Source organism: Spiroplasma endosymbiont of Halictus nicosiae, from assembly GCF_978018445.1.
In genome coordinates this window covers 692,057-749,727 of sequence record NZ_OZ389573.1, presented here as the reverse complement: position 1 = coordinate 749,727, position 57,671 = coordinate 692,057, and the positions used below count along the sequence as shown (strand labels likewise).

The following is a 57,671-nucleotide window of genomic DNA, read 5'->3' as shown; positions in this document are numbered from 1 at the left end:
TCAGCAATGCTTATTGGAGCAGGAATTATAGTTTTAATTATTGAAACTATTAGATTTATCAAAACTCATAACAAACAACAAAAACAAGATAGTATTGAAGATGTTATTAAAAAAGAAGATACGAAATAAAGAGGTGATATAAATGGGATTGTTATTAGCAAAAAAGAAATTAAAAAAAGAATATGATATTGATAGTTATTATCTTAATTTAGCATCAACGATTACTAATCGTAAAATGTTACTGTTCAAAAACATAAGGAGATTTTAGAAAAAAGAATTTGTGAAGATAATGCTAATTTTTTAAATCCACGAGATTTAGAAATTAGCATTTATAATCCAATTAATAATAAAGAGATAGATACTAAATTAATTAATAACTTTTTAAAAATGCAAGACTTTACTAATAAGAATTGATATAACGAATATAAAATTAATAAGAATGGTAAAGGTGCATATTTTATTTTTGCTAATAATTTAAAACTTAATTTTATTACTATTGATTTTTATAATAACCAATATGACGAATTAGGTAATTTAGTATCTTGTACTTTTGATTATGACCCTTATATTAAAAATGACCAGAGTGTTTTTATTACTGAAAAATTAAAAATTGATTATGTAACTAAACAAGTAAAAGTTATTAGAAAGTTAAAAACACGATTATACAGCACTATTACCGACTTATATATTGATGATGCTAAATGAAATAACTATACAACTTTACAAAGAGAAAAAATATTACCACTTAATTTTATTCCAATTGAAATTATTCCTAATAACCCTAATTTTGAGCCTTCTGCTCGTTTTGATAAACAATTTGCTAGTATTTTAGATATTATTGCTGAAAAGATAATGTTAGATCCATTATTAAATAGTGGTAAATTTACCATTAATACTAATGGTGTTACTGGTGTGGTTGACCAAGAAATTAGTAAAATGTTGGCTTCATTTATTGAAAATGACTTGTTATTAGTTGAAGGAGACTCTGATAGTAATTTTCAACCAGTAGACTATATTGCTGGTAATTTTAAAGGTGAACAATTAACCAAAATATATGATTGATTATTAACTAATTACTATAAAATAAATCGCCATCATGCTCCCGCAATCGCCAAGGGAGCCCAACAAACACAAGCAGAAGTTGCGGGAGTAAATATTCAAACAAACGCATCATACGAACAAATGATATATATTAGAGAAATTAAATTAACTGAATTCATTATTAAGTTAATTAAATATGATAATGCTATTTTAAACAGTAGAATATTTAATATTAAAAATATTGATGATTTAATTATTGATGTTCGCTTACCAGTAAATGCTACTTTAAACAGACAATTAAATAACAATGAAACTATTATAAATATGCCTAATGAAAAAGGAGAACAAGAATAATGTTAAAACCATCTGAAAAAATGTTAGCACAATTAGCAGAAAATGATGAACCAATTGACTATTCAATTGATAGTATTCCATTAGATTTTGCTAGTCAATCGCAGTACAGCGACCTGATTTAAAACAATTATTTACTGAAGACCGTGCTAGAACCTTATATATTTATAAAATTAATAAATATCTTGTTAAGACAAAGCAAAAACCAATCTTAAACTACTCTCAAAATAGCGTTAAAATAGGTTTTATTGACAAAGATGAATATATTAAAATAACTGGTTATGAAATTAGTGATTTTAATTTTAAATTACAAATTCAACAAAATACCACAGTCCAAGATAATAGCACAAGTTATGTAATGATTGAAGAAAAAGATATTTTAATTAATGATATTTCAAAAAAAGACAAAGAATTTTTAGAATCCTATGACTTAAAAATAGTATCTATTAATGAACGAATTACCGAAGATAATAAAAATGAATGTTATATTATCGAAGAATATAAAAGACCTTATTCACCTGATGGTGTTGATATTATTAAATCTACTCATTTAGTTAAGGTGACTGATTTTAAATGAAAAAACCAAAATAGTATTCATTTAGTATTACAAAAATCATTACCCGAAGATACAGTATTTACTGGGATTGAGATTAAATACCCTAAATCAATCTTATTTGGAAATATTAAATGTTGAGGTAATATTAATGGTGTTTATTCTTATCCTTCATCAATAGTTGAAAATGCTAATTTAGTCCGTTGCTATCTATGTCTATTGAAACAAAACCTAATTTAAGAGTATTTTAATATTGATTTACCGAAAGTTTTTTACCGTGGTTTATTGCAAAAATATATATTCAACCAGATGATATTTTAAGTTTAATAAAAAATAATGGTTTAGAAAAAGTTTTATTAAATTATTTAACTTATCGTTATAATTATGATCGAAAATTTCAAGGTGCAAAATATGATAAAAAAGAAAATCCCACTAATAAAGCGGCTGAATTACGTCAAAAATTTGAAGGACAAAAACCCGAAGATGTTATTGATGGTCTATTTGAAGAATGAAAGTTCAAAAACCCATCTCTTATTAATGATAAAGTTATCAAAATATTTAAACAAATTATTTATATGCTTTCAAATTATACATATAGCAAATATGCAATCAACAAAGGCTATAATGATGATATTAAGTTAATTGCCCCCTATTATTTTAAATTATTATCAATACCTGAACCTGATAAAAAAGATGAAAATTATTGAAAATTTAAAAAATGTATAATTGAGTTAAATTCATTGTATTTTAATTTTTCTGGTGGTCCCATTCCACCATCGCCATTAAATTATTGAAAAGAAGTTTATGCAGATAGTAAACCGTTTAATGAAGTTGATAATAAATATTATTTTGTTGTGTGAAAGGGCAAAACACAATGATATACAACAAAGTTTCTTAATAATGAAAAAATAAATCAACATGGCAGAAAAGTATTAAAAGAAAAAGACGGATATGAGATTGGTTTATATTGTTATAGTAATTTTAAATATGAAGTTGATTTATTTAATTATGAACCATCTAAAATGACAAACTGACCTTGAAGAATTGACAAAGGAACTTATTTTAAATCTGTTTATCCTTGAAATGGTGATGAACAAAAATTACCTAATTTAATTATTGATAAAAACTGTAATGTAAAAGTTAATAACTAATAAAAAAGTCATTTTAATAAATGACTTTTTTTACATATCTAATGTAATTAATGATAGTTTTTCATTGTTTTTATTAAATAATTCTAAATTATTAATATTAATTTCTTCTTTTATAGGGGGATAAGAAAATATTATATTATTTGATTGTTTTAAAAAATCAGCAACCGCTTTATTTGAATAAGATTTTTCATCTTCAACACCATTTTTTCAAAGATATCAGGTGTCTTCTTCTATTAATTGAAGATATGTATTTTTATCTTTACCACTAACTTTGGTTCCAATAGGACAACTTTTAATTAATTCTAAATTTATATATTTTCCTGCAATAGTTTTTTCATTTGATTTATCAACAGAAATATTTATATCATAATTTCCATAACCCCATATACCCGATATTTCAATTTGATTTAAATTAAATAGTTTTTGATGCTTATCAAAAATTATTTTAATATTATCTACAACTAAATTTTTAGTTATTTCCCCTCAATCTGCCTTAGAATAAAGCAATTTATATCATTGTGAAAAATAATTTAAATAATCTTCTATTTTGTCATTAGAAACAATTAAATTAGTTAAATACTTACCATATTCTCCATCTGATAGTTTAATTTCAGCAGGAATTAAAGACGGAATGTTATTTGTTTCTAATTTACTTGTTATTGATAGTCAATTAAAATAATTTGCTTCTAATTGATAAATGGAGTTTTCTGAAATATCTTTATTTTTTATAATTGCTTTAATTTCATCATTTTTGTTGTTATTATTCTGATGTTTTAAATTTCATTCTATAATTTGCCCTGTTGTTGGGTCAATACTTGATGTATTTGGTACACCCTTTATTTCACAACGATAAACAGATTTAAAATAATTTCCTTTGTCAATTCTTCAAGGTCAGTTTGTCATTTTACATGGTTCATAATTAAATAAATCAACTTCATATTTAAAATTACTATAACAATATAAACCAATCTCATATCCGTCTTTTTCTTTTAATACTTTTCTGCCATGTTGATTTATTTTTTCATTATTAAGAAACTTTGTTGTATATCATTGTGTTTTGCCCTTTCACACAACAAAATAATATTTATTATCAACTTCATTAAACGGTTTACTATCTGCATAAACTTCTTTTCAATAATTTAATGGCGATGGTGGAATGGGACCACCAGAAAAATTAAAATACAATGAATTTAACTCAATTATACATTTTTTAAATTTTCAATAATTTTCATCTTTTTTATCAGGTTCAGGTATTGATAATAATTTAAAATAATAGGGGGCAATTAACTTAATATCATCATTATAGCCTTTGTTGATTGCATATTTGCTATATGTATAATTTGAAAGCATATAAATAATTTGTTTAAATATTTTGATAACTTTATCATTAATAAGAGATGGGTTTTTGAACTTTCATTCTTCAAATAGACCATCAATAACATCTTCGGGTTTTTGTCCTTCAAATTTTTGACGTAGTTTAGCCGTTTTGTTGCTAGGATTTCCTTTTTCATCCTATTTTGCACCTTGAAATTTTCGATCATAATTATAACGATATGTTAAATAATTTAATAAAACTTTTTCTAAGCCATTCTTATTTATTAAATCTAAAATATCTTTTCCTTGAATATAGTTTTTGGCTATACTTCATGGTAAAAAACTTTCGGTAAATCAATATTGAAATACTCTTAAATTAGGTTCTGTTTCAATAGGCATAGATAGCAACGGTACTAAACTAGCATTTTCAACAATTGAAGATGGATAGGAATAAACACCATCCACATTTCCTCAACATTTAATATTTCCAAATAACATAGATTTAGGGTATTTAATTTCAATTCCAGTAAATACTGTGTCTTCTGGCAATGATTTTTGTAAAACTAAATGAATACTATTCTGATTTTTTCACTTAAAATCAGTTATTTTAACTAAGTGGGTAGATTTAATAATATCAACGCCATCAGGTGAATAAGGTCTTTTATATTCTTCGATAATATAACATTCATTTTTATTATCTTCGGTAATTCGTTCATTAATAGATACTATTTTTAAATCATAAGATTCTAAAAATTCTTTGTCTTGTTTTGAAATATCATTAATTAAAATATCTTTTTCATCAATCATTACATAACTTGTGCTATTATCTTGGACTGTGGTACTTTGTTGAATTTGTAATTTAAAATTAAAATCACTAATTTCATAACCAGTTATTTTAATATATTCATCTTTGTCAATAAAACCTATTTTAACGCTATTTTGAGAGTAGTTTAAGATTGGTTTTTGCTTTGTCTTAACAAGAATTATTAATTTTATAAATATAAAGGGGTTCTAGCACGGTCTTCATTAGGAATATTGATAATAGTTTCGTTGTTTTTTAATTGTCTGTTTAAAGTAGCATTTACTGGTAAGCGAACATCAACAATTAACTCATCAATATTTTTAATATTGAATGTTCTACTATTTAAAACAGCATTATCATATTTAATTAACTTAATAATAAATTCAGTTAATTTAATTTCTCTAATATATATCATTTGTTCGTATGATGCATTTGTTTAAATATTTACACCAGCAACTTCTGCCTGAGTTTGTTGGGCTCTCTTAGCAATGGCGGGAACATGATGACGATTTATTTTATAGTAATTAGTTAATAATCAATCATATATTTTAGTTAATTGTTCACCTTTAAAATTACCAGCGATATAGTCTACTGGTTGAAAATTACTATCAGGGTCTCCTTCAACTAATAACAAGTCATTTTCAATAAATGAAGCCAGCATTTTACTAATTTCTTGGTCAACAACACCAGTCACTCCATTAGTATTAATAGTAAATTTACCACTATTTAATAATGGGTCCAACATTATCTTTTCAGCAATAATATCTAAAATACTAGCAAATTGTTTACCATAACGAGCAGAAGGTTCGAAATTAGGGTTATTAGGAATAATTTCAATTGGTATAAAATCAATTGGTAATATTTCTTCTCTTTGCAATGTTGTATAGTTATTTCATTTAGCATCATCAATATATAAGTCGGTAATAGTGCTGTATAATCGTGTTTTTAACTTTCTAATAACTTTTACTTGTTTAGTTACATAATCAATTTCTAATTTTTCAGTAATAAAAACACTCTGGTCATTTTTAATATAAGAGTCATAATCAAAAGTACACGATACTAGATTACCTAATTCATCATACTGGTCATTATAAAAATCAATGGTAATAAAATTAAGTTTTGAATTATTAGCAAAAATAAAATATGCACCTTTACCATTCTTATTAATTTTATATTTATTATATCAATTCTTATTAGTAAAGTCTTGCATTTTTAAAAAGTTATTAATTAATTTAGTATCTATCTGTTTATTATTAATTGGATTATAAATGCTAATTTCTAAATCACGTGGATTTAAAAAATTAGCATTATCTTCACAAATTCTTTTTTCTAAAATTTCATTATGTTTTTGAACAGTAACATTTTTACGATTAGTAATCGTTGATGCTAAATTAAAATAATAACTATCAATATCATATTCTTTTTTTAACTTCTTTTTGGCTGGTAATAATCCCATTTATATCACCTCTTTATTTTGTATCTTCTTTTTTAATAACATCTTCAATACTATCTTCTTTTTGTTTTTTGTTATGTGTTTTGATAAATTTAATTGTTTCAATAATTAAAACAATAATTCCTGCTCCAATAAGCATTGCTGAAACAATAACATATGCTGGTAAAGAAATACCTAGTGTTTTTTCTCCTATAAAACAAATAATAATTCCTGCGATAAAAAACAATGATGAAAATCCAAATATTTTCAAAAACATAATTAAATCTTTAATAGTAACTTTTGGCATAAAATCAATTCCTTTCTAATTTATTAATTAATATTTTTTTCTTCAAATAAATAATGTTCCCATTGGTGAATTTTTATCAGTTTTATCTTTAACATTAACAATTCCATTAACAGTAATCTCTAAACTATAACCACCAACAAATAATGCACTAATATTATTATTAAAATAATAAAATGTTTCGATTACTCCAGAATAAGGTAACTTAAAGGGGGAAACAGAAATTTTGTAAATATAATTTATTCTATTAAAATCTTTAATTTGATAATCTTGACTATTTACTATAAAATCATCAGTATCAACATCTTGTCATATACAAGAATTGTATACTCCTTTTGCAGTTGGTACTTTTTCATCTGTTGATTTATCATTAATAAATTTTGTTATTGGTACTTGAATATTGTTTTGTATTGCTCTGCTGCTTTTGTAAAATTTGGTGCTGTTTCTTCAGTTGGATTTGCAATTTTTAAATCATTTGTCAAAATATTAATTGATTGAATTTGATTTTTGGTTTCAATAGTACTGTAAGCAATTAAATTGTTTAATTCTAAGTTTGTATCTTTATTAACAACATCTTGTTTTTTATTTATTTTATTGTCTAAAATATTATCTTCTTTAATTCTTTCATTTCTTTCTTCATTTATTAAATTATCTATTTTTTTATCTAATTTGTCATCGGTTTCTATTCTTTCAGTTTTTTCTTTTTCTAATAAAGCATCAACTTCTAACTGAGTATAATATGCTTCTAAATCTATCATTGTTAAATCAATACCTTCTTCTTGAAAAGTACAAAACATTTTCTTTAAAGTTGTTAAATTAGCCAATGATTTTGATAGGTAGGCAATAGACCTTGTCATGTTGCCATAGGGTCATTTTGTGAAGAATAATTAATATCACCAACACTCATATTTGCCAAAGCAAAAAACTCAATTGGAATACGGTTAAATGTTCAATGTTCAATCGTAATAAACACCATATTAATACAAATTTTCTTTAATAATGGATCTTTAAATGTTTCAAACTTTAATTTTGAAAATGGATAGTTTAAGTAAGAATTAATCATATTTTGGGCTCTTAAAGCAAATGTTTTAAATCATAATTCTACATCACCTTTAAAAAACTTATTATAACGAACTGGAACTTGTGTAATTTTACCTGTCATTGGAATAAAATTATTATAATTTTCCAAAGTAACATTTTGTCATAATTCATTTAACATTTAATCATCTCCTTATCATTTACTTTTTTTAGAATATATTTTATTTAAAATAAACTTTTTACTATTTAATAGTGTTTTTATTTTAATTGTTTTGTTTAAATCTTGTTTTGTTCTGAGTTGTTTATAATGCTTGAAATACTAGTCCATTACCCAATAAACTAGTAACCGCACTATCTTCTAGCGTATTTAACAATTTATCTTTATTAAAGTTATTTTTAAATTGTTCTTGCATTTTTAATATCTTAGCAATTGTCCGATATATTTTAAAACTATCTTTTATTACTTGCTGATAAGCAAGCGGGGCAAAAGAAACTAAATTAAACAAACTTGTTTTTTTAAATCTTCAACCAATAAACCACTCACTGTTTGTTTAATAGTAATTATTTGTTTTTCAATTGGGGCTAATAATTTTTTAGTTACTTTTTGAATATAAAAATTTGGGTTTAAATGATTTAAAATTTTATTTAATTTAATTGGTGTTTGGTGCAAGATATTTAATAATTTATTATTATATATTTTACTGCCCCTCATTAAATTAACATTTAATAGTAGATTTTTACCAACACTTTTTTATGAAGATTAGTCATTATGTTATATCACTCATTAGTATTAATTTTACTTATTTTATCAATATTTAATCCATATTCAGACAATCATTTATTAGCATTTTTTTCATTCACGCGTGGTATTTTTTGAACTAATTTAGGACTTATTTTTTGAATATTTTTCTCAATTTTTAATAAATTATTAATTGTTTCTAAATTAGAAACTTTAAAACCTTTATAAAAATCATTTCGGGCTAATTTTCCAATTGTATATAATAAAGTTTCATTATTAGCCTGCTTTGTAAAATCAAATATTAATTTAGAAGATAAAATCTTTTTATCTGTAACTTGCCTTACAACATCTTCTAAATTATTAGCAGTTATTACACCTAATTTTTCAAGTAGTTTAGTTTCTTTCGCTAATTTTAAAATTCTAGTTGTTCGAACAGCACGCGTTAATTTACCAATTCCACCAATTGCTACCCACACTTTTTATTTTTATTGTAGTTATAGTAAAATTTAGGCACAGAAACTAATCCTCTTTTTACAGCCAACTTATTACTAATTATGAAAAAAGCAAAAAACTACTTACAGGTACATCACTCTTTTCGTCCGATGGTAGTAGTTTACTCCAATATTTTTATTAAAATCTATCTTTGGTTTTTCGGTCTCCCAAAGCAGCAAAACTATTTAATTTTTATTTTTAATTTATTTGTACCAACAAATTAAAAACGGATTATTGTTATTTATACAATCAATCCGCTAAATATTATTTTTTAAGTTTTTTTATTTTTTTTTTATTAAAAAATTAAACTTATAACTAATATTAATATTTACGGCAATTCAAATTGTATTTATAACAATTTAAATATTAAGAACTACTTATAAATTTAAGTTTTCTTAATCAAGTATATTGTATTATAAATTTATGTGAGAGTAAATAGTTATTAAAAGAAAAAAAATATTTTTGGAAAATAAGAAATAAAAATAAGGAAGAGAAGGGAAAAAAGTGCGCGGAGACATTTATGTCGTGCCTTTTTATTTATCTGAATAAGGTAGAATAAAATAATGTTATTTTGTAAAGAAAAAACGAGCGAAGCGAGTTTTTTTGATTTATAATTAATATGGCAAATAAATAATTTATTTTGTTGTTGCATTTATGAGATATTTTATTAATTGTTTTTATTTTGTTTTTTTGATAGTAATTAACGTTAAAATACTTTTAAATTAAGGGTATTTTTTATATAGTTGTATATTATTTATTTATTGTTATAATGTATATGAGTATGCAACAACATACATCAATAAAAAAATACCAATTTTACGGCAATTCAATTGGTATTTTTTTATTGATTTTTTTAATTTTGTTTAGTATAATAAAAATATTAAGGTTCTTATGTTTAATTAAAATTAAATTTATAAGTAGTTCTTAATATTTAAATTGTTATAAATACAATTTGAATTGCCGTAAATATTAATATTAGTTATAAGTTTAATTTTTTTTATTAAATTTGTTTTGATAAATTTATGAAGAAAAATAATATTAGTAAAAATATTTATGATTGATTGTTAATTGTTTAAGTTGTATTTATATAATTTATCTTATTATTAATTATTAATGTATTGATTATTTTTCTAATTTGATGGAGGTGTATTATGAATAGTAAGGATTTTTATATTTTGAAAACTTTATATAAAAAATATGGGTTTGAAAAAGTACAAGGAATTTTAGAACATATTAATAATATTACTTAAATTAAAAAAGAAAAATAATTAATTTAATTTATTAGGGTATAAATATTATACCTTTTAGAAAGATGGGGTAATATTTTATGATAGCAATATTGTTATATATTATTTTTGTTGTGATTGTTGTAGGTAGTTTTATTGCTATTGGATTAACAATATATCGAAGAATATTGGAGATAAAAAAAGAAGAATGAAGAAAAATCATTAGAAAAGGAGAGTGTTAAATAATGAATTTGTTAGCAGATACTGCAACTATGTCTAGTGGTGTTCATCAATGTTTTCTGGTATTGGTAAGGCAATGGTGCAAATTAAAGATGGATTATTTGCAATTATTCCAGAAATGTCATCATTTCTGGGTGAAGCTGAGTTATTATGTTACCAATAGCATTTGGGATTTCAACATGATTATTTTATAAAATTCTTAAATTGTTTCGTTTTCATTTGTAGATTTTAACTCCTTTTCCTTTTTTCAACGATAGGGGAGTTAAAAATTTTTGAAGAAGGGAGTTTAAATTTCTATTAGTCTATATGATTATTGATTTAAGTTTGTAATTTATATTATTGCCAATAATATAAATTACAGATTGAAATGAAAAATAGAATCTTAATAAATTCTATTTTTAAAAAAATATTTTTTTAAATTAATATATATAAAAATATTTTTTTTCAATTACATTTTCTAATAAATTAAAAAATTTATTAAAATCTTTATTTAAAATATTAATTACAACTAAATTTTCTCCAACAAAATGATTATCAAATGATTTAATAAATTTTATTTTAGAAATAGTCATTTCATTTAAAAATTCAAGTCATTTTCAAGAATTAAAAATTTTAACAATAAATTTATGATAATTATTTTTAGATAACAACATTTTTTCTTTTAATAATATATTTTTTTCTTTTAATACTAAATTTTCTTCTTTTAAATCAAAAAAATTTTTTTTCAATTTTGTTTATAAGTAAAAACATTTTTATCATTATTAACATCATTTAATTGTTTTACATCATTATTCATTAATTTCACTTCCTTTAAAATTATTTTTAAAAATTTAAATTAATACATATATACATTATAAACAAAATAAAATTTTTTTAAAACATTTTTTGGGTGTGAGTAAATTTTTTACGAATTTTATAAAAACAATAAAAAAATACCCTTAATTTATTGAACTGAATAACAATTAAAAACAAAAACCTGTATTTTTTTTTATTTGCTCTTAATATTTGTTTTTAAATTAAAGTTACAATTTAAGGTAATTATAATTTAATAATTTTTTTATTTTAGATTGTTTTTGAGTTTTTTTGTGACATTTTTTATTTTCCTTTCATTATTAAATTATTTATATTGTTTTGTTTATTTTGTTATTTGATACAAATATCCCCCCTGATTTGTGTCCCTTGTAGTTAATTAAGAAATCCAAATTCAGTTCTTAAACAGTCATTAACTGCTGGTAACAAATTTAAGGCGGTACTTTTTGCTGTTACTTCTGATGTTAATTTATCATATATTTGATTTACGGCAAAATCGGTTGCTGTTTCTACTCCAAACGAGATAAATGCTGCGGCAAAATTAAATAATCCCGCACCAAGACCAACAGCCAAAGCAATACCACCAGTTAAAACTGATAAACCAAGAGCTAAAACTTGAATTCTTAAAAATTCTAATAACTGTAAACCAAAACTTTTTTCTTGTTATTGGATTGATAATCTAGTTGGATTTTTTTTAACAGCATAAATAAGGGCTGTTTTAGATGTTCCAATTGGCATATCATTTATCAAACGAAAAAGTACTATTTTTTAGTACTATTAAGAATTTTTAATTTTAACATCAATCGGATTTGTTTGACCAGTAGCGTTGTTTTTACCTTCAATTTGAACTGCAACTGTTTTATCATTTGTAATATTAATTGGTCAGTCTTCACCTTTACTTTCAATAAAGTAATCAAAATCACTTTCAGTTAAAGAACTATTTACTGCTTTTTCTGCTTTTAAAACAACATCTTTAAATTGTGGTTTTAACTGTTCGGCTGTTGCTTTTGTTGGATCTGTAACATGTATAGTTGGTTTATCTATTTTATTAATATCAATTTTTGCAACAATATGTTTAATAATTCCCTTAGGTTCAACTACTGCTCCACCTAAATATAAAACTCTTTCCATAATCAAAGTATTACCCATACCAGTACCTAACGCAGCTGCACCAACTCTTAACGGAGTATGGTCTTTTTTGCGTAAAATAAGAGGGTCATTTTTTTGCTAAACTTAAAGGCAATTACATTAACTCCGTTTGGTAATAATTCAATTGTTCCTTCTGAACCATCTTTATTAATAATTGGTAATTTTTTAGGAACCATATAGTATGTTGTTCCTTCAACAGTTTTCATTGCTTCACTTTTTGTGATTACACTATTTATTTGGTCGTTTGCTCCAAGTTGTAACTGTAATTTATTACGAATTCCACGAATAAAATCAGCCGAACCTAAAACAATTGTTTCTGATGGAGTAAAGCCGTTTTCATATATTTTATCCATAATTTCATCATGAATTTGTAAAGCATTTGTATCATCTGCTTTTTTGCCTTGAATAGTTGTAACTGCTCCTTTATTAATAATTTCTAAAATTTTATTACGTTTATAAGCAACTTCAGTATCCATTGCTTGTTCAATATAAGCTGCTCAAAGATTAAGATTAAAATTACTTTCTATGGGGTCTAATTTACGAGCAAAAGTTAAAATTGTATCTAATTCAACAATTCCATCTTCAAATTCCACTGTTGAATATTTTAGTAGGTTATCATCAGTATTAAATACTTGACCGTTTGCTCCCAAACCTTCATTATATTTAATATTTTTCTTTCTTTTATATGTTAAACCAAATTTATTTGCTTCTTTTCACGCAAATAAAGCTTCTCAACTAAATTTTTGTTGATAAGTTTGTAAATATCATTGTTCAAATGTTTCTCGATCTCGTTTTGTTGCTTGATTAGCAATATCGCCAAAAATTGTTTTTGGATCCATATTTTTATTCCTTCTTTCTATTTATTAAATACATTGTCTGTATCTAAAATATTGTTTTCTTTGTTTACTACTTTTGGTACGCCCCGAGTATTAACTGTTTGTACCTTAATTAATTCATCATAAACACTTTGCAATTGTGTTTTAATGATTTCAATATCATCAGTAATATCATAAGATTTTAATAAAACATTTTTAAAATCTTCATTATCAGTTGAAGAATTAATAAAATCAATTACTTCAATTTGTTTTAGTTGAATTGCTTGTTGTTCAATTTGTGAAGTTAACTCAGTATTTTTTGTTTGTAGTTCGTTGATTTGCTGATTATTATTTTCTAAATTACTTGCTATTTTTTAATATTTGTATTTGTTCTTTTTCTAATCGCTTTTTGTATAATTTGAAAACTATCTACTCTAAAAGACAAAAAATAGCGTTTAGTTTTTATATTTAACTGATTAAATACTGAGCCTTTAATTTTTATCTCATTATCTTTTTTTAATTTCAAAAACTCAGTTAAAACAGATGGGTTATATATTAATAATGTTGAGTAATTTAATCCTTCTCACTGACATTTAGCCGAACAAGCATCAACTTCAACACCACCAGCAACAAGAGCCTTAATCTTAGTTTTAATCGGATTTTCATGTAATCTAACAGTTAATTCTAACTTATTAACTTTTTTATTTTTTATTTTAGGTTTATTAGTTATTGATTTTTTAGGTAAATTACTTTTTGTTTGTGCCATTTTTATCAACTCCTTTTGCTAAAAAATACTGTAAATGTTTTCAAGCATCGTGTTCATGCTCTTACATTTTAATATTTCCTTTATAAATATAATTTTTCTTAATGACTGGTGATTGTAAAATATATTTTAAATTAAATAAATATTTGCATAAAACTTTTAAACCACCAATAAATTTAGGAGTAGATAATGTATTTTTTATTTTTAAACCCTTATGAAGTTGATAATCTTCAATTATTACAATAACTTTATTTAAATAAGAACAAATTTTATTTTTAAACTCATTTAATATTAAATACATATTATTTATTGCTTCTTCTTCATTTTTGGAATTAAAAGTAATATTATTAATTATTTTCTTTTGCAAAACATTATAAATAATAATACCAGTTTCTCCAATTCCAGCAGGGTCAATTGCAATAATATATTTTAATTTATTTGTTTTATTTTTTTGTCAATTTGTAATATTTTTCATCCATCGGATGCTAAATCTAAAATATCGTTAATTTTATAATATTGCATATATGAAACAATAACATCTCACTTGTCTTTAAATAAATTTAAGTACATTTTTGCTCATTCTAAACATTGCAAACCATAATGCTTTTTATGATGTGAAATACGACAATTAATAGGCTGACAATTAACTCAATAAAATGATGTTGTTATTTCATTCCAAGTTTTATTAATATATTTACTTTTATATTCTGTGATTATAATTCCTCCTAGTTTTAACTTGCTTGGCACTCACTCCCAAGTGAAAGTGCCAAGCGAGAATTAGTTATATAAGTATTTATCTATTTTTTTACTACGCCATCCGCTTCACTGGGGGTCAGCGGTGGCGGTATGTTAATTATTTGAATGTTTAATAATACACAGTTGTTTTTTTAATATTGACGCCAGACATATATATGTCTTCCTTTATCCGTGCCCATTTGTGCTTTCGCTCTGGGATTTGACGCTCAGTTTTTGAAATTAAATTTACTCGCATCGATGCAAAGGACCGAATGCTAAACGCAAATTTAATTGTTTGTGTCACCATCTCAATATTTATTGTCGTTTGATGTTAGCCTTGGACACATCACGACTATCGCTTAGTTCTAATGAACCAGCGCCGATTTACATATTTCCTCATACACTGTTTCATTACTCGCCTCGGCTGGCTGTGGGAATGAGTATAAACTCATGTTCTTATGGAAGCACTTAGTTATTTAAAATAACCGTCCCACTCTGCATTAAGTTGTTTTGTAAAATTTAAGTTTTAAAAACCCAGTTTCTCAATCAAAGATAATTTTTGAATTTTCTAAACGTTTATAAAACCGCTTTTGTGTTTTATCTTTTACTTTATTCAATAAATCTTTATGTTTTTCACAAGTTCATAAAACTTTATTTGATAAAAATTCTTCGGTAATGAATGATATTACTTTATAACAATCATTAACATCACATATTTTTTGTTGCTTAATTATCATTACCTCCTTTTAGGAGTTGTTTTATTTTAAATAAAAAAACAACCCTTTAATAAGAATTGTTTTGTTCTAATTGGTTTACACTATACAAAGCATTGAACAGCAAGAGTTTACTTTAAATAATGATGCAACTTTTTTCTACAAGAAAATAGTCATTTTTTTAAGAATAATTATTTTTTTACTAAAACCCAAAATGTTAATCAAAATAGTGCTTTAAATTCATTTGTATAACCACGGAAAATGATTTTAAATTTAGATAATTCAAATGCATTAAAAATTTTACATCATCAAACTGAAAAGTTACAACAAGAAAAAACAAGTTTTCATCACCGATTAAATAAAATTAAATCAACTTTTGATGAAAAAATTTAATTGGATAATGAAGAACATTTATATGAGCCACCTACTATTACAAAAAACATTGATTTATTAAATTTTAATAAGAAAAATAATGATGCTCAATTTAACAATGAACCTGTTGAAGTTAAAATTGATCATACAGAAGTTAAAGCACAAGCTCGTGCTGTTGCTCAAAAAATAATGCAAAAAGATCAAGAAAAATTAAAGAAGTCATTAACTAATATTGATAATAAACAAACTATAAAATCAAAGTCAGTTCTAACAAATCATTTTCCTAAACTTTCTTTACCAAAATCATCACCACAAAAAGATGTTTTTTTACTCAAAGTTATAATAAAATACCAGGTCAAAAAATAAATGTTTCGCAAAAAATAACACATAATATGTCTTCAATCCAAGCAAAAAATATTGAAGAAGAAACTTATAATAAAAAGTTTGACAATAAACAAAATGAAAATAAAAAAACAGGAAAAGGAGTAGATTTAATTGTTCGTCCTGACAAGGGAAATCAATTTTATGATGAAATTGATACGATGGAATGGGATATAACAAAACGACCAAATTTAGGAGTGGAACAAACAACCAATAAATATTATCATCAAGAAGAAAAGAATTTGGAAACAAAAAAAGTTTCACAAGTTTTATCAGAAAAAGTAAAACTTCAAGATGAAACTTCTTAAGCAATTGAACTTGAAGAAGCAGAGGGAACTTATCAAATAGATAATTTTTATGCTAAGTTATTTAATTCTAATGTCAAAGAAGATTTGATAAAACAAGGCATAAACTTAAAATAAAACAAATTGGAAGAAGAAAAGCAAAAAACCTTAATCCTAATATTTTGCCTTTGACAAATAAGCACTCAAAGTCTACTGTTCAAGCAACAACAATGTTTAATAATAATTATCAAATTAAGCAATTACCAAATGGGCGTCAACGAATTACTAAAATTAAGAAAAACAACATTCTTAAATGACGTGATCCAATTGTTTTAATTGCACGCCTTATGGCGATTATTGGATTAATAGTATTATGTATGTAGTGCATTTTTAGTGTTTAATAATTGAATTAATAATTCAGCTTTAGATTTATATAATTTTTTTGTAGTTAATTTTGGTAAATTTAATTTTATTACTGTTAATCATAATTATTTTTTTATGAATCGAATATTTATGTTAATTTTAATTGGGATTTATGCAATTATTGTTGTTCTTCCATTTTGTTTGGTATCAAATTTTAAAATTCAGCTTTATTGTTTTTTACCATTAAGTTTACTTTTCTTTTGTAGTGTGATTGGGATTGCATTATATAGTTATTTTTTTATGAACAATATTTTTAATTAGTCCAGTAATATTATGCAAATTATTAGTTATAGTTTTTTATTGTTGGCAAATATTTTAATGTTAGCAGCAGTTTTAAAAAGAAAAAAAGAAAGGTCTTAAAATTTATATAGTAAATTATTTAAACAATAGGAAACCAATTTCTTATCTTGGGATTTTTAATTTTCAATGTTAAAATAATAGTACTAATTAATTATTATTTATTTATAAAAAAGGAAGTGATGTGCAATGAAAAAAGTTGTTGTCGGATTATCTGGAGGGGTTGATTCTTCAGTTAGTTTATATTTATTACAACAAGCAGGTTATGATGTAGAAGGTCTTTTTATGCGGAATTGAGACAGTAAATTAAATAATGATATTTTAGGAAATAAAGCAATTAATAATGTGATTTGTCCACAAGAACTTGATTATAATGATGCTGTTAATGTTAGTAAAACATTACAAGTACCATTGCACCGTGTTGATTTTATTAAAGAATATTGAGAATATGTGTTTAAACATTTTATTAATGAATATCAAAAAGGGCGAACTCCTAATCCAGATATTTTATGTAATAAGTATATTAAATTTGACTATTTTTTAAACTATGCAATTAATAACTATCATGCTGATTTTATTGCCATGGGACATTATGCTCAAGTACGATTTAATGAAAAATTACAAGAATATCAATTATTACGGGGAATTGACCGGAATAAAGATCAAACTTATTTTTTAAGTCAGTTGAACCAAGGGCAATTATCAAAAACATTTTTTCCATTAGGAAATTTAACAAAAAAAGAAGTTAGAGAAATTGCAAGTGCACAAAATTTAAGCACAGTTAATAAAAAAGATTCAACAGGAATTTGTTTTATTGGAGAACGTGATTTTAAAAACTTTTTACAAAATTATATTCCAAATCAAAATGGTAATATTGTTGATATTGAAACAAAAGAAGTTGTTGGTCATCATAATGGGGTGATGTATTATACAATTGGTCAACGTCGTGGTTTAAATTTAGGTGGGATGAGTGAACCATATTTTGTGGCTGGTAAAAATGTAGAAAACAATATTTTATATGTTGCAAAAAGTAGTGAAGAAAAATGACTATATTCAACGAGTTGTATTATTACTGATGTTAATTGAATTAATACTTTACATGAAAAAGAATTTAATTGTACAGCTAAATTTCGTTATCGTCAAAAAGATATTCGTGTTAAAGTAACAGTTTTAAGTGATAATAAATGTCTTGTGCAATTTGCAACAAAAGTAAAAGCGATTACGCCAGGACAAGCTGCTGTTTTTTATGATGATGAAGTTTGCCTTGGGGGCGGAGTTATTAATGATGTTTATTTAGATAATCAAAAATTATGATATTTATAAGAAAGGATTACTAAAATGGCTGAAAAAATACGGGGTTATTTAAAATTAATTGTTTTTGAGTCCAATAATGGTTATCGGATTTGCAAATTTCAATTAGAAAATGATAAAACACATTTTATTTTTATTAAAGGATTTTTATCAACTTTACAGCCAGAACAATTATATGAATTACAAGGGGACTTTGTCTATAATGAACGCTATGGTGAAAATTTTGAAGTTAAGGAAATTCATAAACTTTCCCCACGGAGTAATGATGAGGTTTTAAAATATTTAACTAGTAGTTTATTTCCCACAATTGGTGAAAAAGCAGCACAAATAATTATTGATTATTATCAAACCGATGTGATTACCAAGATTAAAGAAAATTTATCAGTCTTACATGAAATTCCGGGTATTAGTGTTAAGCAAGCTAATATTATTGCAAAGGTATTTAAGTCAATGAGCCGTGATGATGAATTAAATCATCAATTTAATCAAAAAGGATTATCTTTACAAGTTTTATCTTTATTAAAAACAAAATATAATGTTGATCAGATTTATGCTTTATTAAAAAAAGATCCTTATTCATTATTATTAAAAGATAATATTGCTTTTAAAACAATTGATAAGATTTATTTAGCATTTGAACAAGAACCTTTTACTAACATTCGAATTGGTTATTATGCATGATATTTAGCAAAAGAATTTTGTAATAATAATGGTGATACTTATTTAACGTTAAATGAATTAACAAAAATCTTACAAAAGAATTTTCCTTTTTTAACAAAAAAACAGTTGTTAGCCGGATTAAAATATAGTAAAGAAATTAAATTATTAATTTTTAAGGATGATAAAATTTATGTTGCAGAAATATATCATAGTGAAATTAATATTGCTGCAATGTTAGTTGATTTGAATACGATTGATCAATATGATGATCAAAAATTAACAGAAGAGTTAGAAAAGTTAACAAATAAAAAACAAATTACTTATAATATTAATCAAACAAAAGCAATAAAGGCTGCTGTGCATTCTAATTTTTTAATTATTATTGGAGGACCTGGTACGGGTAAAACAACAGTTGTTGATGGTATTGTTAGTCTTTTTAAAAAAGTTTACCAACAATCAAAAATTGTATTAGCAGCACCAACTGGAAAAGCAGCCAAACGATTACGAGAAAAAACTGGGCAAAAAGCTTTAACAATTCATAAATTATTAAAATATGATGCTTTGACTAATCAATTTTTTTATAATGAAAATAATCCTTTGGAAAATGATATTTTAATTTTAGATGAAGTTAGTATGGTTGATAGTTTGTTATTATCACAAATTGCAAAAGCTAGTGTTAATTTGCGTAAATTAATTTTAATTGGTGACCCAAATCAATTATCGTCAGTTGCTTGTGGTGATTTGTTACGAGATATTATTCAAAGTGATGTTTTTAATGTTATTAAATTAGAAGAAGTTTATCGTCAAGAAGCTGGAAATGACATTTTAGAACTATCTTATGCAATTAAACAAGAACATTTTGAAGATAATAATTTATTTGACAAAAAAGATTTTACTTTTATTAATGAAACTGATTCACAAACATTATTAACAATTGTTGGTAATTTATATCAAAAACTTAGTGATGAATATGCAGCAGATTATAATGCTATTCAAGTAATTGCCCCAATGTATAATGGTCCAGTTGGAATTAATGCATTAAATACTTATTTGCAAAATCGAATGAATCATGCAAGTGGTCAAAAAGAAATTAAGATTGGGCATCGTTTTTTCCGAGTTAATGATAAAGTTATGCAACTGAAAAATCGACCTGAATTAGAAATTTATAATGGCGATGTTGGCATTATTGTTGATATTAAAAAAGATAAAAATTTAAATGATGTGATCTTAGTAAAATACGATAATGTAATTGCATATAGTAAAGAACTTTATTATGATATTACTTTGGCTTATGCTTGTAGTGTTCATAAATTACAGGGCAGTGAATATGATAATATTATTTTTGTAATAACAAAAAGTTTTTGAATGATGTTAAAACGAAATCTAATTTATACAGCAATTACTCGTGCTAAAACTAAATTATATTTAATTGGTGAACCATCAGCATTTTTATATGGTGTTAATAATTTACCACAAAAACGGCGAACAACTTTACAAGAAAAAATTAAAACATTTTTAAAAGAACAATAATTATCATATTTTGCCTAGTTTTAATATTATCGTAAAAAATTTAACATAAAACTTGTTAAATTATAGAGGCGTTGCAATGGCACCAAGATTAGCAGATGCTATTGTAAACATATTTATTAAATTATGGCCTGTAAAAGTTTTATTAGTAGTGCGATCAAAAGCATCACTAACATAGTAAATGGTTTCATCCGGATTATCTTCAATGAATATTGCTATTATATTAACAACATGTTTTACTTGACTATTTGGTCATCAAGGCGGACTGCCTTTAATGCCAAATATTACTGGCATATCATTTTTAAGACTAAGTTTAACTAAATTTTGTAATCATAGTTTTTGTTTATCTTTTTTACCAAAATTTTGTTCTAAGACATAATTTTGATATTCTAAAAAATTTGGATGTAGTTGCAAATTAATATGTTTATTTAATATTGGAATAGCATTCACCATCAAAGTTTCATCATTTGTTTTTATTTCATTAGCTAATTCATTTTGCGATAATAAATCATTATTATTTATGTAACTAATAATAGATTTAACTGATGCTGGAACACAATAATATTTTTGCTCTTTTACTTTTTTCACCAAACCAGTTTTTTGTTATAATGGGGGTGCTTAAAATTAATATTAATAAATAACTTAATTTTAAGCAAACAGAGAAACATATATTTTATAGTTTTCATTAGTTTATATTTAAAATGTGTAATTAAAATCTCCTTTTAGTTACACATTTTTCTTTCATTGAAAATATTTTCAAAAAGTCAATTTCTATTGCTTTTTTATAATAAAGATATAAAAAGGAAATTAGTTTGAAAATATTGTTAATATAAAATAATTATGATAAAGTGAAGATTGTAGATGATTTTTAAAATATTAGTAATATTTTTAAGGTAAATGACTTTAATTAATTAAAATATGAATTAAAAAAGAAATTTTAACATCAGTTAGTACCAGAAACTGTAATTATAATATTTAAGTTTTAATTTTTTTAAGTTATAATTAAAAAGTATAAAATTAGATATTACGAAGGGATTTTAAATAGTGAAAAAACTAATGATTTTATTAGGAATGACTTTTTTGCAACGGCAGGATATAGTCCAATTATCGGTTGTAAAAAACCGCTTAAACTTGATGATACTGAAAATGGTATTGGAAAAGATATGGAAATTTTAAATAAAATTTCACAACGTGCTATCAACAATTTTTCAGTTTATGCACAAAATAAAAATACAATTAATAGTACTGAATATCAAAATAAATTTGATAAGCTGTATACAATGGTTGACAAGGAAACTGAAAGCAGAAAATTAGACCAAATGGATAAAGATGCGATAGATGCTTTAGCAACATTAAAAAATGGCTTTCTTGCTGTGTTTAATAATATTAATAATGAAATTTATAATGACTATTCAAATTATTATCCTGATAGTAAACCAATTAATTTATTAAATGATAGTTTAAGTTATGAATTAAATTTTATTGATATGGTTCAATTGCAAGCAATTTTAGATCGACCAGGATTAGAAACAGTAAAAGCAGTTAGACTAGATTTCCATTTTCAATTTGAAGCTAAGTTTAAACTTTTAACAACAACTTCAGATTATGTAATCCAATATGTTATTACTGATAATCCAGAAGAAATGAAAGTTGTTTTAAATGGGATGGTTCAAAAAATTTCAAGAGTAATTGTTAATTTTTTCAATCAAGAAGGAATTTTTCAAATTGATAAAACACCTGAATTTGCTACAATTTATCAAAATTTTGATGTAAACTATACAGCTGGTTTTGCTAATTTAGATAATATTATTTTAGAAAAGTTACAAAGTAAAATTAAAAGTGATAGCGAATTGCAAAAGTTTGTAAAGAATATTAAATATAATTCTTCACTAACTTTTGTTTTTCCTGCTCTAACGGTTCCAAAGACTGCAATTTTCATTTTATTGCTCCTTTCGTTTTTAATCCATTAATTGAACAGAAGTATCTAATGCTAATTCAACGATTGTCATAAAATTATTTTGGCGTTCCAATGCTGTAGTAACTTCTTTAGTTACAAGATGGTCAGAAACTGTTAATAATGTAGCTGCATGTTTTTGCGTAACAATTGCATTAGTAAACAAAGCATATGATTCCATTTCAACAACATCTAACTTATGAGTATAAGTAAAGTCTAATGAATCATCATAACGATAAAAAACATCTGCTGCATGAGCAATTTTCCCGTGTGAGTTTTAATTCCTTTTGCTTGTGCTACAGTTTCAATTTCATTAAATAATTTTTCACTTGCAGCAATTAAATTACTATCAATATTAGCTGCAATTTTTGCATAATTACTTTCGCCAAATGCTTCACAAACATTAAAGATATCATAAACTTTAATATTTGGATTATAACTTCCAGCTGAACCAATTCTAATAATATAATCAACATCATAAAACTTAAATAATTCGTATGAATAAATTCCAATACTTGGACAACCCATTCCACTTCCAGCAATTGTTACCTCAATGTTTTTATATTTGCCAGTATACATTAACATATTTCGAACTTCATTTACTAATTTTAAATTTGTTAAATATTTTTCAGCAACGGTTTTTGCCCGTAATGGGTCTCCCGGCATTAAAACAACTTTTGCAATTTCTTCTTTTTTGGCATTAATATGTGGTGTCATTTTTTTATTCCTCTCTTTTCCGCTTAATTTAATTACCAATAAATACACCTATCAATGCTATTTTTATTTAAAAAGTAAGGATATTTAAACAACACGAAAAAGAATATTGTTGCATATCCACATAAATGATGTTTAATTTCTACGATTATTTTAATTAATAATTTAAGACAATAGCAAAAATAAAACCATTTTAAATCAAATGCTATTAAACTTAATTATTAATTAATTTTATTATTTATTATCTTTTAAATAATACCTTTTGATAGGATTACTGCTTTAAATTAACAACTAAAAAACGCTTTTTGACATCTTTCAAATTATTATTTAATAGTTTTCACTAATAAATAATTAATCATCTAACCCCAGAGATAATAACTATAAGTGCACCATTGATATTTTACCAATGTTTTTTTAGATCAGTCTACTGGCTTAGTTTCACTTTACTCACTATTCCTTCTCAAGAAATATTTTCTCAATGGAATGATGTTAGCTTTCATCCACTTTTCAGTTGCTGGGACAGCCTAGAATTCACACCTAATTCCCGTAACATCAAAAATTGCTTTTTAAAGTTATTAAAATAATAATATAAAGTTTACTTTTAAAATGCAAGTTAAAATTAACAAATTATTTACCAACTAAAAACAAACTAGGAAAAAGGTTGATATTTTTATAATTAAAAATGAAACTATTGTCAGAAAAATCTAGAAGCATATAATAAAGATTGTAAATAATATTTATGGACCTTATTAAGTATTTTTACTCCTTTCAATTCCAATATAGAATCAAAAAATAGTTAACAATCTAGCCCACCATAAAAAATAATAAATAACATAATAAATCAAATAATAAGCAATCAATAACAAATAGTTATTTATTTGCAATATTATTAAATAAATAATTTAGGTTTAGTTTTAAATTTTGTTATATTCCTTATTAGTAGTAATCAGCAACACAATAACATTTATAAACTATTAAATGAATAATGTGACAATTATTATTCACATACTAACCTTAATTATTATTAAAATAAACGGACCAGATTTATTATTTACATACCTGATAGCATTAATGCTAGCAATTTTTATTGTTAATTTAAAAAAGCAAGGTTTTCTTGCTTTTTTAAATTAAACTTATTTTTTAGTAAATTCTAAGGTAAATAATGTTGATGTTCATCCAGTATAATAAACCGCATTATTTTTTTCAAATAATAAATCAAAGTTTCAAACTGCTCGCCAACGAAGTGAAAAAGTATCTTTAGTTTCATTTAAACTCACTTTGTGAACACGTTTTTCCTAATTACCAGTTGTAAAAATATCAATTCCTGGTAAATTTTTTGTTTGATTTGCTTCTTTAAAATCATTAATTAATATTTTTAAAACATCTTTGTATTTTCGGGTTTTTAAATTTAAAATTTTAGTAAAAGCTTCTTTGCTAAGATGGAATACTTCTGAATGCTCATTTGATTCTAATTTAAAATGATTATAAAAAGCAACTACTAACCGTCCATATTCCATTAACTTATTTGTTAAACCTTCCTCTGTAATTTCAACTTGAACTTTTAATGCTTGCCCATCATTCATTACTGCTCCAGATAATGGAAACCCTGCCACTTGAATTTTTGCTAAATTCACATGAAAATCAGCTAATCGTAAGTTCTGACCTCCAGTATTAAAAACATTAACTAATGAACGATAAAACTTAACAAAATTTTCTGGAGTAATTTTATTAGGCTGATATCCTTTTTCGGTTCAAACATATGAAGCTGTATTTTCTCGAACAACATTAACACCATTAGTAGTATTATTAATTGCACTTGTTAGTAAACTTAATAAAGTTATTGAAGAATTATATTTAATATTCTTTACAAACTTTTGCAATTCGCTATCACTTTTAATTTTACTTTGTAACTTTTCTAAAATAATATTATCTAAATTAGCAAAACCAGCTGTATAGTTTACATCAAAATTTTGATAAATTGTAGCAAATTCAGGTGTTTTATCAATTTGAAAAATTCCTTCTTGATTGAAAAAATTAACAATTACTCTTGAAATTTTTTGAACCATCCCATTTAAAACAACTTTCATTTCTTCTGGATTATCAGTAATAACATATTGGATTACATAATCTGAAGTTGTTGTTAAAAGTTTAAACTTAGCTTCAAATTGAAAATGGAAATCTAGTCTAACTGCTTTTACTGTTTCTAATCCTGGTCGATCTAAAATTGCTTGCAATTGAACCATATCAATAAAATTTAATTCATAACTTAAACTATCATTTAATAAATTAATTGGTTTACTATCAGGATAATAATTTGAATAGTCATTATAAATTTCATTATTAATATTATTAAACACAGCAAGAAAGCCATTTTTTAATGTTGCTAAAGCATCTATCGCATCTTTATCCATTTGGTCTAATTTTCTGCTTTCAGTTTCCTTGTCAACCATTGTATACAGCTTATCAAATTTATTTTGATATTCAGTACTATTAATTGTATTTTTATTTTGTGCATAAACTGAAAAATTGTTGATAGCACGTTGTGAAATTTTATTTAAAATTTCCATATCTTTTCCAATACCATTTTCAGTATCATCAAGTTTAAGCGGTTTTTTACAACCGATAATTGGACTATATCCTGCCGTTGCAAAAAAGTCATTCCTAATAAAATCATTAGTTTTTTCACTATTTAAAATCCCTTCGTAATATCTAATTTTATACTTTTTAATTATAACTTAAAAAAATTAAAACTTAAATATTATAATTACAGTTTCTGGTACTAACTGATGTTAAAATTTCTTTTTTAATTCATATTTTAATTAATTAAAGTCATTTACCTTAAAAATATTACTAATATTTTAAAAATCATCTACAATCTTCACTTTATCATAATTATTTTATATTAACAATATTTTCAAACTAATTTCCTTTTTATATCTTTATTATAAAAAAGCAATAGAAATTGACTTTTTGAAAATATTTTCAATGAAAGAAAAATGTGTAACTAAAAGGAGATTTTAATTACACATTTTAAATATAAACTAATGAAAACTATAAAATATATGTTTCTCTGTTTGCTTAAAATTAAGTTATTTATTAATATTAATTTTAAGCACCCCCATTATAACAAAAAACTGGTTTGGTGAAAAAAGTAAAAGAGCAAAAATATTATTGTGTTCCAGCATCAGTTAAATCTATTATTAGTTACATAAATAATAATGATTTATTATCGCAAAATGAATTAGCTAATGAAATAAAAACAAATGATGAAACTTTGATGGTGAATGCTATTCCAATATTAAATAAACATATTAATTTGCAACTACATCCAAATTTTTTAGAATATCAAAATTATGTCTTAGAACAAAATTTTGGTAAAAAAGATAAACAAAAACTATGATTACAAAATTTAGTTAAACTTAGTCTTAAAAATGATATGCCAGTAATATTTGGCATTAAAGGCAGTCCGCCTTGATGACCAAATAGTCAAGTAAAACATGTTGTTAATATAATAGCAATATTCATTGAAGATAATCCGGATGAAACCATTTACTATGTTAGTGATGCTTTTGATCGCACTACTAATAAAACTTTTACAGGCCATAATTTAATAAATATGTTTACAATAGCATCTGCTAATCTTGGTGCCATTGCAACGCCTCTATAATTTAACAAGTTTTATGTTAAATTTTTTACGATAATATTAAAACTAGGCAAAATATGATAATTATTGTTCTTTTAAAAATGTTTTAATTTTTTCTTGTAAAGTTGTTCGCCGTTTTTGTGGTAAATTATTAACACCATATAAAAATGCTGATGGTTCACCAATTAAATATAATTTAGTTTTAGCACGAGTAATTGCTGTATAAATTAGATTTCGTTTTAACATCATTCAAAAACTTTTTGTTATCACTGCCCTGTAATTTATGAACACTACAAGCATAAGCCAAAGTAATATCATAATAAAGTTCTTTACTATATGCAATTACATTATCGTATTTTACTAAGATCACATCATTTAAATTTTTATCTTTTTTAATATCAACAATAATGCCAACATCGCCATTATAAATTTCTAATTCAGGTCGATTTTTCAGTTGCATAACTTTATCATTAACTCGGAAAAAACGATGCCCAATCTTAATTTCTTTTTGACCACTTGCATGATTCATTCGATTTTGCAAATAAGTATTTAATGCATTAATTCCAACTGGACCATTATACATTGGGGCAATTACTTGAATAGCATTATAATCTGCTGCATATTCATCACTAAGTTTTTGATATAAATTACCAACAATTGTTAATAATGTTTGTGAATCAGTTTCATTAATAAAAGTAAAATCTTTTTTGTCAAATAAATTATTATCTTCAAAATGTTCTTGTTTAATTGCATAAGATAGTTCTAAAATGTCATTTCCAGCTTCTTGACGATAAACTTCTTCTAATTTAATAACATTAAAAACATCACTTTGAATAATATCTCGTAACAAATCACCACAAGCAACTGACGATAATTGATTTGGGTCACCAATTAAAATTAATTTACGCAAATTAACACTAGCTTTTGCAATTTGTGATAATAACAAACTATCAACCATACTAACTTCATCTAAAATTAAAATATCATTTTCCAAAGGATTATTTTCATTATAAAAAAATTGATTAGTCAAAGCATCATATTTTAATAATTTATGAATTGTTAAAGCTTTTTGCCCAGTTTTTTCTCGTAATCGTTTGGCTGCTTTTCCAGTTGGTGCTGCTAATACAATTTTTGATTGTTGGTAAACTTTTTTAAAAAGACTAACAATACCATCAACAACTGTTGTTTTACCCGTACCAGGTCCTCCAATAATAATTAAAAAATTAGAATGCACAGCAGCCTTTATTGCTTTTGTTTGATTAATATTATAAGTAATTTGTTTTTTATTTGTTAACTTTTCTAACTCTTCTGTTAATTTTTGATCATCATATTGATCAATCGTATTCAAATCAACTAACATTGCAGCAATATTAATTTCACTATGATATATTTCTGCAACATAAATTTTATCATCCTTAAAAATTAATAATTTAATTTCTTTACTATATTTTAATCCGGCTAACAACTGTTTTTTTGTTAAAAAAGGAAAATTCTTTTGTAAGATTTTTGTTAATTCATTTAACGTTAAATAAGTATCACCATTATTATTACAAAATTCTTTTGCTAAATATCATGCATAATAACCAATTCGAATGTTAGTAAAAGGTTCTTGTTCAAATGCTAAATAAATCTTATCAATTGTTTTAAAAGCAATATTATCTTTTAATAATAATGAATAAGGATCTTTTTTTAATAAAGCATAAATCTGATCAACATTATATTTTGTTTTTAATAAAGATAAAACTTGTAAAGATAATCCTTTTTGATTAAATTGATGATTTAATTCATCATCACGGCTCATTGACTTAAATACCTTTGCAATAATATTAGCTTGCTTAACACTAATACCCGGAATTTCATGTAAGACTGATAAATTTTCTTTAATCTTGGTAATCACATCGGTTTGATAATAATCAATAATTATTTGTGCTGCTTTTTCACCAATTGTGGGAAATAAACTACTAGTTAAATATTTTAAAACCTCATCATTACTCCGTGGGGAAAGTTTATGAATTTCCTTAACTTCAAAATTTTCACCATAGCGTTCATTATAGACAAAGTCCCCTTGTAATTCATATAATTGTTCTGGCTGTAAAGTTGATAAAAATCCTTTAATAAAAATAAAATGTGTTTTATCATTTTCTAATTGAAATTTGCAAATCCGATAACCATTATTGGACTCAAAAACAATTAATTTTAAATAACCCCGTATTTTTTCAGCCATTTTAGTAATCCTTTCTTATAAATATCATAATTTTTGATTATCTAAATAAACATCATTAATAACTCCGCCCCCAAGGCAAACTTCATCATCATAAAAAACAGCAGCTTGTCCTGGCGTAATCGCTTTTACTTTTGTTGCAAATTGCACAAGACATTTATTATCACTTAAAACTGTTACTTTAACACGAATATCTTTTTGACGATAACGAAATTTAGCTGTACAATTAAATTCTTTTTCATGTAAAGTATTAATTCAATTAACATCAGTAATAATACAACTCGTTGAATATAGTCATTTTTCTTCACTACTTTTTGCAACATATAAAATATTGTTTTCTACATTTTTACCAGCCACAAAATATGGTTCACTCATCCCACCTAAATTTAAACCACGACGTTGACCAATTGTATAATACATCACCCCATTATGATGACCAACAACTTCTTTTGTTTCAATATCAACAATATTACCATTTTGATTTGGAATATAATTTTGTAAAAAGTTTTTAAAATCACGTTCTCCAATAAAACAAATTCCTGTTGAATCTTTTTTATTAACTGTGCTTAAATTTTGTGCACTTGCAATTTCTCTAACTTCTTTTTTTGTTAAATTTCCTAATGGAAAAAATGTTTTTGATAATTGCCCTTGGTTCAACTGACTTAAAAAATAAGTTTGATCTTTATTCCGGTCAATTCCCCGTAATAATTGATATTCTTGTAATTTTTCATTAAATCGTACTTGAGCATAATGTCCCATGGCAATAAAATCAGCATGATAGTTATTAATTGCATAGTTTAAAAAATAGTCAAATTTAATATACTTATTACATAAAATATCTGGATTAGGAGTTCGCCCTTTTTGATATTCATTAATAAAATGTTTAAACACATATTCTCAATATTCTTTAATAAAATCAACACGGTGCAATGGTACTTGTAATGTTTTACTAACATTAACAGCATCATTATAATCAAGTTCTTGTGGACAAATCACATTATTAATTGCTTTATTTCCTAAAATATCATTATTTAATTTACTGTCTCAATTCCGCATAAAAAGACCTTCTACATCATAACCTGCTTGTTGTAATAAATATAAACTAACTGAAGAATCAACCCCTCCAGATAATCCGACAACAACTTTTTTCATTGCACATCACTTCCTTTTTTATAAATAAATAATAATTAATTAGTACTATTATTTTAACATTGAAAATTAAAAATCCCAAGATAAGAAATTGGTTTCCTATTGTTTAAATAATTTACTATATAAATTTTAAGACCTTTCTTTTTTTCTTTTTAAAACTGCTGCTAACATTAAAATATTTGCCAACAATAAAAAACTATAACTAATAATTTGCATAATATTACTGGACTAATTAAAAATATTGTTCATAAAAAAATAACTATATAATGCAATCCCAATCACACTACAAAAGAAAAGTAAACTTAATGGTAAAAAACAATAAAGCTGAATTTTAAAATTTGATACCAAACAAAATGGAAGAACAACAATAATTGCATAAATCCCAATTAAAATTAACATAAATATTCGATTCATAAAAAAATAATTATGATTAACAGTAATAAAATTAAATTTACCAAAATTAACTACAAAAAAATTATATAAATCTAAAGCTGAATTATTAATTCAATTATTAAACACTAAAAATGCACTACATACATAATACTATTAATCCAATAATCGCCATAAGGCGTGCAATTAAAACAATTGGATCACGTCATTTAAGAATGTTGTTTTTCTTAATTTTAGTAATTCGTTGACGCCCATTTGGTAATTGCTTAATTTGATAATTATTATTAAACATTGTTGTTGCTTGAACAGTAGACTTTGAGTGCTTATTTGTCAAAGGCAAAATATTAGGATTAAGGTTTTTTGCTTTTCTTCTTCCAATTTGTTTTATTTTAAGTTTATGCCTTGTTTTATCAAATCTTCTTTGACATTAGAATTAAATAACTTAGCATAAAAATTATCTATTTGATAAGTTCCCTCTGCTTCTTCAAGTTCAATTGCTTAAGAAGTTTCATCTTGAAGTTTTACTTTTTCTGATAAAACTTGTGAAACTTTTTTTGTTTCCAAATTCTTTTCTTCTTGATGATAATATTTATTGGTTGTTTGTTCCACTCCTAAATTTGGTCGTTTTGTTATATCCCATTCCATCGTATCAATTTCATCATAAAATTGATTTCCCTTGTCAGGACGAACAATTAAATCTACTCCTTTTCCTGTTTTTTTATTTTCATTTTGTTTATTGTCAAACTTTTTATTATAAGTTTCTTCTTCAATATTTTTTGCTTGGATTGAAGACATATTATGTGTTATTTTTTGCGAAACATTTATTTTTTGACCTGGTATTTTATTATAACTTTGAGTAAAAAAACATCTTTTTGTGGTGATGATTTTGGTAAAGAAAGTTTAGGAAAATGATTTGTTAGAACTGACTTTGATTTTATAGTTTGTTTATTATCAATATTAGTTAATGACTTCTTTAATTTTTCTTGATCTTTTTGCATTATTTTTTGAGCAACAGCACGAGCTTGTGCTTTAACTTCTGTATGATCAATTTTAACTTCAACAGGTTCATTGTTAAATTGAGCATCATTATTTTTCTTATTAAAATTTAATAAATCAATGTTTTTTGTAATAGTAGGTGGCTCATATAAATGTTCTTCATTATCCAATTAAATTTTTTCATCAAAAGTTGATTTAATTTTATTTAATCGGTGATGAAAACTTGTTTTTTCTTGTTGTAACTTTTCAGTTTGATGATGTAAAATTTTTAATGCATTTGAATTATCTAAATTTAAAATCATTTTCCGTGGTTATACAAATGAATTTAAAGCACTATTTTGATTAACATTTTGGGTTTTAGTAAAAAAATAATTATTCTTAAAAAAATGACTATTTTCTTGTAGAAAAAAGTTGCATCATTATTTAAAGTAAACTCTTGCTGTTCAATGCTTTGTATAGTGTAAACCAATTAGAACAAAACAATTCTTATTAAAGGGTTGTTTTTTTATTTAAAATAAAACAACTCCTAAAAGGAGGTAATGATAATTAAGCAACAAAAAATATGTGATGTTAATGATTGTTATAAAGTAATATCATTCATTACCGAAGAATTTTTATCAAATAAAGTTTTATGAACTTGTGAAAAACATAAAGATTTATTGAATAAAGTAAAAGATAAAACACAAAAGCGGTTTTATAAACGTTTAGAAAATTCAAAAATTATCTTTGATTGAGAAACTGGGTTTTTAAAACTTAAATTTTACAAAACAACTTAATACAGAGTGGGACGGTTATTTTAAATAACTAAGTACTTCCATAAGAAGATGAGTTTATACTCATTACCACAGTCGGCCGAGGCAAGTACTGAAATAGTGTATGAGGAAATATATAAATCGGCGCTGGTTTTATAACTAAGCGATAGTCGTGATGTGTCCAAGGCTAACATCAAACGACAATAAAAATAGAGATGGTGACACAAACAATTAAATTTGCGAAAAGTGTGGTTGGTTGGAGTTTTATAGCATTTGGTCCTTTAAAATGCGAGTGAATTTTTAATTTAAAAACTGAACGTCAAATCCCAGAGCAAAAGCACAAATGGGCACGGATAAAGGAAGATATATATGTCTGGCGTCAATATTAAAAAAACAACTGTGGATTATTAAACATTCAAACAATTAACATATCGCCACCGCTTACCCCAGTGAGGCGGATGGCGTAGTAAGTAAATAGATAAATACTTATATAACTAATTCTCGCTTGGCACTTTCACTTGGGAGTGAGTGCCAGCGAGTTAAAACTAGGAGGAAAAAATAAATGACAGAATATAAAAGTAAATATATTAATAAAACTTGAAATGAAATAACAACATCATTTTATTGAGTTAATTGTCAACCTATTAATTGTCGTATTTCACATCATAAAAAGCATTATGATTTGCAATGTTTAGAATGAGCCAAAATGTACTTAAATTTATTTAAAGATAAATGAAATGTTATTGCTTCTTATATGCAATATTACAAAATTAACGATATTTTAGATTTAGCTTCTGATGGTTGAAAAATATTGCAATTTGAGAAAAAAATCAAAGGAATAATTTAGGAGGTTTATATGAAAAAGTTAAATAAAATTTGTCTTAAAAAAAGATATTGAGGTTATTGCTTAAAATGTAATCAAGAAAATAAATTAAATGAATTAATGCTTAAAAGTTATTCAGTATCATTTGAAGATATGACTGATGAACATTGAGCATTAGGAAAACAAAATTAGGAGGAAATAAAAAATGATATGTAATAAAGCATTAAAAATTACCAATAAAGATATTATTTATGCACAAATTGATAGTGATTATTTAGATAATTTAGAGTTAAATTTATATCTTAAATTTGGTGATGAGGAACGACATGTGGGTAATATTTCATTGCCAACAAATTTTGACTTAAATTGCAAATGATATGAAATTGATGAAGTTAAAAGTTTAATTAGTGATTATTTAGCAGATGAAGAAGCAGATTATGAGGTGATAAATTATGAATAAAAGATACTTATTAGTAACAAAAGATAAATATAGCTTAAATACTACATATTTTTATACATTTGATGAGGCAAGAATTTATTCTGAAAATTTAAATTATTGTAAAACTACAATTATTGATTTAGAAAACAAAAATATTAAATGACAAGGATGTGAGTAAATATGTGAAAAGATGAAGATGGTAAGGTTTATACCGAAGAAGACTTATTTAATATAGCATTAGAAGAATGTCACTCAGAAGACGGTGCTTATGAGTATATTGATAATTTAATTATGAATATGAATTTGGAGGAAATTTAATTATGGAAGACTTAAAATTAAATAATGAAGTTAAAAATATTACTTATCCATTTTATTTAAAAGGAAATGATTTTAAAGAATTAAGTTTAAAAGCATTAACAATTAAAAAATGAATTGATGAAAATGGGCAAGAATTAGCAGAATTTATATATCGACAACAAGCTTGATTAATAAATGGAGAATATAAATCACAATCACTAAAAGATTTAAAACTAGTAGTTTCAAAAATTGATTATATTTTTAGAGAACCATTAGAATTAATAAAAAATTTTAAAGATGAATTAAATTTTATTAGAAAAGATATTTTGAATTTAGAAAATAATATTAAAAGTAATCATGATTCTTTTAAAAATAGTGTTATTAATATTCAATTTCAAAAACAAAATGAAATTATTGAAAATCACAAAAAAGAACAATTTTTAGAAATTAAAAGTGTAGCAAAACAAGAGCAAGAATTAAAAATTATTACTAGTAATTTTCGTAAAGAAAAATTATTAGTTAAAGATATTGAAGTTATAGGTATTAATGATGATTTTTTACAAAAAGCTGATAAATTAGAACTTATTAATCTTATTAAAAACTATTTAATTGTTGATGAACAAATTGTTAAAAATGAAATTAAAGAACAATGAGATAGTAATAAAGATATTAATTTAATTGGTATTAAAGGTATTAATTTTAAAATAAATAAAGGAGAAAAATAATATGGCAAATATTGTTGAATTTTTAAGAACAGATAAAGCAACAGAATGAATAAAAAGTAAATTTTCAAATGAAAATGAAATTGCAAGATTTAAGAGTAATATAGTTTCAATATCAAACAGTAATGAATTATTACAAAAAGCAGACCCAAAAACAATTATGACCGCTTGTTATCAAGGTGTTTTATTAAATTTACCTATGGAAAAGCAATTCGGATATGCTTATGTCGTTCCATATAATACTAAAATAACAAGAATTATTAATGGTCGTGAAATCCAAGAATGAATTAATCAAGCACAATTTCAAATGGGTTATAAAGGTTATATTCAATTAGCTCAAAGAAGCGGTCAATATTTAGATATGTCAGTATCAGACGTCAGAGAAAATGAATTAGTAAATTATGATAGATTAAAAGGAACTAGTTTTAATTGAATACAAAATGAAGATGAAAGAGAAAAATTACCAATTATAGGTTATGTAGCATATTTTAAAATGGTTAATGGTTTTGAAAAAACATTATATATGACAAAAGAACAAATGGAAAATCATTTTATGAAATATTCTAAAACTTATGCTAAAAATAAATCATTTTATATTGCTAGTTTTGATGAAATGGCACTTAAAACAGTATTAACTAGTTTATTGCGAAAATGAGGTATTATGTCAGTCGAATTACAACAAGCTTATAAATCAGACCAAGCAGTTATTACAACTAATGATGAAAAGATTTATATTGATAATGATAATAATATAAACATAAATAAGAGTCAAATTAGCAACGAAAATATATCAAATAATAATTTATTACATGAATCAAATGAAAGATTGACAGATAATAATGTAGTAAAAGAAGAAGATATATCAAATGTATTACCAACAGTTAACAACGATGAGGAATGAGCGACTTGATAAAAATAGGTATTGACCCATCAGGAACTGGCACTACGGCCGTTGCTATTTTTGAAGATAATAAATTAATTGATAAATCTGAATATACAAATCATTATTGAATTACACAAACCGATATTATTTTAGATAAGTTAAAACAAGATGCAATTATTAATATTGAAGATTGTTTATATACAAATGCTAATGGTTCAAAAGACCGTGATGATTTATTAAAAATAATTGGAGTAATTAAATATGATACACACGAATTAAATAATGTTAATTGAGTATCACCAAAACATACTAAATCAGTTGTTAAAAATATGGAAAATTTAAGTAAATATAATGATAGTTGTATATGAAAATATGATAAAGATAATAATTTAACTTATCAATATGGTAAAGGTTGATTCTATAATAATGAGAAAATAAGTAATCATTTACGAGATGCCATTATTATTGCTAATTATGAAGGTTAATATTATGAAAAATTCATATAATCAAAAAACAGAAAAATATTATTCTAAATTAATTCGTAATGTTAATATTTACTTAAATGAAAATGAAGAAAAAGTTTGAAATGAATTTAATGGCCTTACTTATTCACAACGAATAGAACATCTTATTAATTTTTATATAAAACACAATAAAGAAAAATAAAAAATAACCTTAATTGGTTATTTTTTAAATGCTATTTGTTAGTTGTCTAATAGCATCTTTTTGTTGTTGTTTTTTGTCATTTACTTTAACTTGTTTTTTAACATTTTTAATTTGACCTGTTTTTAATGCTAATTCTGTTGCATAATCAGGCCCTCGTAAATGTTTTTCGTGGGCAATAACAGCAGTTCTTAATTCTCTAATTTCTGCTTTATATTTTTTAATTTTTTTAGCAGATAATCCAAGAATACCAAGACTACCCATTCCGCCTGCACCTGCTAATACAAGTAAAGCAATTACTATTTCATTACTAATTTCCATTTTAATATTTCCTTTCTTATCCTTACTCAAACAGTGGCCATCTATTTTTTCAAAACAAAATAATTTATAAATTAAACTATATAACCACCCAAAAATATCAACCACCCCTAATATATAGTCTATTTTAAATTTAATTCTTTGTTATTTTCTTATGTTATACCATCTAAATTATTTCATTGTTTTGCTATTCTTGGTTGAATAACACGCGGATTAATTCGACATTCTAAACAATGTCTTAAATGGTCTTTTTTTCATTTTGATTTATCAATTCAAATAATAATTAAAGAAATTATTAAAGTAATTAAAGGTAATATTGTAAATACTAATCCCATTTTAGATATTTTTAATCGTGGTATATCAATTTTCATATCTACTTTTGGTTTACTACTAGCAACAAATATACCCTGAATTCCGTGTGTAAATAAAGGGGTTAATAATATGGCAATTCCATTACCTCAATATTGACCATAATTATATCAATTAATATTATCTTTTATTGCATTAATCATGCCATATTCTAATCAACAATTTAATGCTAAAAATATCAATGTATAAAAACTAACTACTCAACTACGAATTTTATATTTCCTTTCTCATTCTCTAATATCTTTATGAGTTCAATTATAAGTCGGAATAGGGTCTTTTTTAAATCAATTTCAAGGTAAGACACCCTTTAATCAAGTCATTTTATCTTGTTTCATAATTATTTACCTCATTTAATTTTTTATTCATTTTTATTTAATTCTAATCATTTTTTGTTAAATAATTCTTTAATATCATTTCTATTATTTGAAATAATTCTTCATACTGGGTGTTTTTCAAGTAAGTTTAATTCATTAATAGTTGTTGCACTATTTATTTTTCTTATCAATATATCATAAGAATCCGATGTTTCTTTTGAAAAATCAGTATCCATATCACGCTTATAAATAAAATGCGGTTCATCTGCCCTTAATTCGCTATTATTTATTAATTTTCTTTTAATTGTTAAATCTTTAATAACAATATTATTTGTGTAATTTGAAATTGAGCCGTCTTGCTTAATTGTTATTCTTTCATATGAATTATCTGCTAAAAATGTAAAAATTGATTTTTGTGATATTGTTTCTAAATAATATGTTACAAATTTATTAGCATATGCATAATCTGTTATTGAAATTGATATTTTATAGTAATATTTTGTTAAATCATAATTTGGAATTTTAAATGTTAATTTTTCGTTTGCTTCTGGATAATTAATTAATTCTCAACTATCATCATTAATAGGTATATCACCATTACCTAATAATGAATTACCATTAATAGTTTTAATATTTGTTCCACTTATTAATTTATCTTGTTTAAGATTAATATCTTGTGATGTTTTTACAATATATTTACCATCAACTTTTTCAATATAATTTTTATTTAAATCACTATCTTTAATAATATCTGTTGGAATATCGCCACTTTGTTTTGCTTTTCAGACATTATTTTCATAATAAATACTATCATTATCAAATGGAACAATAAGTTTAATATATTCGTTATAATCAATTTTAGAAAAATCATTAACAGTTGGATAAAAAATATTTATTGAATTATCTGTTTGCAATCGTTCTTTTAATCAAAATAATAATGTTGGATAAAAAGTTTTTTTACTAATATGTTTATATTCTTCTTCTCATGAATGAGCATAATTATCTAAACTATAATTATATGGTCTAGATACTGTTTTACTAGATATAATATCAATTATTTCACCTGCTAATTTTAAAGCATTTTTAACATCTCTGGTAATATTTTCATTTGCTTCAGGGTCATTAGTTTGTGAATAAGCAACTCCACCTTGTGAAAATGATGCACTACCAGTTAAATCATTTACTCCTTTTGGTAAATATCAATTAATAACTGCTAATAAACAAGCAGATTGAATATAACTTAATCATTTATCATATTCAATTAAACCAGTATTATCTTTTTTTACTCATGGAAATAATTCTTTTTTATTAATCTTATCGGAAATTGTTCCACCTGATAATCTATCCATTCATAAACTAGTTTTTAAAATAGCATTATAAATTAAATTATCATTATAAGCAGATTGTTTTCTTTCATTAATAGGTTGTCAAAGTTTACTTTCTTTAACATCTTCAACTGTTATAAATAATAAATTATTTAAATTATTTTTCATATAATACACCTCTTAATTTATTACGATATTTATTTTTTAAATTACTTGGCTTATAACTATTAACTCTTGCTTTTGCTTTCTTAATTTTTTTAATAGTTTGATTAGTTTTGTAAAAAATATTTTTAACTGGTGTTTTATATAAATTCTTAATATTTTTAACATCACTTCGGCGTTCACGATATCATTTTTTATTATTAATTTCACCAGCAAAATTAAAATTAAAATGTCCAATTTTTAAATTATTAATAAACTTTTTAATTTGTTGTAATTTTTGAACTGTTGGTAATGTTAATTTAGTAGTTCCTTTGGGATATTTTTCTTTTAATGCTTGTGGTAATCGTTTTTTAATATAATATCTTAAATGATTAGGTAATCATTTTCTTAATCAATAACGCCAAAATAAAGTTCCTGCATTAGATACAGCATTACTTAATAATTTTCATATTTCAACTGGAACACTAGGATAAACATAAGGTCCATAAAATTTCGGATGTTTTGCTGTTTTTGTATATATTAAAATAGTTAAATTACCTGTTAAAGTTAATTTATTTGTAATATTAAACATACCACTATCAAGTCAACTACTATTTAAAGGTTGTCAATTAGTATTTAAATAATTTTCATTTTTAAATTGTTTTCTATTTTTAATATTATTATCTTTTTCTAATTGACTTAATATTTGTTGAATTTCTTTTTTATGACCTTTTTTAATTAAATCTAAATAAGTAAATGGATTTAATCACTGATAAATATCTTCAACTTTATTTGTAATTTTATTATATTTATCACTAATATAATTAATTGGCTTTAATATTTTATTTTTAACTTGATTAACTCTATTAATTAAATTTACAAATTTACTTATTAAAGGTTTATTTTCTAAATTAGATACTAATAAAGTTAAAACGCGTAATATTAGTAAATTCATTTTATATTAACCTTGATTATTTGGTTTTGATTCTGGTTTTGATGCTGAAATTAGATAATCAACTGGAACTCTAAAAGTTTTATTTAGATTACTTTTAGCGGCAGTAATTTCATCTTGGCTTGGTTGTTTTTCCAAAATAATTTTACATGTTTTAGGATATAAAATAGTTGGTGTTGCATATTGAACTTTACCAATTCATTTAGGATTAGCAGTATCATTATCTAAAACTTGTTGAATAGTATCCATATTAATTGGATAAGCTCATACTTGTTTATTAATAATTAAACCATTTACATTAGTAAAATTATAACCTTTATCACGGTTAACTTGTCCTTTTGTATATGTTTTTTCTAAATGAAAGCTTTTTGATACTGGAATACCCATTGCTGTATTTTCATATAATTCACCATTAACCATCGATTTTAGTTGTGCTTGTGAACCAATTACTTTTAAAAAAGCAGGTGTTAATCCTAAATATGATCTTCGACCTAAAACCATAAACATTTTATCTGTTGGTAAACCAAAATATAAATTACTAATTTGATTTGTTAATTCAATCAAAGTTTCATTTAATGTAAAGAATGCTTTATTTGCATCATCTGCATTTTCTGCTGTATAACTACGAAATGGAATTACTTCATATTGACCATCTGCTAAACAATAATCATAAATAGCCTGAATTAATTCACATTCTAAATTAACAAATTTATTCTGTACAACACTAGAAATAGCATCAGCAATAACACCATTTTTAATATTTTGTTCTATTAATGCTAAGTCAAAAGCTTCATTCATTAATTTTAAATTAAATCTTTTATCAATAGGAACTGGAATTCTTGTTAATCCCATTGTTTGAGTTGTCCCACCATTTGGTAATGAATAATCATCTTGTCATACCACACGATGAGTTAAATTATATAGTGCTTGTCCTGCATTTGGTAATCAAGCAACTTGTTCTGCGGTTGCAGTAGCATACTGCATAATACTTGCATATTCATTATATAAAGGTCCACGCAATAAAGCATTAACCATATCAACATACGCTTTTTGGTCTGTTGTATTACCTTGTAATATAAAAGGTACTTGTGGCAAGTTAATTGTTGCCATAATATTTCACTCCCTTATTATCTAAGGTTTTTAAGTGTATAATCAGTTATTTTTTTAATTTCATCAGGAGTATATGCTCCTTTTTCTTTAATAGTTTCAATTTCTTCATTTTTATTTTCACTAGATTTTTCAATCATATCTTTAATAAAATTAGTTGGTGAAACTGATGGTTGTTCTTCAACAAACAAATCAGGTTTTAATTCTTTTAAAGTTTGCATTTTTTCAGATAAAGAATTACCACTAACTTTATCTAAATTAGTTTTAATATCTTCAATTTTAGTAGATGGAACATCTTTAAATGCTTTTAATTCATCTAATTCATTAGATAATTTAATAAAGTCTTCTTTTGATATAACATCTTCGCGTTTTTGCACACTTTCTCTAATTTGCTTTGCTTCATTATTAAACTGATTTAAGATATTTTCCGCAATCTCTTCACTTAAACCTTGTTCTATTAATTGTTCTTTTGTAAGTGCCATTTTATAAACTCCTCTTTTTTTATCCTTGTTCGATTAACAAGTCAGCATAACTCTTTTTACGGAAAAAGATTAAACCTATGCTTTTATTATATATTAATATTTTACTAATACAATACTTTTTATATAACCCCTAAACTTAATATCTTTGCTTGCATATATATATATATATATATATAATGCAGGTAGATCTTGATAAAAAGTTTCAAGATAAAGAAAAGGAGAAAAACAAGTATGAAAAAATTACTAAGTTTATTAAGTGTATTAACAATTAGTGGAACTGCTATACCAACAACAATTGCCGCTAGTCCTTATCAAAAAGAAGAACAATTAAATAATAATATTAATAATTCAGAAAATTTAATTAGAAATAAAAGACAAATATTTAATAATGTTTTATTTCTTAATTCTGGTTCTTTAGAAAATAAGGTAGTTGATGAAATTACAAATATTACTGTAATTAAGGTTTTACAACACAATACACCATCATTGTCGTCGGTAAAAGCTGGTAGTGTTTATTTTGGAACTACAAATGGATTATATTTTGTTTATAAAAATAGTTGAGAATTAAGAGAAATTACTGGTGTTAATGGAGAAGTAAAAAAAATTGAAGTTGATAATCAGAACAATGTTTATATTTTAAATAAAGAAGGAAAAGTTTTTTATTTAGGATATGACCAAACAGAAGCTAGAACTATGGATGAAATAAAATATCCTGTTAATGATTTTGTTATCTTTGAAAAAGATATTAATTCTAATATAAAAGCTGGTAGTGTTTATTTTGGAACTACAAATGGTGTTTTTTTTAGATATCATAATTCTGAAAATGCAGTAAGTTCAATTAATCTTATAAAAAATTGTGCTTGTGATAATAATCTTGAAAATAATGTAAAAAAATTATTCCTTGATTTAGATGGAAATTTATATTTTAATGCTTTAAGTGGAAATGTTTATTATGTGCCTATAAATCGTTGAACACCTGAAAAAATAAATAAAATAAATAATTTGAATAGTATGGTTTTTTTAAAAAATGATGCTGCAAATTCTAATGTAAAAAAAGGTGACATATATTTTGGAACTAAAAATGGTGTTTATTATAAATCTAAAAATGAAACCAATAATGACATTAAAAAAGTTGATCAAACAGATAATAGTTCTGTAAAATTAATTGAATTATTACCAAATGGAGATTCATATTCTTTAGATGATAATGGTAATGTTTATTATATACCTTTTGATTCTTGAGAAGTAAAAAAAGTAAATGATATAAGCGATGTTAATATAATTGCCGCTGTTCAAAAAGATACATTTGTAAATTCTGTTAAAAAAAATAGTGTTTATTTTGGAAAAAATGATGGTATTTATTTAAAACTTAACTTATATTCAAATATTCAAAAAATTGATGGAATAAATATTTCTGTAAAATCAATTGAGATATCACCAAATGGAAGTGCTTTTATTCTAGGTTAATTAATAAAAGTAAATGGAAATAAAAAATAAATTTATTTCCATTTTTAATTAAATTAACAAATTTTTCAAAAAATAGGAGAAATAAATATGAAAAAAATATTAAGTCTTTTCGGAACAATTACTTTAATAGGAACAAGTACAACAAGTTTAGTTGCTTGTAATACATCACAAGAATATACAAAAGAAGAATTAGCAAAACTAAAAGAACAAAACAAAATAAATACAAAAGATGGTATTTTAGAATGAATAGCACCACAAGAAAAACCATTTAATACAGTTGATAATAAATGATATTATGTACAATGGCGTGGTGATAAAAATGAAAAATGATATTTAAGTAAGTTTAATAATAATACAAAATTAGAAGATGGAAAAGAAAAAAACATTGATAAATTAAATAATTCTATATTATCTTTATATTTTTATATGGGTGCTAGTTTTTCGGTTTTAACAACATATATTTCTTCAGAAAATATAAAAATTCCTTGAAATAGTAAAAATGATTATATTAAATCAGTTTATCGTTGAAACTTAGATACAAAAGAACCTGAATTAATTATTGATGATAAAGGTAATGTAAAAGTTAATGTAGAATAGAAAAAGAGATTATTAAATCTCTTTTTCTATCTTGATTTAATTGTTATTTTAACTGGGCTGTCGCTTTTATTTTTAATTCCTAAAACATTTGGATTACTTACATCTATTGTTATATTTTTATCATTACCCGCATAACTAAGGTTAATTTGAGCCAATAATAATAACTGAGCAAATAATACTTTTACAAATCTAATTTTTAATTTTACATCATTAGTATAATATGCTTGTAAATATGTTTCAGTAATTTTATTTTTATCATTATTAGATAATTTTGTTATTTGAAGTAAAAAATTAACTGCTCCACTTTTTTCTGTATAATAAATGCTTTTATAATTTCCACTAGGTAAACCATTAGCAACACCAGTTGCGTATTTTGTTTCAGTATCATTTACTTTTATATTGTCGGTATACAAAATTATTATATTATCAAAATTAATTTTATCTGTTTGTGATGTACCTTCTTTTTTAAAAGTTATTTTAGATAATAATCCACTATTAAAATCGCAACTATTATTACCACCCAATAAATTAATCTCTCTATTAGGTATAAAATTTTCTATACTTGGTGGTCCACATTCAACTTGTAAATTACCTAGATTACTTATTTCAATAGTTTTATAAGCATCTTGGAATTTACTTATACTTTGAATTGTTGGGTCAATTTGTCTTAAGTCAATTTCAGTTTCATAATAAGCAGAATTAAATTCATCAGAAAATAAATTAACAGGAATTCCATAATTTTGTGCTTTTTTACATTGTGCTGGTGCAACAATTTTAGTTTTTAATGGTAGTACTACATTAGAAGGCATAATATCTTTTGTATAAGGTTTATAGTTATATGGAACTGGTGGTAATACATATTCAGGGTAATTAAATGTTGGTATTTCATAATCATGTGGTAGTAAAAAACTAGTTTTATAATTAGTTGTCATATCGCGTAAATAATTATTTAATACGCTTTTTGTTTTACCACGAAAACTCCATACTGATAAGCGTAAATAATCTTCTTCATTATTAGTATATGGATTATCAGCATAAAAGATAATTTCAAAATTACCTTTATATAAGGCTTGGATTGAAAACATATCAATTATATAACTACAATTTGTCCCATCAGGTGTTTGTAAGAATTCGCAATCATTATCTTTTTCACTATCACTAACTGGTGTTTGAGCATCTACTGTTTTAGTTTGTTCATTAATTAAATAAACTCGATTTGTTTTTTGATTTAATTGTTTTAAATTGTAAGTTGAATAAAATAATTCTTCTGTTGGTTTACCATCTTTTTTTTAAAACAGTACCTTTTAATTTATCTGTTAATAAAGTTGTAAAACTAAAACTAGTAGTATTAGCTCCAAAAATAGCACCAACTTTATCATTGCCTTGTTCTCTAAATATTTCAAATGGTAAATAACCTTTACCTTTTGAGTTTTCAGACCAAAATGCATCATTATAAAAACTATAAACATTAGCACTCATAAAGCCATTAAGTCATTGGAAATTAGGTCAAGTTTTTTCATTTTGATTAATTACTCATCCTCATGGAATACCAAATGAAATAAAGTTTAAGAATTTACCAACTCCACCTGGTATCGTAAAAGGATTAAAAACTAATTTTTGTGTATAGTTTAAAGGTAATACTGTAATTTGGCGATTAATAAAATTATTCATATTTAAAATATCTCAAACATTACATGCGCTCATTTTATTATATTCAATTTGAACTTGACCAACGGTATTACCGAATTCATCTTTTCTTCTAAAATAAGATGATGCCTGGGTAGTAATAATATTATCAACTGTACCACTGTTTGTTTTTATTTTTGCTGGTGGTGTTATTTTTCAATCTTTAGACCAGTAAAATTTAGAATCTTTATCTTCTTTATGAATATTTCTACCAACAGTAGAATTAGTTGCTGATGTAGTGGCGGGGTCAGTTATAACAATACCTTCACTATTTTTTTGTTTTCAAAAATCATATCTACTTTCCATATCTTTTTTTCAATCTTCATAACCAGTTATCATTGTTGGTTGAATACCTTGAATATTATATCAACTTACCTCAGGTGATGCATAAGTATTTATTTTGTCTGGTGGTGTAGGAAGCATATTATACATTAATAAATCTCTTGAATTCATTACTTTTTTATTAAATTGACCTTTAATAATTGGTCGGCCAATTACAGGCATATCAAAAAATATCGGATTACCATAAAATTTAACTGCCATTGCTCTAACACCTGGGTCTTTTAATAAAATCTCATCTAATTCAACAATACCTTTATTTAGTTTTTCATCATAAGTTATTTTAGGAAAACAATAACCTTCACCTGGGGCACTTGTTTGAATAAATTGTCGTACTGATAAACCACTATTACTAATTTTGTCATTAATACTTGAAAAGGTAATTTCTTGTCATAAGAAACTACCATCATATGGTGAATAATAATTAATAACATTAGAGGGATATAATCATTGTCTATCTTGGGGAGCAGAATTAATATCACCACCACCAATATTTAAACCACGATCATTAAATACTGTATAAAAATTATAATAATCATTAATATTTAATTTATCAGCATCTTCATCTAAAATTAATAAAGTATATTGTCTTTCGGTTGATTGTTGAGTAAATACTTGTTCGAATTTAGCTTCACCGAATTGGATTGAACTTCTATCATCAATCATATAAGCATCTCAATATTTACCAACTTTAACTTCTTTTGTATAAAAATTATCTGCTTTATTATCATTATTAACAAAATAACTTAATTTGTATTGCTTTAAGTATTCTAACATTCTATTAATATCATAAATGTTTTCACCAGCAATTAATTTTCAATAAACATTATTATTTTCATCTTTTAATTTTATTGCAAAAGGTGTTTCATTATTTGCTCATATTGTTGAATTAATAGATTGTTTATTAAAATCATCAATCGTTAAGATAGTAATTTCTTCACCTTTATATTTTTGGACTATTTTTAAACTACCTTGTCATTGTGCAATAGTACTTTCCATATTATCAAATATTCGTGAATAACTACCATAGTCACTTGGTTTTGCATTATTAGGTTTTCATCCTGTTTCAGTATCAGGTATATATGAACTATAAACATTAAAAGGAAATACCATTCAATGTCTATTATCTCTTATGTTTTCTCTGATATCTATTAAAGTATCATGGGCTTGTCTTCTTAATTCTTCCATAACCCCTGGATTAATTCTACTCATTTTTTTAATTCTCCTTAATTTCTGTTCTCCCTTGTAAGGCATTTTGATTATTACCAGTTTCATCATATTCTAGTAATTTATTATTATGTTCGATTTCTTTAGCTTGCATTTTATCTTGTCATTGTTCTACTTTTTCAAAATATTTTGTTGCTTCTAATTCGTCAACGTTATCATATTCAGTTATGGCTCTTATTGGTTCCATTGTTCCATTATCTAATCTAGCGATAATTAATTCATTTTGTCGCATTTGATCAACTAAACTAGCACTAATAAAATCAAATCCATAAGGGCGTTCACCGCTACCATCTCATAAATCATAATATTTTAAAACAGTATCAAACATCTTGGTATAATATTGTTTACGATATGCCTGTAAATATGCTTGTTTTTCTAAGTCTTTTGTTTTAGTTAATAATGACTGTGTTTTATTTTGATCATTATCTGATTTATCACCAAAAGGACTAGAAAAATGACATGCTAAATATACTTGTTCAATAATAGATTTTTGGTCTTCAGTATATGTTTCTAAGGTTGGTGTACCTTGTACCACTTGTAAAGATTGGGATAATTGACCATCTACTGTTGATGAACTTGATTGAACAAAAATATCATCAAATACATCTTGTAGTACTTTTTTATTGCCTTTGTTATAAGCAGTCATTAAATCATCACTTAGTATCCCATATCAATGCGTACGATTTGCATATCTTTCTTTTGATTTAATATTAAAACTATCTTCTAAATCAAATTGTAATTTATAACAATTTGCCATTGTAGGTCATGGATTTAAAGTTGTTGATGTTGATAAAAATAAAGGATTAGATTCATTAATCATTTCTCAAAAAGGTACAATACCTAATTTATTTTTAAATTCTTGTACTAAAACAGGTCTAACATCATCTTTAATTTGTGTTTTACTTTGTCCAACAACTACTTCATTATTTTTAGGTCAACCTTTAATAACTATTTTATCTTTGGTACAAATTAAATTTAAAATAAAACCACTATCTGATTGATGATAATTTAATCAAATATCAGCACCTTGTTCAATTTCATTTATTTTACTTACACGAGATGTAAAGTTAAAAGGGTTAATTCATAAATCAATATTGCCATCACTAGTTTCTAATAAACCAAAGATAGTTTTACCCATTAAACTTGCTGTTAATTCATTTTTATCTAATTTTTCTTTTATTTTATAAGTTTCATATCATCAATTTAATTTTTTTAAAATATCTTTACGATGAGATTTAAATAAAATATCTTTACCATTTACTAATCGCATTTGATGGCGAGCAATAATATTGGCCAAATTAATTGTTCAATCATAATTATAAAATTTTAAAACACTATTAATATCATTTAAGTTTGGTAAACTAGGGAAAGTATTATGCATTGTTATTTTGCTCCTTTAATTTTAAGATAAGTGCATAATTAATAATATTTACTGTTAATAAATTTGGTTCATTTGCCAAAACTTGAACACATACTTTAACTTTTCGATATTTTTTAATATATTCATTATATAAATTTAATTTACATATTGCGATATTATCTTTTTTTAATTCTTGACAAAGTCTTTTTTTAACTTGTCCACAAACAGACATATAAGGTCTTTTTGCATTTATTACACGCTCATCATGTATTACATAAATATCTTTTTTCATTAATTTATTCACTCCCTTTGTTGTCATAATTTATAATCTGCTGAACTATTATGCTTAACCATTGGTATTAATTTAAAATGTAAAGCATAAAAATCACTATCAAATGTATCATCATATAAGTCTAATACTTTTTCTTCTCTTGCTTCAGGCTTATCTTCTCATTGTATTAATTCATATTGGGTTTTACTTACAGGACATTTTTCTCATAATCATTTTAATTGATTAGTATTTATTAACATTGTGAATGCCTCTACACGATGTCTTACTTTAAATTTTTGTTTTTGTGCTGGTTTAAATGTCATATATTGACCAAAAGAATAATTATATTTTTCTCGGTTTAAACTTTGCAATGTTGAATAAGCACTATCATCAACATTAATTGATATTCCTTGTTGTATTAAATTAAAGTATTGATTTAATTGATTGTTATAAAAATCTAAAATATCTTTAACTTGTTCTAATTCAGTTTTAAATTGTTGTGTAGCATTTGAATGAGTATATTCAGCAACTTTATAGGCTTTTTTATCAAATGAGTTATATATTCAAAAACTAGCCGCTGTTGTATGTCCTTTAGGACTAGTAGCATTAGCAATATCAACACCACCTAATAATTTAGTTGGTTGAATAATATCTGTTGCTTTCATAATATCAATATATCTTGCAAAGATTGATCCACTAGTATTGCCAGGAAGTCCTCAACTCCATACTCTTGCTCTTTCAATATCTAATTGTTCTAATCTTAATTGTTCATTAACTTTATCTTGTGGTAATTCATAATTTAATTTTCAACTAGAATAATGAATAATAATTTTCATATTTCATTTTTCAATATACTTAATTTGCTCATATTTACTACGCATTATTTCTTCATTAAAAGGTAATAATTCATTACAATAACCAACAATATATCTTTTTAAACTTTCAGGATTACATGTATTAATTGTTATTTTATTTTGATAACCACGAATAGCAAATTCTAAATCACTTAAATCTTTTTGTTGAAATTGATCACATTCTTCTCTTCAATCAATAACTAATTTATATTTATTCAAATCAGCAAAGGCTTTTAATTTTTCTTTCCGACTTGGTGAATGTAAACCTTTACAATATATTTTGCTACCATTTGATAAAGTAAAAGTAAAATTTGATAAATTAATAGTATAAGGTATATTATTTTCATCTAAAATATTTCATATATTTTGAAATACACTATCTTTTAAATCTTTACTCCAATACATACTAGCAATGATACAAATTGATTCTTTAATTAATAAACTAATTTTTAATAATTCACCAAACATTTTAATATTTGATATAGTCTTACCACTATATCGTGTTCCAATTTGATTAATTTCATTAACTAACTCATATTTCTTAGCAAAGGGGTATTTATTACCAATACTACTATTTTGTAATAACCAATAAGGCATTTCTAATAAATAAGTAAAATGATTAAGCATTATTATCACTTTCTTTTTTAATATCTCTAATATCAGTTTGTAAATTAACTATTATTGGTTGTTGATTATTTAAGTTTAATTCTTGTTCTAACTGTTTTTCTTGTATTGAATATTTATAATTAAATGCACGCTGTCAATATGTTTTTACTCCATCTGGCGTTTTAACCATTTGTTTAATAAGTTCACTTTCAATTTTATCAACTTGTCGTTGTATTAAAGGTATTATCTTTTCGCTCTTGTAAGTTTCATGTCTTCATCTGCTAGAAAGGTTGAATTTATTGGTTAAATCATTCAAAGTATAGGGAATATTGGGTTTCTTATCGGCTCAAAATTCTTCTATTTTACGCTTAAATGTGCTTAAACTTGCTGTTTTTGGATTAAATTCTTTCATTTTTACTCCTTTTTGCATATTAAAATTGCTATTATTTAACGAATATGATTAAATAAAAGAGTAAAAAAGTCCTGTTAAATATACAAAAGAACTCTCACAAGTTCTTTTTTATTATTTATATTTTACATCAAAATAAAAAAAAGTAAAGTAATTTACTTTTTTCAGTTAAATTAATTTGCTAATAATTAACACTTAAATTATAACATACTAAATAAAAATTGCTATCTTTTTTGCATTTTTATTATTTTTATGTTAATGTGTGAAATTAAGAAAGAGGGTAAAAAATGATAAATATTGATGAAAACTTTTTTAATAATTTTAATAATTTGTTATATATACAAAGTATTGAAATTATTCAACAAAATTTAGAAAATTCTGATGAATGAATTTTTAAAAATTATAAAATTGATGAAACTTTAAAAGAATTTAAAGATTATAAAGTAAAAGAAATAAAACCAAGAACATTAACTATTTTAAATGGAAAAATAACTTTTAAAAGAAGAAAATATTATAAAATTAATCCAGAAACAGGTAAAAAAGAATATATTTTTCCTTTGGATAAACTTTTAGGCATTAAAAAATGACAAAGAATAGATAATACTGTTAAAGAAAAAATATCATCATTTATTGGTAATAAAAAAACATATCAAGATATTTTAGATACTATGGAACATGTAAAAATTTGTATAAAAACAATTTCAAATATTATGAAAAATGCAAAAATTTATAAAGAATATTATATTAATAAAACTGATAAAAAAATAAAGGTACCTCATACTTTATATATTCAAATTGATGGAACTTATTTAAAAATGTGAAATGAAAAGAAAAAAGGAAAAGAAAAAATAAAAAAACATAGTATATTTTCAACTGTTCATACTGGTTTTGATAAGGCAAAATCAACGAAAAAAAGACCTGTAATTCAAGATAAATTAGGTGTTATAGAGCTAGATAATATTCCAGAATATATTAAAAAAAATAGTAAATTAACTAATTTTGTTAATAAATTACTTACATTAATTACAAGTTATTATGATGTTAATGACAATATTGAATTTATGGTATTAGGAGATGGCGCATCTTGAATTAAAAATATTGTAAAATTTATTCAAGAATATTTTCCTAAAAATAAAGTGCATTACACGATAGATAAATTTCACCTTACAAGTAGATTTAAAAAATTATATCCTTATCAAAGTAAAAACAAAAAAAACAGAGAAACATACCATAAAGCAGTCGATTATTTTTTTAATGCTAAATATGAAGAATTATTAGAATGTTTAGAAAACAGTGCTTCTTTTATAAAAGAATCAAAAATAAAATTCTTAAAAGAGACAATTAAATTAATTAAAAATAATGAAGAAGGTGTCATAAATCAAACATTATGAAATAATATTGGTTGTCATATTGAGGGTGATATATCACATTACTGTAAAGGTGTTTTGGTTAAAAAAGCAACTTATCATGAAAAAACTCTTAAAAATAAATTAAATACTAGTATGATGAATTTTAAAAATAAAATTAATTTATTTAATACTAATGAACCATTAGAAGAAAATAGAATTAATTATTTAGTTAATAATTTTGTAAATAATAATTTACAACCAAACTTATATTTTTATTAATTTTATCTAATAAATTAAATAACTTTAATAAACATGTATTTTTGTTGTGGAAAAATTTAAAAAATGTTAAAATGTTGTTGACAATAAAATTAAAAGTAATATAATTTAAATAAGTAAGTGGTATTTTTATTCCACAATTTCTAAGATATTAATTAAAACCCTTAAATAATACATACAGCCAACAATTATATAAAGAAGATTTTTACAAAAATCCATATTCAACAGGTTCTATCGATTGAATATTAGTTGACAGTTCAAAATATGACAAATTACCTAGTAAGGAGGATAAATAATTAGTGATATTGTAAAAAATGCAGTAAATAATATTACATTTCCGTTTTATATAAAAGGTTCTGATTTTAAAGAATTAAGTTTAAAAGCATTAACAATTAAAAAATGAATTGATGAAAATGGACAAGAATTAGAAGAATTTATATATCGACAACAAGCTTGATTAATAAATGGAGAATATAAATCACAATCATTAAAAGATTTAAAATTAGTAGTTTCAAAAATTGATTATATTTTTAGAGAACCATTAGAATTAATAAAAAATTTTAAAGATGAATTAAATTCTATTAGAAAAGATATTTTGAATTTAGAAAATAATATTAAAAGTAATCATGATTCTTTTAAAAATAGTGTTATTAATATTCAATTTCAAAAACAAAATGAAATTATTGAAAATCATAAAAAAGAATAATTTTTAGAAATTAAAAGTGTAGCAAAACAAATGCAAGAATTAAAAATTATTACTAGTAATTTTCGTAAAAAAAATTATTAGTTAAAGATATTGAAATAATTGGAATTGATGATGATTTTGTAGAAAATGCTAATAAATATGAATTAAAACAACTAATTAAATATTTAATTGCTGATGAAAAGTTAGTTAAAAACATAATTAAAGCACAATGAGATATAAATACAGAAAATAAAGTAATTGGTATTAAAGGAATAAATATTCAAATTAAAGGAGTGAAATAAAATGGCAAATATAGTAGAATTTTTAAGAACAGATCTAGCAAATGATTGAATTAAAAGTAAATTTTCAAATGAAAATGAAATTGTAAGATTTAAAAGTAATTTGATAGCAATAACAAATAGTAATGAATTGTTACAAAAAGCAGATCCAAAAACAATTATGACTGCTTGTTATCAAGGAGTATTATTAAACTTACCGATGGAAAAACAATTTGGATATGCTTATGTAGTTCCATATAATACTAAAATAACAAGAATTATTAATGGTCGCAAAATACAAGAATGAGTTATTCAAGCACAATTTCAAATGGGTTATAAAGGTTATATTCAATTAGCCCAAGGAAGCGGTCAATATTTAGATATGTCAGTATCTAATGTCAAAGATGGTGAATTAATAAATTATGATCGTTTAAAAGGAACTAGTTTTAATTGAATACAAAATGAAGATGAACGAGAAAAATTACCAATTATAGGTTATGCAGCATATTTTAAAATGGTTAATGATTTTGAAAAAACTTTATATATGACAAGAGAACAAATGGAAAATCATTTTATGAAATATTCTAAAACTTATGCTAAAAATAAAAAGTTTATGATTGCTACTTTTGATGAAATGGCATTAAAAACAGTATTAAAATCATTATTAAGAAAATGAGATATTATGTCAGTTCAATTACAACAAGCATATAAATCAGATCAAGTAGTTATTACAACTAATGATGAAAAGATTTATATTGATAATGATAGTAATATCGTTAAAAATCAGGAGCATATGAGCCATGAACCATTATCAAATAATATAAATTTACCCCATGTAATGATGAAATAGCGTACACAAACGATAATGTAGTTAAAGAAGAAGATATCTCTAATGTAGTACCAGCAATTAACAATGATGAGGATGTATACGCATGATAAAAATAGGTATTGACCCTTCTGGATCTGGTACTACGGCTATTGTTGTTTTTGAAAATAATATCTTATTAGATAAACAAGAGTTTATAAATAAAGATTGAAAAAAACATTCTAAATTTATTATAAATTATTTAAAAAATGAAAAACCATTTGAGAAAATATTATCAAATAATCATAAACTAAAATATTTAGTTTTTATAGAAAATTGTTTATATACAAATGCCAATGGCTCAAAAGATAGAGATGATTTATTGAAATTATTAGGTTCGTTAGAAACACAAGGATATATTGCTAATGTTTCACCACGCCATACTAAATCAGTTGTTAAAAATATAGAAAATGAAAGTAAGTATTATGGAAATAAAATTTATTGGGGAATTGATAGTAATTTAACTTTTCAATATGGTAAAGGTTAAAAATATAATAATGACAAAATTAGTAATCATTTACGAAATGCCATTATTATTGCTAATTATAAGGGTTAATATTATGAAACATTCATTTAATCAAAAAACAGGAAAATATTATTTTAAATTAATTCGTAATGTTAATATTTACTTAAATGAAAACCAAGAAAAAGTTTGAAATGAATTTAATGACTTTACTTATTCACAACGAATCGAATATCTTATTAATTTTTATATAAGTCACAACAAAAGTGATAAAGATAATAATTCTAACTAACTTAACCTTGTATATATAATGTAAGAAATTAATAGAAAGAGGGTTAATTGGAATGAAAAAAATATTAAGTATAATAGGAACAATTTCATTAGTAGCAACAAGTACAACAAGTTTAATTGCTTACAATCATTTTTTTCCATAATTGACCAGTTGCTAATGTATCTGCTCCTATTTGGTCTAAAATTTTAGTATATGCTTTTGTAAATTGAGCAAATACTGGCATTGCAACCATGTACCATTAAATCGTCTTTTTTAGTACGAAACATTAAAGCATTTACTTTTTGTACTAAATTAATTGAAATATCATTAATTTTATAAAATGTTTCTTGTGCTGTATCAGTATCTTTTGGAATAGGTAATTTAATAAATTGACCTGTTGCAATACATGAATCTACAACACCTTGTAAATAAATTGCATTCATATTTGAATATCAATTACGAGTAATTGTTTTCATTCACTCTCCAATTGTAGTAGTTCGTACTTCAACTGCTGATTCCATAAAACGAACAACATCAAATGTAGGATCATCATATTTAAATGTTAACATTTGATCCATCATAACAGTTGCTCTTCGCACTGCTACGGATTGTTGTTCCATTCCAGAATCTTTATTATTGTCATGTTAAACTTTTAGCATAATCAATAATATCTTGGTCAGTTTTAGCACCATTTTTCTTAATTTCTTCTAAACGATTAGATTTAATTTCTTCACTTCTTTTTAGCATTTGGTCAATAACTGACCCACCATCAACAGTACCATCTACTGAATTAATATTATATTCTTCTGCTATTTTGTTTATTCTTTCTTGTTTAGATAAATCTTTATATTCATCATTATTAATTAACGAAGAAATAATCTTTTTATCTTTATCTGTAAAATTTTTTAAATATAATTCATTTTCTAATAAATCACTTTTATTTTTTAATTCTTGTAATTGAGTATTAACAATTTCAAAATCTGTTTTATCAACTACATCTTCACGATTTTTAATTGATTCACGAATTTGTTTAGCCTGAGCAGATAATAATTCATCAACTGCTTTCGCTTTTTCATCATCAATTTCTAAAATTTCTTTAATTTTTTCTAAATTTGCCATTATTATTCGCTCCTTATTTGAGTGTAGGATTAACACTTTTAACAAATTATAGGTAAGACTGTTTTATAAAAGGAAGATTAACCTTATAAAAATATTATACCATAATTTAATTCTTTTTTACAATCATTGTGTTAATCATATCTTTATACTCTTTTTTTGTTCCATATATAAAATAGTTTCATTTATTTTAATTTGAAACTCTTTAAAATGACTAATACATAATTGCACTGGTCAATCACCTTGCATTTTTCTTACTAAATCATCATTTTTATCTTTTTTAAATCTTGCTAATACCTTTCTTTTACAATTTGGCATTTTTTGGCCATTTTTTAATCCTTTTTGCATATTAAAATTGCTATTATTTAAACAATATAATTAAATAAAAAAGTAAAAAACTGTATTAATGTATAAAAGAACTCTCATAAGTTCTTTTTTTATTATCTATATTTTACATAAAAAAGACTTTTGCAAGTCTATATTTTTGTAATTTTCTAAAACAGGTTAAGAGTAGGAAAATTCTTCCTTTTTAGATTTACAATATTATCTTATCATCATTAAATTTAATGTCAATAATTTACTTTTATTTTTTTTATTGTATTATGTAAATATTTTAAGAAAGGGTAGGAGAAAATGAAAAAATTTAAACATTTAAGTTTTATTGAAAGATGTAATTTAAAAGAAGCCTTAGAATCTGATATTTTTAAGAAAAAAAATGGCACTCTTAATATATCAAAAATAGCAAGATATATGGGTCGTAGTAAAAGTACTATTAAATATCACTTAAAACATTATAAATGATATCATCCTATGCAAGAACATAAACGATATTTAGAAAATTGTAAAAATTGTAAAAAGAAAACTACTTTAACTTTTAAACAATTATTATGATTAGATGAAAAATTTAATAAATTTCATTATACACCTAAACAAATATGTAAATCATATGAAATTGAATTTAATGATAAATTCCCTATGTGTTTTTAAACACCTTATAAATATATTTATTTAGGTTTATTTGGTTTAAATAAACGTAATTTGTATTTTCATAGTAAAAAAAGATACATAAAGGGAAAAAATATAAACGTGGTAATTTAAGCAATGATTTTAAAACTATTAAACAAGCAAAACATGAAAAAGGTACTTTTGGTTGATTTCAAATGGATACTATTGTTGGTAAAGATAAGAAATCAGCATGTTTAACATTAACAGAAGAATTAACTAAATTTACCTTTTTTAAAAAATTAAAAGAAAAAAATTCAACAGAAGTATTAGAAACTTTAAAACAAATTTTTAAAAATAAACTTTTAAAAAACATTTAAAGGGAATTATAACTGATCAAGGAAAAGAATTTTGAAATTGAAAAGATATTGAAAAACATCTTAAAACAAATGTATATTTTTGTGATAAAGGTAGTCCTACATAAAAAACAATTGTAGAAAGAATGAATAGAGATATAAGGCGAGAATTACCAAAAAGTACTGATTTTAGAATTATTAAACAAGATAAAATAGATTGAATAATTAATACAATTAATGATAAGATAAGACCTTGTTTAAATTGAGAAACACCAACACAGTTATTTAATAAATATATTAAATAAATTTATTAAATAAAAAAACTTAATAAATTATTTTTTAGTGTGCCCAAATATACTAATTTTAAATAAATTAAAAAAATAATTTAAAAATACTTGCAAACTTATTTTTAAGTGATATTATTTTAATTAATAAGAGTAGGAAATAATTAATTGCATTTACACTATACAAAATAACAAATTTTATTTTTAAATTGATTTAATATTAAATACACATTATTTATTGCTTCTTCTTCATTTTTGGAATTAAAAGTAATATTATTAATTATTTTCTTTTGCAAAACATTATAGATAATAATACCAGTTTGTCCAATTCCAGCAGGGTCAATTGCAATAATATATTTTAATTTATTTGTTTTATTTTTTTCTCAATTTGTA

General features: G+C 23.9%; 75 protein-coding genes, 2 pseudogenes and 1 riboswitch (3 of these 78 only partly in view). Of the genes and pseudogenes, 32 read left to right on the top strand and 45 right to left on the bottom strand.

Features of this window, described 5'->3' with window-relative positions:
- The 6 genes from ACZ91P_RS05155 to ACZ91P_RS05130 all read left to right on the top strand — a co-directional run.
- Positions 1-129, top strand: partial view of a hypothetical protein gene (locus tag ACZ91P_RS05155; protein WP_126821249.1) — the end only. 141 nt of this gene lie to the left of the window's left edge; 129 of the gene's 270 nt are visible here — the last part of the coding sequence; its start codon lies off the left edge, out of view; the stop codon is at positions 127-129.
- Between the two features lie 13 nt (positions 130-142).
- The gene (locus tag ACZ91P_RS05150) at positions 143-268 is read left to right on the top strand and encodes a hypothetical protein (RefSeq protein ID WP_465158322.1); all 126 of its coding nucleotides are present in this window, start codon (positions 143-145) and stop codon (positions 266-268) included.
- Between the two features lie 119 nt (positions 269-387).
- Positions 388-1,395: a hypothetical protein gene (locus ACZ91P_RS05145; RefSeq protein WP_465158321.1), complete on the top strand. Its 1,008-nt coding sequence runs from the start codon at positions 388-390 to the stop codon at positions 1,393-1,395.
- The gene (locus ACZ91P_RS05140) at positions 1,395-1,517 is read left to right on the top strand and encodes a hypothetical protein (protein WP_465158320.1); all 123 of its coding nucleotides are present in this window, start codon (positions 1,395-1,397) and stop codon (positions 1,515-1,517) included. The genes ACZ91P_RS05145 and ACZ91P_RS05140 overlap by 1 nt, the downstream gene beginning before the upstream one ends.
- Positions 1,518-1,750: 233 nt before the next feature.
- On the top strand, positions 1,751-2,185 hold the full coding sequence (locus tag ACZ91P_RS05135; RefSeq protein ID WP_465158319.1) for a hypothetical protein: 435 nt from the start codon (positions 1,751-1,753) through the stop codon (positions 2,183-2,185).
- Between the two features lie 335 nt (positions 2,186-2,520).
- Entirely contained in the window at positions 2,521-3,096 is a 576-nt protein-coding gene (locus ACZ91P_RS05130; RefSeq protein WP_465158318.1) for a hypothetical protein, read from the top strand.
- Between the two features lie 30 nt (positions 3,097-3,126).
- On the opposite strand, the gene ACZ91P_RS05125 is transcribed toward ACZ91P_RS05130, so the two are convergent.
- The 18 genes from ACZ91P_RS05125 to ACZ91P_RS05040 all read right to left on the bottom strand — a co-directional run bounded on the left by ACZ91P_RS05125 (position 3,127) and on the right by ACZ91P_RS05040 (position 15,692).
- Positions 3,127-4,446: a hypothetical protein gene (locus ACZ91P_RS05125; protein ID WP_465158317.1), complete on the bottom strand. Its 1,320-nt coding sequence runs from the start codon at positions 4,444-4,446 to the stop codon at positions 3,127-3,129.
- A gap of 162 nt (positions 4,447-4,608) precedes the next feature.
- Positions 4,609-5,217, bottom strand: a complete 609-nt coding sequence (locus tag ACZ91P_RS05120; protein ID WP_465158315.1) for a hypothetical protein — start codon at positions 5,215-5,217, stop codon at positions 4,609-4,611.
- 185 nt (positions 5,218-5,402) lie between these two features.
- Positions 5,403-5,627 carry a hypothetical protein gene (locus tag ACZ91P_RS05115; RefSeq protein ID WP_465158314.1) on the bottom strand — a complete coding sequence of 75 codons (225 nt, stop codon included), beginning with the start codon at positions 5,625-5,627 and terminating at the stop codon, positions 5,403-5,405.
- Positions 5,628-5,648: 21 nt separating this feature from the next.
- Entirely contained in the window at positions 5,649-6,668 is a 1,020-nt protein-coding gene (locus tag ACZ91P_RS05110) for a hypothetical protein (protein ID WP_465158313.1), read from the bottom strand.
- Positions 6,669-6,681: 13 nt separating this feature from the next.
- Positions 6,682-6,951 carry a hypothetical protein gene (locus ACZ91P_RS05105; RefSeq protein WP_465158312.1) on the bottom strand — a complete coding sequence of 90 codons (270 nt, stop codon included), beginning with the start codon at positions 6,949-6,951 and terminating at the stop codon, positions 6,682-6,684.
- A gap of 380 nt (positions 6,952-7,331) precedes the next feature.
- Entirely contained in the window at positions 7,332-7,745 is a 414-nt protein-coding gene (locus ACZ91P_RS05100) for a hypothetical protein (RefSeq protein ID WP_465158310.1), read from the bottom strand.
- 14 nt (positions 7,746-7,759) lie between these two features.
- Positions 7,760-8,167 carry a hypothetical protein gene (locus tag ACZ91P_RS05095; protein WP_465158309.1) on the bottom strand — a complete coding sequence of 136 codons (408 nt, stop codon included), beginning with the start codon at positions 8,165-8,167 and terminating at the stop codon, positions 7,760-7,762.
- 121 nt (positions 8,168-8,288) lie between these two features.
- Entirely contained in the window at positions 8,289-8,492 is a 204-nt protein-coding gene (locus tag ACZ91P_RS05090) for a hypothetical protein (RefSeq protein WP_465158308.1), read from the bottom strand.
- On the bottom strand, positions 8,480-8,698 hold the full coding sequence (locus ACZ91P_RS05085) for a hypothetical protein (RefSeq protein ID WP_465158307.1): 219 nt from the start codon (positions 8,696-8,698) through the stop codon (positions 8,480-8,482). The genes ACZ91P_RS05090 and ACZ91P_RS05085 overlap by 13 nt, the downstream gene beginning before the upstream one ends.
- A gap of 11 nt (positions 8,699-8,709) precedes the next feature.
- A complete protein-coding gene (locus tag ACZ91P_RS05080) occupies positions 8,710-9,201 on the bottom strand; it encodes a hypothetical protein (protein WP_465158306.1) in 492 nt (163 codons plus the stop codon).
- Positions 9,202-11,102: 1,901 nt separating this feature from the next.
- Entirely contained in the window at positions 11,103-11,411 is a 309-nt protein-coding gene (locus ACZ91P_RS05075) for a hypothetical protein (RefSeq protein ID WP_465158305.1), read from the bottom strand.
- A gap of 457 nt (positions 11,412-11,868) precedes the next feature.
- Positions 11,869-12,066: a hypothetical protein gene (locus ACZ91P_RS05070; RefSeq protein ID WP_465158304.1), complete on the bottom strand. Its 198-nt coding sequence runs from the start codon at positions 12,064-12,066 to the stop codon at positions 11,869-11,871.
- Between the two features lie 204 nt (positions 12,067-12,270).
- On the bottom strand, positions 12,271-12,642 hold the full coding sequence (locus ACZ91P_RS05065) for a hypothetical protein (RefSeq protein ID WP_465158303.1): 372 nt from the start codon (positions 12,640-12,642) through the stop codon (positions 12,271-12,273).
- Positions 12,643-12,671: 29 nt separating this feature from the next.
- Positions 12,672-13,481: a hypothetical protein gene (locus tag ACZ91P_RS05060; RefSeq protein ID WP_465158302.1), complete on the bottom strand. Its 810-nt coding sequence runs from the start codon at positions 13,479-13,481 to the stop codon at positions 12,672-12,674.
- A 343-nt stretch (positions 13,482-13,824) separates the two neighbouring features.
- Positions 13,825-14,223 (bottom strand): hypothetical protein, encoded by a 399-nt coding sequence (locus ACZ91P_RS05055; protein ID WP_465158301.1) that lies wholly within the window; start codon positions 14,221-14,223, stop codon positions 13,825-13,827.
- A gap of 61 nt (positions 14,224-14,284) precedes the next feature.
- Positions 14,285-14,695, bottom strand: a complete 411-nt coding sequence (locus ACZ91P_RS05050) for a hypothetical protein (RefSeq protein WP_465158300.1) — start codon at positions 14,693-14,695, stop codon at positions 14,285-14,287.
- Positions 14,650-14,967, bottom strand: coding sequence for a hypothetical protein (locus ACZ91P_RS05045; protein WP_465158299.1), 318 nt, complete (start codon positions 14,965-14,967; stop codon positions 14,650-14,652). Before ACZ91P_RS05045 ends, ACZ91P_RS05050 begins: the two co-directional genes overlap by 46 nt.
- A gap of 488 nt (positions 14,968-15,455) precedes the next feature.
- Complete coding sequence (locus ACZ91P_RS05040; protein ID WP_338989369.1) at positions 15,456-15,692, bottom strand: hypothetical protein; 237 nt, start codon at positions 15,690-15,692, stop codon at positions 15,456-15,458.
- A 237-nt stretch (positions 15,693-15,929) separates the two neighbouring features.
- Between ACZ91P_RS05040 and ACZ91P_RS05035 the strand changes: the two genes are divergently transcribed.
- The 6 genes from ACZ91P_RS05035 to recD2 (ACZ91P_RS05010) all read left to right on the top strand — a co-directional run bounded on the left by ACZ91P_RS05035 (position 15,930) and on the right by recD2 (ACZ91P_RS05010) (position 20,926).
- Positions 15,930-16,061 (top strand): hypothetical protein, encoded by a 132-nt coding sequence (locus tag ACZ91P_RS05035; protein WP_465158286.1) that lies wholly within the window; start codon positions 15,930-15,932, stop codon positions 16,059-16,061.
- Positions 16,062-16,406 (top strand): hypothetical protein, encoded by a 345-nt coding sequence (locus tag ACZ91P_RS05030; protein WP_465158287.1) that lies wholly within the window; start codon positions 16,062-16,064, stop codon positions 16,404-16,406.
- Positions 16,407-16,432: 26 nt separating this feature from the next.
- The gene (locus ACZ91P_RS05025; protein WP_465158288.1) at positions 16,433-16,729 is read left to right on the top strand and encodes a hypothetical protein; all 297 of its coding nucleotides are present in this window, start codon (positions 16,433-16,435) and stop codon (positions 16,727-16,729) included.
- Positions 16,730-16,893: 164 nt separating this feature from the next.
- Positions 16,894-17,088 (top strand): hypothetical protein, encoded by a 195-nt coding sequence (locus tag ACZ91P_RS05020; RefSeq protein ID WP_465158290.1) that lies wholly within the window; start codon positions 16,894-16,896, stop codon positions 17,086-17,088.
- A gap of 526 nt (positions 17,089-17,614) precedes the next feature.
- Positions 17,615-18,748 (top strand): tRNA 2-thiouridine(34) synthase MnmA, encoded by a 1,134-nt coding sequence (gene mnmA, locus ACZ91P_RS05015; protein WP_465158291.1) that lies wholly within the window; start codon positions 17,615-17,617, stop codon positions 18,746-18,748.
- Positions 18,749-18,763: 15 nt separating this feature from the next.
- Entirely contained in the window at positions 18,764-20,926 is a 2,163-nt protein-coding gene (gene recD2, locus ACZ91P_RS05010; RefSeq protein WP_465158298.1) for an SF1B family DNA helicase RecD2, read from the top strand.
- 60 nt (positions 20,927-20,986) lie between these two features.
- Here recD2 (ACZ91P_RS05010) and ACZ91P_RS05005 read toward each other — a convergent pair whose 3' ends face one another.
- The gene (locus ACZ91P_RS05005; RefSeq protein ID WP_465158295.1) at positions 20,987-21,511 is read right to left on the bottom strand and encodes a C39 family peptidase; all 525 of its coding nucleotides are present in this window, start codon (positions 21,509-21,511) and stop codon (positions 20,987-20,989) included.
- 575 nt (positions 21,512-22,086) lie between these two features.
- Between ACZ91P_RS05005 and ACZ91P_RS05000 the strand changes: the two genes are divergently transcribed.
- A complete protein-coding gene (locus ACZ91P_RS05000) occupies positions 22,087-22,893 on the top strand; it encodes a hypothetical protein (protein ID WP_465158297.1) in 807 nt (268 codons plus the stop codon).
- Here the strand turns inward: ACZ91P_RS05000 and deoD are convergent.
- Positions 22,882-23,594 (bottom strand): annotated as a pseudogene (gene deoD / locus ACZ91P_RS04995) (purine-nucleoside phosphorylase). The gene ACZ91P_RS05000 and the pseudogene deoD overlap by 12 nt on opposite strands.
- Positions 23,595-23,991: 397 nt before the next feature.
- Positions 23,992-24,163: riboswitch (cobalamin riboswitch) on the bottom strand.
- A gap of 723 nt (positions 24,164-24,886) precedes the next feature.
- Positions 24,887-26,158, bottom strand: a complete 1,272-nt coding sequence (locus tag ACZ91P_RS04990) for a hypothetical protein (protein ID WP_465158296.1) — start codon at positions 26,156-26,158, stop codon at positions 24,887-24,889.
- A gap of 575 nt (positions 26,159-26,733) precedes the next feature.
- On the opposite strand from ACZ91P_RS04990, the gene ACZ91P_RS04985 reads away from it, so the two are divergent.
- Positions 26,734-27,258: a C39 family peptidase gene (locus ACZ91P_RS04985; RefSeq protein ID WP_465158295.1), complete on the top strand. Its 525-nt coding sequence runs from the start codon at positions 26,734-26,736 to the stop codon at positions 27,256-27,258.
- Between the two features lie 60 nt (positions 27,259-27,318).
- Here the strand turns inward: ACZ91P_RS04985 and ACZ91P_RS04980 are convergent, their stop codons facing one another.
- The 7 genes from ACZ91P_RS04980 to ACZ91P_RS04950 all read right to left on the bottom strand — a co-directional run bounded on the left by ACZ91P_RS04980 (position 27,319) and on the right by ACZ91P_RS04950 (position 32,292).
- Positions 27,319-27,480 (bottom strand): ATP-binding domain-containing protein, encoded by a 162-nt coding sequence (locus ACZ91P_RS04980; protein ID WP_465158294.1) that lies wholly within the window; start codon positions 27,478-27,480, stop codon positions 27,319-27,321.
- Positions 27,437-29,458 carry an SF1B family DNA helicase RecD2 gene (gene recD2, locus ACZ91P_RS04975; protein WP_465158293.1) on the bottom strand — a complete coding sequence of 674 codons (2,022 nt, stop codon included), beginning with the start codon at positions 29,456-29,458 and terminating at the stop codon, positions 27,437-27,439. The genes ACZ91P_RS04980 and recD2 (ACZ91P_RS04975) overlap by 44 nt, the downstream gene beginning before the upstream one ends.
- 15 nt (positions 29,459-29,473) lie before the next feature.
- Complete coding sequence (gene mnmA / locus ACZ91P_RS04970) at positions 29,474-30,607, bottom strand: tRNA 2-thiouridine(34) synthase MnmA (RefSeq protein ID WP_465158291.1); 1,134 nt, start codon at positions 30,605-30,607, stop codon at positions 29,474-29,476.
- 526 nt (positions 30,608-31,133) lie between these two features.
- A complete protein-coding gene (locus ACZ91P_RS04965; RefSeq protein WP_465158290.1) occupies positions 31,134-31,328 on the bottom strand; it encodes a hypothetical protein in 195 nt (64 codons plus the stop codon).
- A gap of 164 nt (positions 31,329-31,492) precedes the next feature.
- Positions 31,493-31,789, bottom strand: a complete 297-nt coding sequence (locus ACZ91P_RS04960; RefSeq protein WP_465158288.1) for a hypothetical protein — start codon at positions 31,787-31,789, stop codon at positions 31,493-31,495.
- Positions 31,790-31,815: 26 nt separating this feature from the next.
- Positions 31,816-32,160, bottom strand: a complete 345-nt coding sequence (locus ACZ91P_RS04955; RefSeq protein ID WP_465158287.1) for a hypothetical protein — start codon at positions 32,158-32,160, stop codon at positions 31,816-31,818.
- Positions 32,161-32,292: a hypothetical protein gene (locus ACZ91P_RS04950; RefSeq protein WP_465158286.1), complete on the bottom strand. Its 132-nt coding sequence runs from the start codon at positions 32,290-32,292 to the stop codon at positions 32,161-32,163. It abuts the gene before it with no gap.
- A 237-nt stretch (positions 32,293-32,529) separates the two neighbouring features.
- Here ACZ91P_RS04950 and ACZ91P_RS04945 point away from each other — a divergent pair, with 237 nt between their 5' ends.
- The 10 genes from ACZ91P_RS04945 to ACZ91P_RS04900 all read left to right on the top strand — a co-directional run bounded on the left by ACZ91P_RS04945 (position 32,530) and on the right by ACZ91P_RS04900 (position 36,572).
- Positions 32,530-32,766: a hypothetical protein gene (locus ACZ91P_RS04945; protein ID WP_338989369.1), complete on the top strand. Its 237-nt coding sequence runs from the start codon at positions 32,530-32,532 to the stop codon at positions 32,764-32,766.
- 538 nt (positions 32,767-33,304) lie between these two features.
- Complete coding sequence (locus ACZ91P_RS04940) at positions 33,305-33,589, top strand: hypothetical protein (protein ID WP_465157684.1); 285 nt, start codon at positions 33,305-33,307, stop codon at positions 33,587-33,589.
- Between the two features lie 9 nt (positions 33,590-33,598).
- A complete protein-coding gene (locus ACZ91P_RS04935; RefSeq protein WP_465157683.1) occupies positions 33,599-33,757 on the top strand; it encodes a hypothetical protein in 159 nt (52 codons plus the stop codon).
- 13 nt (positions 33,758-33,770) lie between these two features.
- Entirely contained in the window at positions 33,771-34,025 is a 255-nt protein-coding gene (locus ACZ91P_RS04930) for a hypothetical protein (protein ID WP_465157682.1), read from the top strand.
- Positions 34,018-34,182, top strand: a complete 165-nt coding sequence (locus tag ACZ91P_RS04925; RefSeq protein ID WP_465155633.1) for a hypothetical protein — start codon at positions 34,018-34,020, stop codon at positions 34,180-34,182. Before ACZ91P_RS04930 ends, ACZ91P_RS04925 begins: the two co-directional genes overlap by 8 nt.
- Before the next feature lie 2 nt (positions 34,183-34,184).
- Positions 34,185-34,322 (top strand): hypothetical protein, encoded by a 138-nt coding sequence (locus ACZ91P_RS04920; protein WP_465155635.1) that lies wholly within the window; start codon positions 34,185-34,187, stop codon positions 34,320-34,322.
- A 2-nt stretch (positions 34,323-34,324) separates the two neighbouring features.
- The gene (locus ACZ91P_RS04915) at positions 34,325-35,026 is read left to right on the top strand and encodes a hypothetical protein (protein ID WP_465157680.1); all 702 of its coding nucleotides are present in this window, start codon (positions 34,325-34,327) and stop codon (positions 35,024-35,026) included.
- A 1-nt stretch (position 35,027) separates the two neighbouring features.
- The gene (locus ACZ91P_RS04910) at positions 35,028-35,936 is read left to right on the top strand and encodes a recombinase RecT (RefSeq protein WP_465155639.1); all 909 of its coding nucleotides are present in this window, start codon (positions 35,028-35,030) and stop codon (positions 35,934-35,936) included.
- Positions 35,921-36,391 carry a hypothetical protein gene (locus ACZ91P_RS04905; RefSeq protein WP_465155641.1) on the top strand — a complete coding sequence of 157 codons (471 nt, stop codon included), beginning with the start codon at positions 35,921-35,923 and terminating at the stop codon, positions 36,389-36,391. Before ACZ91P_RS04910 ends, ACZ91P_RS04905 begins: the two co-directional genes overlap by 16 nt.
- A gap of 4 nt (positions 36,392-36,395) precedes the next feature.
- On the top strand, positions 36,396-36,572 hold the full coding sequence (locus ACZ91P_RS04900; protein WP_465155643.1) for a hypothetical protein: 177 nt from the start codon (positions 36,396-36,398) through the stop codon (positions 36,570-36,572).
- A gap of 24 nt (positions 36,573-36,596) precedes the next feature.
- Here ACZ91P_RS04900 and ACZ91P_RS04895 read toward each other — a convergent pair whose 3' ends face one another.
- Genes ACZ91P_RS04895 through ACZ91P_RS04870 form a run of 6 tightly spaced genes read right to left on the bottom strand, consistent with a single transcriptional unit; the run spans position 36,597 to position 41,577 of the window.
- Positions 36,597-36,995 carry a hypothetical protein gene (locus tag ACZ91P_RS04895; RefSeq protein WP_465155645.1) on the bottom strand — a complete coding sequence of 133 codons (399 nt, stop codon included), beginning with the start codon at positions 36,993-36,995 and terminating at the stop codon, positions 36,597-36,599.
- Between the two features lie 44 nt (positions 36,996-37,039).
- Positions 37,040-37,591 carry a hypothetical protein gene (locus tag ACZ91P_RS04890; protein ID WP_465155647.1) on the bottom strand — a complete coding sequence of 184 codons (552 nt, stop codon included), beginning with the start codon at positions 37,589-37,591 and terminating at the stop codon, positions 37,040-37,042.
- 23 nt (positions 37,592-37,614) lie between these two features.
- Positions 37,615-39,063: a hypothetical protein gene (locus ACZ91P_RS04885; protein ID WP_465158285.1), complete on the bottom strand. Its 1,449-nt coding sequence runs from the start codon at positions 39,061-39,063 to the stop codon at positions 37,615-37,617.
- On the bottom strand, positions 39,053-39,991 hold the full coding sequence (locus ACZ91P_RS04880; protein WP_465158284.1) for a hypothetical protein: 939 nt from the start codon (positions 39,989-39,991) through the stop codon (positions 39,053-39,055). The genes ACZ91P_RS04885 and ACZ91P_RS04880 overlap by 11 nt, the downstream gene beginning before the upstream one ends.
- Positions 39,992-39,997: 6 nt before the next feature.
- Positions 39,998-41,098, bottom strand: a complete 1,101-nt coding sequence (locus tag ACZ91P_RS04875; protein ID WP_465156865.1) for a hypothetical protein — start codon at positions 41,096-41,098, stop codon at positions 39,998-40,000.
- Positions 41,099-41,115: 17 nt separating this feature from the next.
- Positions 41,116-41,577, bottom strand: a complete 462-nt coding sequence (locus tag ACZ91P_RS04870) for a hypothetical protein (RefSeq protein WP_465155655.1) — start codon at positions 41,575-41,577, stop codon at positions 41,116-41,118.
- A gap of 231 nt (positions 41,578-41,808) precedes the next feature.
- Between ACZ91P_RS04870 and ACZ91P_RS04865 the strand changes: the two genes are divergently transcribed.
- Both ACZ91P_RS04865 and ACZ91P_RS04860 read left to right on the top strand, forming a co-directional pair.
- Positions 41,809-43,044: a hypothetical protein gene (locus tag ACZ91P_RS04865; RefSeq protein WP_465157429.1), complete on the top strand. Its 1,236-nt coding sequence runs from the start codon at positions 41,809-41,811 to the stop codon at positions 43,042-43,044.
- 87 nt (positions 43,045-43,131) lie between these two features.
- A complete protein-coding gene (locus tag ACZ91P_RS04860) occupies positions 43,132-43,641 on the top strand; it encodes a lipoprotein (RefSeq protein ID WP_465157430.1) in 510 nt (169 codons plus the stop codon).
- A 26-nt stretch (positions 43,642-43,667) separates the two neighbouring features.
- Here the strand turns inward: ACZ91P_RS04860 and ACZ91P_RS04855 are convergent, their stop codons facing one another.
- The 6 genes from ACZ91P_RS04855 to ACZ91P_RS04830 all read right to left on the bottom strand — a co-directional run bounded on the left by ACZ91P_RS04855 (position 43,668) and on the right by ACZ91P_RS04830 (position 50,396).
- The gene (locus tag ACZ91P_RS04855) at positions 43,668-44,726 is read right to left on the bottom strand and encodes a hypothetical protein (RefSeq protein WP_465158283.1); all 1,059 of its coding nucleotides are present in this window, start codon (positions 44,724-44,726) and stop codon (positions 43,668-43,670) included.
- A gap of 190 nt (positions 44,727-44,916) precedes the next feature.
- Positions 44,917-46,878, bottom strand: coding sequence for a hypothetical protein (locus ACZ91P_RS04850; protein WP_465158282.1), 1,962 nt, complete (start codon positions 46,876-46,878; stop codon positions 44,917-44,919).
- Between the two features lie 4 nt (positions 46,879-46,882).
- On the bottom strand, positions 46,883-48,274 hold the full coding sequence (locus ACZ91P_RS04845) for a hypothetical protein (protein WP_465155663.1): 1,392 nt from the start codon (positions 48,272-48,274) through the stop codon (positions 46,883-46,885).
- Positions 48,267-48,572 carry a hypothetical protein gene (locus ACZ91P_RS04840; RefSeq protein ID WP_465155665.1) on the bottom strand — a complete coding sequence of 102 codons (306 nt, stop codon included), beginning with the start codon at positions 48,570-48,572 and terminating at the stop codon, positions 48,267-48,269. The genes ACZ91P_RS04845 and ACZ91P_RS04840 overlap by 8 nt, the downstream gene beginning before the upstream one ends.
- Positions 48,545-50,005 carry a PBSX family phage terminase large subunit gene (locus ACZ91P_RS04835; protein WP_465158281.1) on the bottom strand — a complete coding sequence of 487 codons (1,461 nt, stop codon included), beginning with the start codon at positions 50,003-50,005 and terminating at the stop codon, positions 48,545-48,547. The genes ACZ91P_RS04840 and ACZ91P_RS04835 overlap by 28 nt, the downstream gene beginning before the upstream one ends.
- Entirely contained in the window at positions 49,998-50,396 is a 399-nt protein-coding gene (locus ACZ91P_RS04830) for a hypothetical protein (RefSeq protein WP_465155669.1), read from the bottom strand. Before ACZ91P_RS04830 ends, ACZ91P_RS04835 begins: the two co-directional genes overlap by 8 nt.
- A gap of 284 nt (positions 50,397-50,680) precedes the next feature.
- Here ACZ91P_RS04830 and ACZ91P_RS04825 point away from each other — a divergent pair, with 284 nt between their 5' ends.
- The 5 genes from ACZ91P_RS04825 (at position 50,681) to ACZ91P_RS04805 (ending at position 54,743) form a co-directional block, all read left to right on the top strand.
- Positions 50,681-52,021, top strand: coding sequence for an Mbov_0401 family ICE element transposase-like protein (locus ACZ91P_RS04825; protein WP_465158280.1), 1,341 nt, complete (start codon positions 50,681-50,683; stop codon positions 52,019-52,021).
- A 985-nt stretch (positions 52,022-53,006) separates the two neighbouring features.
- Positions 53,007-53,831, top strand: a complete 825-nt coding sequence (locus tag ACZ91P_RS04820) for a recombinase RecT (RefSeq protein WP_465158278.1) — start codon at positions 53,007-53,009, stop codon at positions 53,829-53,831.
- 82 nt (positions 53,832-53,913) lie between these two features.
- Positions 53,914-54,333: a hypothetical protein gene (locus ACZ91P_RS04815; protein ID WP_465158277.1), complete on the top strand. Its 420-nt coding sequence runs from the start codon at positions 53,914-53,916 to the stop codon at positions 54,331-54,333.
- A gap of 73 nt (positions 54,334-54,406) precedes the next feature.
- Positions 54,407-54,601, top strand: a complete 195-nt coding sequence (locus tag ACZ91P_RS04810; RefSeq protein WP_465158276.1) for a hypothetical protein — start codon at positions 54,407-54,409, stop codon at positions 54,599-54,601.
- A 52-nt stretch (positions 54,602-54,653) separates the two neighbouring features.
- Entirely contained in the window at positions 54,654-54,743 is a 90-nt protein-coding gene (locus ACZ91P_RS04805; protein WP_465158275.1) for a lipoprotein, read from the top strand.
- 43 nt (positions 54,744-54,786) lie between these two features.
- Here ACZ91P_RS04805 and ACZ91P_RS04800 read toward each other — a convergent pair whose 3' ends face one another.
- The 3 genes from ACZ91P_RS04800 to ACZ91P_RS04790 form a co-directional block, all read right to left on the bottom strand.
- Entirely contained in the window at positions 54,787-55,200 is a 414-nt protein-coding gene (locus ACZ91P_RS04800) for a hypothetical protein (RefSeq protein WP_465158274.1), read from the bottom strand.
- Positions 55,201-55,213: 13 nt separating this feature from the next.
- Positions 55,214-55,699 (bottom strand): hypothetical protein, encoded by a 486-nt coding sequence (locus ACZ91P_RS04795; RefSeq protein ID WP_465158273.1) that lies wholly within the window; start codon positions 55,697-55,699, stop codon positions 55,214-55,216.
- A 117-nt stretch (positions 55,700-55,816) separates the two neighbouring features.
- The gene (locus ACZ91P_RS04790) at positions 55,817-56,044 is read right to left on the bottom strand and encodes a hypothetical protein (RefSeq protein WP_465158272.1); all 228 of its coding nucleotides are present in this window, start codon (positions 56,042-56,044) and stop codon (positions 55,817-55,819) included.
- 285 nt (positions 56,045-56,329) lie between these two features.
- On the opposite strand from ACZ91P_RS04790, the pseudogene ACZ91P_RS04785 reads away from it, so the two are divergent.
- Positions 56,330-57,299: pseudogene (locus tag ACZ91P_RS04785) on the top strand (IS30 family transposase).
- A gap of 158 nt (positions 57,300-57,457) precedes the next feature.
- Here the strand turns inward: ACZ91P_RS04785 and ACZ91P_RS04780 are convergent.
- A protein-coding gene (locus ACZ91P_RS04780) for a hypothetical protein (RefSeq protein ID WP_465158271.1) crosses the window boundary here: on the bottom strand, positions 57,458-57,671 show its 3' portion. 11 nt of this gene lie beyond the right edge of the window; the window shows 214 of its 225 coding nt (coding positions 12-225); its start codon lies beyond the right edge, outside the window — the gene reads right to left on this strand; its stop codon occupies positions 57,458-57,460.
- Positions 57,637-57,671, bottom strand: partial view of a hypothetical protein gene (locus tag ACZ91P_RS04775; protein WP_465158270.1) — the final stretch only. 250 nt of this gene lie beyond the right edge of the window; the window shows 35 of its 285 coding nt (coding positions 251-285); its start codon lies off the right edge, out of view — the gene reads right to left on this strand; it ends in the stop codon at positions 57,637-57,639. The genes ACZ91P_RS04780 and ACZ91P_RS04775 overlap by 46 nt, the downstream gene beginning before the upstream one ends.